The 54,996-nt window shown below is 69.4% G+C and carries 59 protein-coding genes, 1 tRNA gene and 1 pseudogene (2 of these 61 running past the window's edge); 26 read left to right on the top strand and 35 right to left on the bottom strand.

Annotated elements, in window-relative coordinates; all coding sequences use genetic code 11:
- The 15 genes from rplE to ACH414_RS16370 all read right to left on the bottom strand — a co-directional run.
- Positions 1 to 545 carry the 5' portion of a 50S ribosomal protein L5 gene (gene rplE / locus ACH414_RS16440; protein ID WP_382533320.1) on the bottom strand. The gene continues 13 nt to the left of window position 1, outside the view, so only the first 545 of its 558 coding nucleotides appear in the window; it begins with the start codon at positions 543 to 545; its stop codon lies off the left edge, out of view.
- Complete coding sequence (gene rplX / locus ACH414_RS16435; protein ID WP_382532504.1) at positions 542 to 853, bottom strand: 50S ribosomal protein L24; 312 nt, start codon at positions 851 to 853, stop codon at positions 542 to 544. The genes rplE and rplX overlap by 4 nt, the downstream gene beginning before the upstream one ends.
- Before the next feature lie 2 nt (positions 854 to 855).
- Positions 856 to 1,224: a 50S ribosomal protein L14 gene (rplN, locus tag ACH414_RS16430; protein ID WP_003956455.1), complete on the bottom strand. Its 369-nt coding sequence runs from the start codon at positions 1,222 to 1,224 to the stop codon at positions 856 to 858.
- Positions 1,225 to 1,325: 101 nt separating this feature from the next.
- Complete coding sequence (gene rpsQ, locus ACH414_RS16425; RefSeq protein WP_147980755.1) at positions 1,326 to 1,607, bottom strand: 30S ribosomal protein S17; 282 nt, start codon at positions 1,605 to 1,607, stop codon at positions 1,326 to 1,328.
- Entirely contained in the window at positions 1,607 to 1,831 is a 225-nt protein-coding gene (gene rpmC, locus ACH414_RS16420; RefSeq protein ID WP_046908248.1) for a 50S ribosomal protein L29, read from the bottom strand. The genes rpsQ and rpmC overlap by 1 nt, the downstream gene beginning before the upstream one ends.
- Complete coding sequence (gene rplP / locus ACH414_RS16415) at positions 1,831 to 2,250, bottom strand: 50S ribosomal protein L16 (RefSeq protein WP_015035580.1); 420 nt, start codon at positions 2,248 to 2,250, stop codon at positions 1,831 to 1,833. Before rplP ends, rpmC begins: the two co-directional genes overlap by 1 nt.
- A 5-nt stretch (positions 2,251 to 2,255) precedes the next feature.
- On the bottom strand, positions 2,256 to 3,089 hold the full coding sequence (gene rpsC / locus ACH414_RS16410; RefSeq protein ID WP_365337568.1) for a 30S ribosomal protein S3: 834 nt from the start codon (positions 3,087 to 3,089) through the stop codon (positions 2,256 to 2,258).
- Positions 3,089 to 3,436: a 50S ribosomal protein L22 gene (rplV, locus tag ACH414_RS16405; protein ID WP_030359020.1), complete on the bottom strand. Its 348-nt coding sequence runs from the start codon at positions 3,434 to 3,436 to the stop codon at positions 3,089 to 3,091. The genes rpsC and rplV overlap by 1 nt, the downstream gene beginning before the upstream one ends.
- Positions 3,437 to 3,480: 44 nt before the next feature.
- On the bottom strand, positions 3,481 to 3,762 hold the full coding sequence (gene rpsS / locus ACH414_RS16400; protein ID WP_023547380.1) for a 30S ribosomal protein S19: 282 nt from the start codon (positions 3,760 to 3,762) through the stop codon (positions 3,481 to 3,483).
- A 12-nt stretch (positions 3,763 to 3,774) separates the two neighbouring features.
- Complete coding sequence (rplB, locus tag ACH414_RS16395) at positions 3,775 to 4,611, bottom strand: 50S ribosomal protein L2 (protein ID WP_046908246.1); 837 nt, start codon at positions 4,609 to 4,611, stop codon at positions 3,775 to 3,777.
- A gap of 48 nt (positions 4,612 to 4,659) precedes the next feature.
- A complete protein-coding gene (gene rplW, locus ACH414_RS16390; RefSeq protein WP_265864044.1) occupies positions 4,660 to 4,983 on the bottom strand; it encodes a 50S ribosomal protein L23 in 324 nt (107 codons plus the stop codon).
- On the bottom strand, positions 4,983 to 5,633 hold the full coding sequence (gene rplD / locus ACH414_RS16385) for a 50S ribosomal protein L4 (RefSeq protein ID WP_382532509.1): 651 nt from the start codon (positions 5,631 to 5,633) through the stop codon (positions 4,983 to 4,985). The genes rplW and rplD overlap by 1 nt, the downstream gene beginning before the upstream one ends.
- Positions 5,634 to 5,637: 4 nt before the next feature.
- Complete coding sequence (rplC, locus tag ACH414_RS16380) at positions 5,638 to 6,282, bottom strand: 50S ribosomal protein L3 (RefSeq protein WP_189974766.1); 645 nt, start codon at positions 6,280 to 6,282, stop codon at positions 5,638 to 5,640.
- Positions 6,283 to 6,295: 13 nt separating this feature from the next.
- On the bottom strand, positions 6,296 to 6,604 hold the full coding sequence (rpsJ, locus tag ACH414_RS16375; RefSeq protein ID WP_003948644.1) for a 30S ribosomal protein S10: 309 nt from the start codon (positions 6,602 to 6,604) through the stop codon (positions 6,296 to 6,298).
- A 441-nt stretch (positions 6,605 to 7,045) separates the two neighbouring features.
- Complete coding sequence (locus tag ACH414_RS16370) at positions 7,046 to 8,212, bottom strand: hypothetical protein (protein WP_398942177.1); 1,167 nt, start codon at positions 8,210 to 8,212, stop codon at positions 7,046 to 7,048.
- Positions 8,213 to 8,356: 144 nt separating this feature from the next.
- On the opposite strand from ACH414_RS16370, the gene ACH414_RS16365 reads away from it, so the two are divergent.
- The gene (locus ACH414_RS16365) at positions 8,357 to 9,148 is read left to right on the top strand and encodes an RNA repair domain-containing protein (protein ID WP_382532514.1); all 792 of its coding nucleotides are present in this window, start codon (positions 8,357 to 8,359) and stop codon (positions 9,146 to 9,148) included.
- A 182-nt stretch (positions 9,149 to 9,330) separates the two neighbouring features.
- Positions 9,331 to 11,334: a PIG-L family deacetylase gene (locus tag ACH414_RS16360; protein WP_382532516.1), complete on the top strand. Its 2,004-nt coding sequence runs from the start codon at positions 9,331 to 9,333 to the stop codon at positions 11,332 to 11,334.
- A gap of 71 nt (positions 11,335 to 11,405) precedes the next feature.
- On the opposite strand, the gene ACH414_RS16355 is transcribed toward ACH414_RS16360, so the two are convergent.
- The 6 genes from ACH414_RS16355 to ACH414_RS16330 form a co-directional block, all read right to left on the bottom strand.
- Positions 11,406 to 14,030 carry an N-acetylmuramoyl-L-alanine amidase gene (locus ACH414_RS16355; RefSeq protein WP_398942174.1) on the bottom strand — a complete coding sequence of 875 codons (2,625 nt, stop codon included), beginning with the start codon at positions 14,028 to 14,030 and terminating at the stop codon, positions 11,406 to 11,408.
- A gap of 236 nt (positions 14,031 to 14,266) precedes the next feature.
- Entirely contained in the window at positions 14,267 to 15,460 is a 1,194-nt protein-coding gene (gene tuf / locus ACH414_RS16350) for an elongation factor Tu (RefSeq protein WP_382532520.1), read from the bottom strand.
- A 149-nt stretch (positions 15,461 to 15,609) separates the two neighbouring features.
- Entirely contained in the window at positions 15,610 to 17,736 is a 2,127-nt protein-coding gene (gene fusA, locus ACH414_RS16345; RefSeq protein ID WP_382532522.1) for an elongation factor G, read from the bottom strand.
- Positions 17,737 to 17,775: 39 nt separating this feature from the next.
- Positions 17,776 to 18,246 (bottom strand): 30S ribosomal protein S7, encoded by a 471-nt coding sequence (gene rpsG, locus ACH414_RS16340; RefSeq protein WP_046908238.1) that lies wholly within the window; start codon positions 18,244 to 18,246, stop codon positions 17,776 to 17,778.
- A gap of 2 nt (positions 18,247 to 18,248) precedes the next feature.
- Positions 18,249 to 18,620 (bottom strand): 30S ribosomal protein S12, encoded by a 372-nt coding sequence (gene rpsL / locus ACH414_RS16335; protein ID WP_003948652.1) that lies wholly within the window; start codon positions 18,618 to 18,620, stop codon positions 18,249 to 18,251.
- Between the two features lie 287 nt (positions 18,621 to 18,907).
- Positions 18,908 to 19,357: a helix-turn-helix domain-containing protein gene (locus ACH414_RS16330; protein WP_382532524.1), complete on the bottom strand. Its 450-nt coding sequence runs from the start codon at positions 19,355 to 19,357 to the stop codon at positions 18,908 to 18,910.
- Between the two features lie 241 nt (positions 19,358 to 19,598).
- On the opposite strand from ACH414_RS16330, the gene ACH414_RS16325 reads away from it, so the two are divergent.
- Genes ACH414_RS16325 through ACH414_RS16315 form a run of 3 tightly spaced genes read left to right on the top strand, consistent with a single transcriptional unit; the run spans position 19,599 to position 20,900 of the window.
- Entirely contained in the window at positions 19,599 to 19,958 is a 360-nt protein-coding gene (locus ACH414_RS16325) for a WhiB family transcriptional regulator (RefSeq protein WP_382532526.1), read from the top strand.
- Positions 19,951 to 20,697: a hypothetical protein gene (locus ACH414_RS16320; RefSeq protein WP_382532528.1), complete on the top strand. Its 747-nt coding sequence runs from the start codon at positions 19,951 to 19,953 to the stop codon at positions 20,695 to 20,697. Before ACH414_RS16325 ends, ACH414_RS16320 begins: the two co-directional genes overlap by 8 nt.
- Entirely contained in the window at positions 20,691 to 20,900 is a 210-nt protein-coding gene (locus ACH414_RS16315) for a hypothetical protein (RefSeq protein ID WP_382532529.1), read from the top strand. The genes ACH414_RS16320 and ACH414_RS16315 overlap by 7 nt, the downstream gene beginning before the upstream one ends.
- A 61-nt stretch (positions 20,901 to 20,961) precedes the next feature.
- Here the strand turns inward: ACH414_RS16315 and ACH414_RS16310 are convergent, their stop codons facing one another.
- Positions 20,962 to 21,795: a hypothetical protein gene (locus tag ACH414_RS16310; protein WP_382532531.1), complete on the bottom strand. Its 834-nt coding sequence runs from the start codon at positions 21,793 to 21,795 to the stop codon at positions 20,962 to 20,964.
- Positions 21,796 to 21,977: 182 nt separating this feature from the next.
- On the opposite strand from ACH414_RS16310, the gene ACH414_RS16305 reads away from it, so the two are divergent.
- The 4 genes from ACH414_RS16305 (at position 21,978) to ACH414_RS16290 (ending at position 23,931) form a co-directional block, all read left to right on the top strand.
- Positions 21,978 to 22,388, top strand: a complete 411-nt coding sequence (locus ACH414_RS16305) for a hypothetical protein (RefSeq protein WP_382532533.1) — start codon at positions 21,978 to 21,980, stop codon at positions 22,386 to 22,388.
- Between the two features lie 136 nt (positions 22,389 to 22,524).
- Positions 22,525 to 23,136: a phage tail protein gene (locus ACH414_RS16300; protein ID WP_382532535.1), complete on the top strand. Its 612-nt coding sequence runs from the start codon at positions 22,525 to 22,527 to the stop codon at positions 23,134 to 23,136.
- 97 nt (positions 23,137 to 23,233) lie between these two features.
- Positions 23,234 to 23,524 (top strand): hypothetical protein, encoded by a 291-nt coding sequence (locus ACH414_RS16295; RefSeq protein ID WP_382532537.1) that lies wholly within the window; start codon positions 23,234 to 23,236, stop codon positions 23,522 to 23,524.
- 116 nt (positions 23,525 to 23,640) lie between these two features.
- The gene (locus ACH414_RS16290; RefSeq protein WP_382532538.1) at positions 23,641 to 23,931 is read left to right on the top strand and encodes a hypothetical protein; all 291 of its coding nucleotides are present in this window, start codon (positions 23,641 to 23,643) and stop codon (positions 23,929 to 23,931) included.
- 51 nt (positions 23,932 to 23,982) lie between these two features.
- Here the strand turns inward: ACH414_RS16290 and ACH414_RS16285 are convergent, their stop codons facing one another.
- On the bottom strand, positions 23,983 to 24,825 hold the full coding sequence (locus ACH414_RS16285; RefSeq protein ID WP_398942169.1) for a hypothetical protein: 843 nt from the start codon (positions 24,823 to 24,825) through the stop codon (positions 23,983 to 23,985).
- Positions 24,826 to 25,131: 306 nt separating this feature from the next.
- Between ACH414_RS16285 and ACH414_RS16280 the strand changes: the two genes are divergently transcribed.
- From ACH414_RS16280 to ACH414_RS16215, 14 genes and pseudogenes are all read left to right on the top strand, one after another.
- The gene (locus tag ACH414_RS16280) at positions 25,132 to 25,344 is read left to right on the top strand and encodes a hypothetical protein (protein WP_382532542.1); all 213 of its coding nucleotides are present in this window, start codon (positions 25,132 to 25,134) and stop codon (positions 25,342 to 25,344) included.
- An 87-nt stretch (positions 25,345 to 25,431) separates the two neighbouring features.
- Entirely contained in the window at positions 25,432 to 26,220 is a 789-nt protein-coding gene (locus ACH414_RS16275) for a hypothetical protein (protein ID WP_382532544.1), read from the top strand.
- 29 nt (positions 26,221 to 26,249) lie between these two features.
- Positions 26,250 to 27,452, top strand: a complete 1,203-nt coding sequence (locus ACH414_RS16270; protein ID WP_382532546.1) for a phage tail protein — start codon at positions 26,250 to 26,252, stop codon at positions 27,450 to 27,452.
- Complete coding sequence (locus ACH414_RS16265; RefSeq protein WP_398942168.1) at positions 27,449 to 28,696, top strand: tape-measure protein; 1,248 nt, start codon at positions 27,449 to 27,451, stop codon at positions 28,694 to 28,696. The genes ACH414_RS16270 and ACH414_RS16265 overlap by 4 nt, the downstream gene beginning before the upstream one ends.
- Positions 28,697 to 28,741: 45 nt before the next feature.
- The gene (locus ACH414_RS16260; RefSeq protein ID WP_391769256.1) at positions 28,742 to 29,665 is read left to right on the top strand and encodes a phage distal tail protein; all 924 of its coding nucleotides are present in this window, start codon (positions 28,742 to 28,744) and stop codon (positions 29,663 to 29,665) included.
- A 38-nt stretch (positions 29,666 to 29,703) separates the two neighbouring features.
- The gene (locus ACH414_RS16255) at positions 29,704 to 30,903 is read left to right on the top strand and encodes a hypothetical protein (RefSeq protein ID WP_398942166.1); all 1,200 of its coding nucleotides are present in this window, start codon (positions 29,704 to 29,706) and stop codon (positions 30,901 to 30,903) included.
- A 49-nt stretch (positions 30,904 to 30,952) separates the two neighbouring features.
- The gene (locus tag ACH414_RS16250) at positions 30,953 to 32,170 is read left to right on the top strand and encodes a hypothetical protein (protein WP_382532553.1); all 1,218 of its coding nucleotides are present in this window, start codon (positions 30,953 to 30,955) and stop codon (positions 32,168 to 32,170) included.
- 52 nt (positions 32,171 to 32,222) lie between these two features.
- Complete coding sequence (locus tag ACH414_RS16245) at positions 32,223 to 33,362, top strand: hypothetical protein (RefSeq protein ID WP_382532555.1); 1,140 nt, start codon at positions 32,223 to 32,225, stop codon at positions 33,360 to 33,362.
- An 11-nt stretch (positions 33,363 to 33,373) separates the two neighbouring features.
- Positions 33,374 to 34,471: a hypothetical protein gene (locus ACH414_RS16240; RefSeq protein WP_382532557.1), complete on the top strand. Its 1,098-nt coding sequence runs from the start codon at positions 33,374 to 33,376 to the stop codon at positions 34,469 to 34,471.
- Positions 34,471 to 35,034 carry a hypothetical protein gene (locus tag ACH414_RS16235; protein WP_382532559.1) on the top strand — a complete coding sequence of 188 codons (564 nt, stop codon included), beginning with the start codon at positions 34,471 to 34,473 and terminating at the stop codon, positions 35,032 to 35,034. The genes ACH414_RS16240 and ACH414_RS16235 overlap by 1 nt, the downstream gene beginning before the upstream one ends.
- A gap of 10 nt (positions 35,035 to 35,044) precedes the next feature.
- The gene (locus ACH414_RS16230; RefSeq protein ID WP_382532561.1) at positions 35,045 to 35,425 is read left to right on the top strand and encodes an ATP-binding protein; all 381 of its coding nucleotides are present in this window, start codon (positions 35,045 to 35,047) and stop codon (positions 35,423 to 35,425) included.
- A gap of 80 nt (positions 35,426 to 35,505) precedes the next feature.
- Positions 35,506 to 36,417: a peptidoglycan-binding protein gene (locus ACH414_RS16225; protein WP_398942163.1), complete on the top strand. Its 912-nt coding sequence runs from the start codon at positions 35,506 to 35,508 to the stop codon at positions 36,415 to 36,417.
- A 50-nt stretch (positions 36,418 to 36,467) separates the two neighbouring features.
- Positions 36,468 to 36,677, top strand: a pseudogene (locus ACH414_RS16220) (hypothetical protein); the annotation flags it as partial.
- A 94-nt stretch (positions 36,678 to 36,771) separates the two neighbouring features.
- Complete coding sequence (locus tag ACH414_RS16215) at positions 36,772 to 37,035, top strand: hypothetical protein (protein ID WP_386565283.1); 264 nt, start codon at positions 36,772 to 36,774, stop codon at positions 37,033 to 37,035.
- A gap of 69 nt (positions 37,036 to 37,104) precedes the next feature.
- Here the strand turns inward: ACH414_RS16215 and ACH414_RS16210 are convergent, their stop codons facing one another.
- The 10 genes from ACH414_RS16210 to ACH414_RS16165 all read right to left on the bottom strand — a co-directional run bounded on the left by ACH414_RS16210 (position 37,105) and on the right by ACH414_RS16165 (position 50,334).
- Positions 37,105 to 41,004 (bottom strand): DNA-directed RNA polymerase subunit beta', encoded by a 3,900-nt coding sequence (locus ACH414_RS16210; RefSeq protein ID WP_382532566.1) that lies wholly within the window; start codon positions 41,002 to 41,004, stop codon positions 37,105 to 37,107.
- Between the two features lie 98 nt (positions 41,005 to 41,102).
- Positions 41,103 to 44,585, bottom strand: a complete 3,483-nt coding sequence (rpoB, locus tag ACH414_RS16205; protein WP_382532568.1) for a DNA-directed RNA polymerase subunit beta — start codon at positions 44,583 to 44,585, stop codon at positions 41,103 to 41,105.
- 546 nt (positions 44,586 to 45,131) lie between these two features.
- Positions 45,132 to 45,515: a 50S ribosomal protein L7/L12 gene (gene rplL, locus ACH414_RS16200; protein ID WP_382532570.1), complete on the bottom strand. Its 384-nt coding sequence runs from the start codon at positions 45,513 to 45,515 to the stop codon at positions 45,132 to 45,134.
- Positions 45,516 to 45,634: 119 nt separating this feature from the next.
- A complete protein-coding gene (rplJ, locus tag ACH414_RS16195) occupies positions 45,635 to 46,165 on the bottom strand; it encodes a 50S ribosomal protein L10 (protein ID WP_382532572.1) in 531 nt (176 codons plus the stop codon).
- 250 nt (positions 46,166 to 46,415) lie between these two features.
- The gene (locus ACH414_RS16190) at positions 46,416 to 47,348 is read right to left on the bottom strand and encodes a hypothetical protein (RefSeq protein ID WP_382532574.1); all 933 of its coding nucleotides are present in this window, start codon (positions 47,346 to 47,348) and stop codon (positions 46,416 to 46,418) included.
- 152 nt (positions 47,349 to 47,500) lie between these two features.
- The gene (rplA, locus tag ACH414_RS16185) at positions 47,501 to 48,229 is read right to left on the bottom strand and encodes a 50S ribosomal protein L1 (protein ID WP_382532575.1); all 729 of its coding nucleotides are present in this window, start codon (positions 48,227 to 48,229) and stop codon (positions 47,501 to 47,503) included.
- A gap of 83 nt (positions 48,230 to 48,312) precedes the next feature.
- Positions 48,313 to 48,747 carry a 50S ribosomal protein L11 gene (rplK, locus tag ACH414_RS16180; RefSeq protein WP_030318720.1) on the bottom strand — a complete coding sequence of 145 codons (435 nt, stop codon included), beginning with the start codon at positions 48,745 to 48,747 and terminating at the stop codon, positions 48,313 to 48,315.
- A 161-nt stretch (positions 48,748 to 48,908) separates the two neighbouring features.
- Positions 48,909 to 49,820, bottom strand: coding sequence for a transcription termination/antitermination protein NusG (gene nusG, locus ACH414_RS16175; protein ID WP_386565287.1), 912 nt, complete (start codon positions 49,818 to 49,820; stop codon positions 48,909 to 48,911).
- A 44-nt stretch (positions 49,821 to 49,864) separates the two neighbouring features.
- A complete protein-coding gene (gene secE, locus ACH414_RS16170) occupies positions 49,865 to 50,152 on the bottom strand; it encodes a preprotein translocase subunit SecE (protein ID WP_382532579.1) in 288 nt (95 codons plus the stop codon).
- Between the two features lie 109 nt (positions 50,153 to 50,261).
- Positions 50,262 to 50,334: transfer RNA gene (locus tag ACH414_RS16165), tRNA-Trp, on the bottom strand.
- A gap of 205 nt (positions 50,335 to 50,539) precedes the next feature.
- Here ACH414_RS16165 and ACH414_RS16160 point away from each other — a divergent pair.
- Positions 50,540 to 51,766, top strand: a complete 1,227-nt coding sequence (locus tag ACH414_RS16160; protein ID WP_382532581.1) for a pyridoxal phosphate-dependent aminotransferase — start codon at positions 50,540 to 50,542, stop codon at positions 51,764 to 51,766.
- Between the two features lie 132 nt (positions 51,767 to 51,898).
- The gene (locus tag ACH414_RS16155; RefSeq protein ID WP_386565289.1) at positions 51,899 to 52,930 is read left to right on the top strand and encodes an adenosine deaminase; all 1,032 of its coding nucleotides are present in this window, start codon (positions 51,899 to 51,901) and stop codon (positions 52,928 to 52,930) included.
- Here the strand turns inward: ACH414_RS16155 and ACH414_RS16150 are convergent.
- Positions 52,923 to 53,516, bottom strand: coding sequence for a TetR/AcrR family transcriptional regulator (locus ACH414_RS16150; RefSeq protein ID WP_382532585.1), 594 nt, complete (start codon positions 53,514 to 53,516; stop codon positions 52,923 to 52,925). The genes ACH414_RS16155 and ACH414_RS16150 overlap by 8 nt on opposite strands.
- Before the next feature lie 111 nt (positions 53,517 to 53,627).
- Between ACH414_RS16150 and ACH414_RS16145 the strand changes: the two genes are divergently transcribed.
- On the top strand, positions 53,628 to 54,260 hold the full coding sequence (locus ACH414_RS16145) for an NAD(P)-dependent oxidoreductase (RefSeq protein WP_382532587.1): 633 nt from the start codon (positions 53,628 to 53,630) through the stop codon (positions 54,258 to 54,260).
- Between the two features lie 18 nt (positions 54,261 to 54,278).
- Here ACH414_RS16145 and ACH414_RS16140 read toward each other — a convergent pair whose 3' ends face one another.
- On the bottom strand, positions 54,279 to 54,996 hold the 3' portion of the coding sequence (locus tag ACH414_RS16140) for a UDP-N-acetylmuramate dehydrogenase (RefSeq protein ID WP_398942261.1). 416 nt of this gene lie beyond the right edge of the window; the window shows 718 of its 1,134 coding nt (coding positions 417–1,134); its start codon lies beyond the right edge, outside the window — the gene reads right to left on this strand; its stop codon occupies positions 54,279 to 54,281.

Below are 54,996 nucleotides of genomic sequence, written 5' to 3'. Positions count from 1 at the left end.
AACGGGAAGCCGAGGTGACGGAGAAGAGCACGGCCCTCGTCGTCGTTGGTCGCCGTGGTGACCACGGTGATGTCCATACCCCGGGTACGGTCGATCTTGTCCTGGTCGATCTCGTGGAACATGACCTGCTCCGTGAGACCGAAGGTGTAGTTGCCACGGCCGTCGAACTGCTTCGGGGACAGGCCGCGGAAGTCGCGGATACGCGGCAGCGCGAGCGACAGGGTGCGGTCCAGGAACTCCCACATGCGGTCGCCACGGAGCGTGACGTGGGCACCGATCGGCTGGCCCTCGCGCAGCTTGAACTGCGCGATGGACTTGCGGGCCTTGGTGACGGCCGGCTTCTGACCGGTGATCGTGGTGAGATCGCGGATGGCACCGTCGATCAGCTTCGAGTCACGGGCGGCGTCGCCGACACCCATGTTGACCACGATCTTCACGAGGCCGGGGATCTGCATGACGTTCTCGTACTTGAACTCGTCGTGCAGCTTGCCCGCGATCTCCTCGCGGTACTTCGTCTTGAGACGCGGAGTGGTGGTAGCCATCAGATGTCCTCACCCGTCCGCTTGGCAACGCGGATCTTGTTGCCCTCGTCGTCGAAGCGGTAACCGACACGCGTGACGACCTTCTTGCCGTCCTTCTCCACGACCAGCTGGACGTTGGAGACGTGGACCGGAGCCTCGGTCGTCACGATGCCGCCGGCCTGCGAGGGGCCGGCCTTGGTGTGCTTCTTGACCCGGTTGACACCCTCGACCAGGACGCGGTTCTCGCTGGGCATGGCCGCGATGACCTTGCCCTGCTTGCCCTTGTCCTTGCCGGTGATGACCTGAACCAGGTCGCCCTTCTTGATCTTCATGCTTACAGCACCTCCGGCGCGAGCGAGATGATCTTCATGAACTTCTTCTCGCGCAGCTCACGGCCGACCGGGCCGAAGATACGGGTGCCGCGAGGGTCGCCGTCGTTCTTCAGAATGACAGCGGCGTTCTCGTCGAAGCGGATGTACGAGCCGTCCTGGCGGCGGCGCTCCTTGACGGTGCGAACGATGACCGCCTTGACGACGTCACCCTTCTTCACGTTGCCACCGGGGATCGCGTCCTTGACGGTGGCGACGATGACGTCACCGATGCCCGCGTAGCGGCGACCCGAACCACCGAGAACACGGATGCAAAGGATCTCCTTGGCACCAGTGTTGTCGGCGACGCGAAGTCGCGACTCCTGCTGGATCACGTCTATCTCCTGATTGTCTGCCGGTTCCCGGTGGGGGCCTGCGTGAGCAGGTCCCCACCGAGCCTGGCGGAACTGTTCCTAGGGAGTCCCCCTAGGAGGGATTACTTGGCCTTCTCGAGGATCTCGACGACGCGCCAGTGCTTCGAGGCGGACAGCTTGCGCGTCTCCATGAGGAGGACGCGGTCGCCGACGCCCGCAGCGTTCTGCTCGTCGTGAGCCTTGAGCTTGTTCGTACGGCGGATGACCTTGCCGTACAGCGCGTGCTTCACGCGGTCCTCGACAGCGACGACGACGGTCTTGTCCATCTTGTCGCTGACGACGAGGCCCTCGCGGACCTTGCGAGCGTTGCGCTCGGTCTTCTCAGTCACGTTGTTCTCGCTCATCAGACGTTCTCCACCGTCTCGATGCCCAGCTCACGCTCGCGCATCAGGGTGTAGATCCGGGCGATGTCCTTACGGACGGACTTGAGCCGACCGTGGTTCTCGAGCTGGCCCGTCGCCGCCTGGAAGCGGAGGTTGAACAGCTCTTCCTTGGCCTCGCGGAGCTTGGCGACAAGCTCCTCGTTGCCCAGCTCGCGCAGCTCGGACGCCTTGGTACCGGCCGACATCACAGCTCACCTGCCTCGCGCTTAACGATCTTGCACTTCATCGGCAGCTTGTGAGCCGCACGAGTCAGGGCCTCACGCGCGATCTTCTCGTTCGGGTAGGACAGCTCGAACATCACCCGACCGGGCTTGACGTTCGCGATCCACCACTCCGGAGAACCCTTACCGGAACCCATGCGGGTCTCGGCAGGCTTCTTCGTGAGGGGGCGGTCCGGGTAGATGTTGATCCAGACCTTGCCGCCACGCTTGATGTGGCGGGTCATGGCGATACGGGCCGCCTCGATCTGGCGGTTGGTCACGTACGCCGGAGTGAGGGCCTGAATGCCGTACTCGCCGAACGCAACCTGCGTACCACCCTTGGACATACCGCTGCGCTTCGGGTGGTGCTGCTTGCGGTGCTTGACCCTACGGGGGATCAGCATTTCGGTCAGGCCTCCGTTCCGGTGCTCTCAGCAGCCGGAGCGGCGGCGGGAGCGTCGGCCTTGGGGGCCTCGGCAGCCTGAGCCTGCTGCGGCTTGCGACCGCGACCGCCACGCTCGCCACCGCGGCCACCGCGGCCGGCCGGACGGTCAGCGCCGCCACGGGCCGGGCGGTTGCCCGCGCGGGCAGCAGCGTTCTCGGCGCGGACCTCGGCGATGTTCTTGACGTCGCCCTTGTAGATCCAGACCTTCACGCCGATGCGGCCGAAGGTCGTCTTGGCCTCGAAGAAGCCGTACTCGACGTTCGCGCGGAGCGTGTGCAGCGGCACACGGCCCTCGCGGTAGAACTCCGAGCGGGACATCTCGGCGCCGCCGAGACGGCCACCGCACTGGATCTTGATGCCCTTGGCGCCGGCCTTCATGGCGGACTGCATGCTCTTGCGCATGGCCCGACGGAAGGAGACGCGGGAGGACAGCTGCTCGGCGACGGCCTGGGCCACCAGCTGAGCGTCGACCTCGGGGTTCTTGACCTCGAGGATGTTCAGCTGAACCTGCTTGCCGGTCAGCTTCTCCAGCTGGCCGCGGATCTTGTCGGCCTCGGCGCCACGGCGACCGATGACAATGCCCGGGCGAGCGGTGTGGATGTCCACGCGGACACGGTCACGGGTGCGCTCGATCTCAACCTTCGAGATGCCGGCGCGCTCCATGCCGGACGTCAGCATCCGACGGATGGCGACGTCTTCCTTGACGTAGTCCTTGTACAGCTTGTCGGCGTACCAACGCGACTTGAAGTCGGTGGTGATGCCGAGCCGGAACCCGTGCGGGTTTACCTTCTGGCCCATTACCGGGTTCCTTCCTTGCTGCTGACGACCACGGTGATGTGGCTGGTCCGCTTGCGGATCCGGTAGGCACGGCCCTGGGCACGCGGACGGAACCGCTTCAGGGTCGGACCCTCGTCGACGAACGCCTCGCTGATGAACAGCGAAGAGGCGTCCGTGTGGTCGTAGTTGTGCGCGGCGTTGGCAATGGCGCTGTCGAGCACCTTGCCGACCGGCACGGAGGCTGCCTGCGGAGCGAATCGCAGAACAGCCTGAGCCTCCGTGGCGTCCATGCCACGGATCAGGTCCACCACGCGGCGGGCCTTCATGGGCGTGACGCGGATGTACCGCGCCTGGGCCCTGGCTTCCATGGTTGTCCCTCTCAGTTACTTACGTGTCTGAATGCGATCCGCTACTAGCGGCGCTTCGACTTCCGGTCTTCCTTGACGTGACCCCGGAAGGTGCGCGTCGGCGAGAACTCGCCGAGCTTGTGACCGACCATCGACTCGGTGACGAACACCGGGATGTGGGTCTTGCCGTTGTGCACCGCGAGCGTGTGGCCGAGCATGGCCGGCACGATCATGGAGCGACGGGACCAGGTCTTGATGACGTTCTTGGTGCCGGCTTCGTTCTGGGCGTCCACCTTCTTGATGAGGTGGTCGTCGACGAAGGGCCCCTTCTTGAGACTGCGCGGCATCTAAACCCGCTCCTAGCGCTTCTTGTTCGTCTTGCGGCGGCGGACGATGTACTTGTTCGAAGCCTTCTTCGGCGAACGAGTACGACCCTCCTTCTGACCCCACGGGGAGACCGGGTGGCGACCACCGGAGGTCTTGCCCTCACCACCACCGTGCGGGTGGTCAACCGGGTTCATCGCCACACCGCGGACGGTCGGGCGAACGCCCAGCCAGCGCTTGCGGCCGGCCTTACCCCAGTTGATGTTCGACTGCTCGGCGTTGCCGACCTCACCGATGGTGGCGCGGCAGCGAGCGTCGACGAGGCGGATCTCGCCGGACGGCATGCGGAGGTGGGCCATCGTGCCCTCCTTCGCAAGCAGCTGCACGGAGGCACCCGCGGAACGGGCGAACTTGGCGCCACCGCCGGGACGGAGCTCGATCGCGTGGATCGTGGTACCGACCGGGATGTTGCGGAGGGCCAGGTTGTTGCCGGGCTTGATGTCGGCCGTGGGGCCGTTCTCCACCCGGTCACCCTGCGACAGACCACGCGGGGCGATGATGTAGCGCTTCTCGCCGTCCGCGTAGTGGAGCAGCGCGATGCGAGCGGTGCGGTTGGGGTCGTACTCGATGTGAGCGACCTTGGCCGGCACGCCGTCCTTGTCGTGACGACGGAAGTCGATCACACGGTAGGCGCGCTTGTGGCCACCGCCCTGGTGACGGACGGTCACACGACCGGTGTTGTTACGGCCGCCCTTGCTGTGCAGGGGGCGGACCAGCGACTTCTCCGGCGTGGACCGCGTGATCTCGACGAAGTCGGCTACGGAGGAGCCACGGCGGCCCGGCGTAGTCGGCTTGTACTTGCGGATTCCCATTTCTCAGTCCTCGGAAGATATCCGACTTCTGGACGTCTCCGACCGCCGTCAGGCGGTCGGGCCGCCGAAGATGTCGATGCGGTTGCCCTCGGCAAGGGTCACGATGGCGCGCTTGGTGTTGGCGCGCTTGCCGAAACCGGTGCGGGTGCGCTTGCGCTTGCCCTGACGGTTGATCGTGTTGACCCCGGTGACCTTGACCGAGAAGACCGCCTCGACGGCCTGCTTGATCTGGGTCTTGTTGGCGCCGGGCGCGACGATGAACGTGTACTTGTTCTCGTCCAGCAGCGCGTAGCTCTTCTCGGAGACAACCGGCTTGACGAGGACGTCGCGCGGGTCCGTGAAGGTCTTGCTGGTGATCGTGGCCTCGGACATCAGGCCTCGCTCCCTTCGGTCTCAACGGCCTTGGGGCCAGACACGAAGGACTCGAGGGCGGCCTGGGTGAAGACCACGTCGTCGGATCGCATCACGTCGTACGTGTTCAGCTGGCCCGGCTCCAGGATGTGCACCTGGGGCAGGTTGCGGGCGGACAGCCACGCGGCCTCGTCCGAGCGCTCGGCGACCAGGAGCAGGTTCTTGCGCTCCGAGATCTTGCCGAACAGCGTCTTGGCGGCCTTGGTGGAGATGCCACCCTCGACCACGCCGGTGACGACGTGGATGCGGGAGTGGTTCGCCCGGTCGGAGAGGGCACCGCGGAGGGCGGCGGCCTTCATCTTCTTCGGGGTCCGCTGGGAGTAGTCACGCGGCACGGGACCGTGCACGACGCCACCACCGGCGAACTGCGGGGCGCGGGTCGAACCCTGACGGGCGCGGCCGGTGCCCTTCTGGCGGTAGGGCTTCTTGCCACCACCACGGACCTCGCCACGCGTCTTGACCTTGTGCGTGCCCTGACGGGCGGCGGCCAGCTGCGCGACGACGACCTGGTGGATCAGCGGGATGCTGACCTTGGCCTCGAAGATCTCGGCCGGGAGCTCGACGGTCCCGGTCTTGTCGCCGGAAGGCGACAGAATGTCAATGGTGCTCATATCCTCAGGCCCCCTTGGCCGCGGTGCGGACCAGGACGAGGCCGCCGTTCGGACCAGGAACCGCACCCTTGATCAGGAGCAGGCCCTTCTCCGCGTCAACGGCGTGAACGGTCAGGTTCTGGGTGGTCACGCGCTCGTTGCCCATGCGGCCGGCCATGCGCATGCCCTTGAAGACGCGGCCCGGGGTGGCGCAGCCACCGATCGAACCGGGCTTGCGGTGCACGCGGTGGGCACCGTGGGAGGCCTTGCCACCACGGAAGTTGTGGCGCTTCATGGCACCGGCGAAGCCCTTGCCCTTGCTCTTGCCGGTGACGTCGACCTTGATGCCCGCCTCGAAGACCTCGGCGGTGATCTCCTGGCCGAGGGTGTACTCGCTGGCGTCAGCGGTACGGATCTCGACGAGGTGACGGCGCGGGGTGACGTCGGCCTTGGCGAAGTGGCCCTTGAGGGGCTTGTTCACCTTGCGCGGGTCGATCTCGCCGAAGGCGATCTGGACCGACTCGTAGCCGTCGTTGTCGTTCGTACGCACCTGGGTCACGACATTCGGACCGGCCTTGACGACGGTCACCGGGACGACCCGGTTGTTCTCGTCCCAGACCTGCGTCATGCCGAGCTTCTCGCCCAGGATGCCCTTGATGTTCTTAGCCATCTCGCGCGTCACCTCAGAGCTTGATCTCGATGTCGACGCCAGCCGGCAGGTCGAGACGCATGAGCGAGTCGACCGTCTTCGGCGTGGGGTCGAGGATGTCGATGAGGCGCTTGTGCGTGCGCATCTCGAAGTGCTCGCGCGAGTCCTTGTACTTGTGCGGCGACTTGATGACGCAGTACACGTTCTTCTCAGTGGGCAGCGGCACCGGGCCCGCGACCGACGCACCAGTGCGGGTCACCGTCTCGACGATCTTCTTCGCCGAGGAGTCGATGACCTCGTGGTCGTAGGCCTTGAGCCGGATGCGGATCTTCTGTCCCGCCATGGCTACTCAGTAGTCCTTTGTCTAGAAACGCTCTGGAACCCGGGGGTTCTACTGACTCCTCCTCCGACCCACGCGGTCGGGCGTGTCGCACTCCCTCTACGAAGAACTCCCAAAGGAATTCCCAACCAAGGGGGTGCGGGCCCTGAAAACCCGCGAAGCCGGGGGTGGAACACCGCCCGGGTGCCTGGTCGGCACCCCGCTGACACTTCCCGGAAGATTCCCGTACGTCCGCCCCTGAGGAGCGACGAGTACTGTGGGACTCGCTTCCGGTCCCCCCGGCGGGAGGCGTGCAGCATCGGTACTCAACCGAGCAACCCCGACAGTCTGCCATACGCGGCCATCCCGCCGCCAATCGGGGGCGAAGACTGTACCCCACGTCACGTACGGGTACACGCAGGGGCACGACGTCCCCCGTTTCGCGGCGGGTCGCGGCGGTCGGCGTCAGACGCGCGAGACCGTGCCGCACCCCCGCGGACTCCTGTCGAGGCCCTTGCTGCGGTCGTACGGGTCGGTCACGGGGCCGTCGCCCCCGGACTCCTCGGCGGTGGCCGGGTCCCCCTGGAACGCCGGGTGGTAGAAGCCGTCGCCGTCGCGCTCGCAGGAGCTGTTGCCGACGTCGGAGACCCAGCCGTTCAGGTCGAGGGTGCCCCCGGTGACGCGGTACCGCGCCGGGTCGTAGAAGGCGAAGCTCATCTCGCGCCGCACGATCGTCCGGGTCACCTCGTCGGCACCGGGCCTGACCTGCACCAGCGGGTAGACGAAGGTGTAGTCGACGCGGACGAGCACCGCGTCCTTCTGCTTGCCCTTCCCGGCCTCCACCGTCATCCGGCCCCGGGTCTTCACGACCGTGCCGACCAGCTTGACCTCGGACGGGGAGAAGCGGCTGAAGACGGCCGTGGGGTCGTGGCGGTCCGTCGGCCGGGCCAGCCAGTCCTCCAGCTGCCCGCGGGTCGGCTGGGTCGGCTCGATCAGCGCCAGGGCGTCGGAGGGCCTGCCTCCCATGACGGCCGCCGGGTCCAGGTTCGCCGCGACCAGGAACGCCTTGGAGCGCTCCAGGGCCGCCGCGACCTGGTCCTTCGACATCCAGCCGACCGCCTTGGGCCGCGGCGGCACGATGCCCGCCGCCCCGTCCGCCCAGCGCACGGCCGGGGAGCCCTTGAAGGGTTCCTTCAGGGTCGGGCGGTGCGCGTCCCCCATGTCCGGCGGGGCGGTCGGGCGGGCCGTCTCGGCGGCGAGCGGCGTGGTGTCCTCGCGGCCGGTCCAGCTGGACGGCAGCGCGGAGGCCACGCTCTCGGGAAGGTGCTCGACGAGCAGCTGGGGACGGACGGCGACCAGGGCGAGCGCCGCCACCAGCGCAATGCCGGCCGCGGCCTTGGCCCGGCTCCTGCGGCGCGCGGTGCCGTTCATCTCCTGCCAGGCGGGCCCCGTGCGCCAGCCGGCCGGCTCCTGGCGCTTCGGCGCCTTGGGCGGCTTCCGCTGCCTCGGCCGCTTCGGCGGCTTCGCCTTGCGCAGGAGCTTCTCCTGCTCCTCGGTGCCGAGGCCCTGCTCGCGCGCGGACTCGACGAACGCGGCCCATTCCTCGTCGGAGACCGACGGCTTGTCGCTCATGCTCTTCCCACCCCTGTGCCGCCGTGGCACCTGCTGCGCCACCTGTTGCGTTCCGGACGTTCTCACGCCGCCGGACGGGCGGAAAAGCCTGGTCAGGGACGTTTGATCAGTTCGTGACCGGTCGAATGGGGGCAGAGCCGGAGCATGCGCACCAGCGACGAGATCTACCACCGGGTGCTGTGGGACCCGCGCCTGGACCCCGAGCGCTTCGTGATGGGGATCGCCGAGCGCGGCGCGGACCCGCAGCGGGTGGACCTCGTGGACTTCGTACCGGGCGGGGAGATCCCCTGGCACCGGGTGGTGTTCTTCGAGGCGGACGGCGAGCTGGTGTGGGACCGCGCCTCCGGGACGGACCGGCTCGACGAGTCGGTCGCCGGACGGGTCCGGGCCGAGGTGCTCGCCGTACCGCCGACGTACCGCACGGCGGTGGCGTGGCTGCCGCCGCCCGGGCTCTGGGAGCCGATCCAGCACGTCCGGCGGGTGCACGACCGGCAGATCGGCCGCTGGCCGCCGCATGTGAACGTGCTGTACGGCTTCGTGCCCGAGTCCGAGTTCGTACGGGCGATCCCGCTGGTCGCTGCGGCCCTGCGGGAGGTGGCTCCGTTCCGGGCCCGGCTCCAGGGAGTGCGCTGGTTCCGGCACCGGTCGGACGCCACCGTGTGGCTGGACCCGGCGGCGGCCGGCGGCGAGCCGTGGGCGGCGCTCCGGGCGGCCCTGGAGGAACGGTTCCCGTTGTGCGGCGGCGAGGCGCGGGGCTACACCCCGCACCTCTCGCTGGGCCGCGGTGACGACCCTCGGGCCCTCGCCGCCTCCTGCGAGGAGCTGCTCGGGACGATGAGTGTGCGGGTCTGCGAGCTCGTGCTGCTCTCCCGCAGGGGCGAGGGTCCGATGCAGGTCAGGGCCACCGTGCCGCTCGGCGGACGGCGCCCCGGGTGAATCGCGCGCCCGGGGTGCCGCCTACCGTGTGCCCCGGGGAAACGAACCTGGGGAATCGAAAAGCCGTCTAGTGGGGCGGACGGGGCCCGGCAGCACGACGCACCCACGCACCACGCACCCACGCACGACCAGGCACGCACGACCACGCACGTACGCACACACGCACGGGGGACGCAGGACCGGTGGACAGCAGAAGAGTGACCCGGCGCGGGGTGCTCGCGGGAGCCGTGACGGTCGCCGCCGCGACGGCCGCCGGATGTTCCGTACCCGCACCGCCGAGGCCCGTGAGGAGCGCCGACCCGGCACCCGGGCGGACGGTCGCGCAGACGGCGGGGCGGGCGCTCCTGATGCAGTTCGCCGCCCACCCCGACGACGACCTGTACTTCATGAACCCCGACACCCAGCGCCTCCTCGACGCCGGGGTGCCGCTCGTCTCCGTGTACGTCACGGCGGGCGAGCACACGGGCGTCAACCGGATCAAGGGGATGCCCGAGACCCCGCCCGACCGGGCGGCCTACTCCTCCGCCCGCCACCAGGGCCTGCGGCAGGCGTACGCGGAGGCGCTCGGCGCCGGCCGGTTCACCGCCTGGCAGAAACGAATCGCCACCCTCGCCGGCGGGCGCCGGGCCGAGGTCGACACGCTGGTCCACGGCGGCCGCCGGGTCGAGCTGGTCTTCCTCGACCTGCCCATGCACACCCCCCGCCGCTACATGGCGCTGCCCGCCCTGTGGGAGGACCGCGCCCTCGAACTGCGCACCCATCTGCCCGCCGACTCCCCCGTCACCCGGGCCGACACCTACGACCACGACGGCCTGACCGAGGTCCTCGCCGGGCTCCTGGCCGCGTACCGGCCCACCGTCGTGCACACCCTCGACCCCGACCCGGACATCCAGCACAGCGCCGAGGCCACCCGCAAGCGGGACAGCGAGCAGCCGGGCTACTCCGACCACGGCGACCACACCGCCGTCGCCTGCTTCACCTGGGCGGCGCTGCTGCGCCGGGTCGCCGACGCCACCGCGGCGGGCGAGCCGGTCCCGGCGTTCACGACGACCGCCTTCCGCGGCTACTACAACCGCCACTGGCCCAAGAACCTCCCCCCGCGGGTCCTCGCCGAGAAGGCCGCCCACCTCGTCCCGTACGGCGGCGACCCCGCCTGGGAGTGCGGCAACCCCTCCGGCTGCGGCGACTACGGCGTCGGCGGCGACCGGCCGCTGACCAACAGGAAGGGCTGGGTCCGCTCCACCCACTACCGCTGGCCCGCGCCGGGACCGGCCGTCGCCGCCGAGCCGGGCGGGCGGCTCGCCGCCTACGGCGTACTGGGGCTGCGGGCGGTCCGCTGGCGCGAGACGGTCCCCGGCTCGGGCCGCTTCGGCGCGCCCGAGGACCTCGGCGGCGGCCCGCTGGTGCCCGCGCTCGGCGCCACGTCGCTGCCCGACGGCCGGACCCTGCTCTTCGGCGTGCGCATCGCCGCCCTCTCCGGGCGCGGCGGCCCGAACCGGCGCGAGCTCGTCCTCCTGGAGCAGCGCTCCCCCGGCGGCCCCTTCCTCGCCTGGCGGGGCCTGGGCAACCCGGAGCGCGGCGAGGACCGGGGCCGGCGGATCGGCGCACCGGTGGCGGTGACCGCGCCCGACGGCCGGGTCCACCTCTTCGTGCGCAACGCCGACAAGGGGATCTCCACGCGCGTACGGGCCGCCGACGGCCGCTGGGGCCCCTGGCGGGCGCTGCCCGCGCAGGAGGAGCTGCAGGACGGCCTGACGGCGCTGACGGACGCCACGGGCCGGGTGCACGTGCTGGCCGCGGGCCGCGAGGCCGTACGGCACTGGGTGGACGGCTCCCCCGCCGCACCGCTCCCGCTGGCCGGGGACCCGGTCGCCGCGGTCCCGTCCCCCGGCGGCGTCCGGGTCTTCTACCGCCGCCCGGCGGAGGCGGCCCTGCGCGCTTCGACGGGCGCGGCCCCCGCCTTCGAGGGCTACGGCCTGCTGTCGGCCGCCCCGGCCCAGGGCGCCCCGGCCGAAGGCGCCCCGACCCTCCTGGGTCGCGACCCGCACCACCGGGTGCAGCTGCTCCGCGAGGGCCGGCTGCACACCCGTACCCGAGGACCGGCGCCGGTCGGCGACGCGGTGCTGGTCGGGGGCGCGGCGATCGGCCTGGGGGCGGACGCCCGCCCGTGGCTCTGGCGCCCGTAGGAACGCCGGAAAGGCGAAGGGCCCGCCTCCCCCGGCGGGGAGACGGGCCCTGAACTCGCCCTGCTGTCAGGTCACTTGGTGAAGTAGCCGGTGATGTCGGCGATCAGGTCGACGGAGCCGGCCCGGTTGTAGAAGTTCACCTTGCCGTTGACGACGGGCACGACCACCAGGTTGGGGATGGTCAGGCCGGAGGTGAAGTTCAGGTTCGACGCGCTGGTGCGGGTCGTGCCGTCCGGGTAGACGGAGACGAAGCTGCCCGAGGTCGGGTTGGTCGCCGTCACGTTCAGGACGACGGCCGTGACACCGGTCGCCGGGACGCCCTGCACGCCCGCCACGTTCAGCGTGACGTGGCTGTCCGCGCCGACCGGGGCCTTCGGGACGCCGAGGCCGGAGCGGGTGTCCATCAGGCGCTTCGGGCCCAGGTTGACGTGCGAGGCGCCGACGGCGTCGGAGGTGAAGTAGCCCGTGATGTCGGCGAGCAGGTCCACCGTGCCGAACTTGTTGTAGAAGCTGACCTTGCCGTCGACGACCGGGACGACCACGAGGTTCGGGATCGTCTGGCCCGCGGTGAAGTTCAGGTTCGACGCGCTGGTGCGGTTGGTGCCGTGCGGGTAGACCGAGACGAAGCTGCCCGCGGTCGGGTTGGTCGCCGTCACGTTCAGGACCACCGCGGTGACCTTGTCGGCCGGGACGCCCTGGACGCCGGTGACCTGGAGGTCGACGGTGCTGTCCGCGCCGACCTTGGCCTTGGCCACGCCGATTCCGGAACGGGTGTCCATCAGCCGCAGCGGGCCGAGGTTCACGTGCGTCGAGCCGGTGGTGTCCTTGGCGTAGTAGCCGGTGACGTCGGCGATCAGGTCGACCGTGCCGGCGTGGTTGTAGAACGTGACCTTGCCGTCGACGACCGGGACGGTCACCAGGTTCGGGATCGTCTTCCCGGCGGTGAAGTTCAGGTTCGACGCGCTGGTGCGGGCCGTGCCGCTCGGGTACACCGAGACGAAGCTGGTCGCGGTCGGAGCGGTCGCGGTCACGTTGAGCACGACGGCGCCGACGCCGGTGGTGGGCACGCCGCCCTTGCCGGCGACCTGGAGGGTGACCTCACCGGCCGGACCCACCTTCGCCTTGGCGACGCCGAGGCCGGCCCGGGTGTCCATGAGGCGGGTCGGGGTCAGCGGCTTGTACGTCTTCGGCCCGGGCACGGTCACGGTGACCGGCGCGGAGGTGGTGACCTTGCCGGAGATGTGCGTGGCCCGGACGGCGATCGTGTGGTCGCCGTAGCCGCTGACGTTCAGCGCGGAGCTGCGGATGTGGCCCCAGCTGGTGGCGGCGACCTGGCCGTCGACGAGGACCTCGAACTTGTTGATGAGGCTGTTCGGCGAGGTGGTCGTCGACCAGTTCACGGTGACGGGACCGGGGCTCTCGTAGCCGCTGCCGGCGACGGTGGCACCGCCGGAGAGCGAGTCGATCCTGAGACCGGCGACGGAGCCGGTGGCGTAGCTGCGCACAGTGGCGAGCTGCGGGTAGAGCATGTCGCCGGGGCAGGCGGTGGCGAAGCCGTCCCGGTGGCCAGAGATCGCGTTGAACTCGTACGTCTGGCCTGCGGTGAACTGCTTGCCGCCCACGACCTGGGTGGCGCCGGCCTTCAGCATGGCCTTGCCGGCCGGGTTGACCCCGTACTGGCCGAGCTTGTACGCGGCGACCTTGGCAACCGCGGCGAGCGCGGCCGGCGGGGCCGACTTCTCCATGTAGTTACCGAGGACCGCGATGCCGGTCGACTGCGAGTTCCAGCCGTAGGTGTGCGCACCGAGCACGGGCTGGTCGATGCCGCCCTCACGGCCTTCGAAGATCGTGCCGCACTTGTCGACGAGGAAGTTGTAGCCGATGTCCTTCCACGGCGGGTCCTCCTTCGTCACGTGGTACAGAAGGATGGACTGGACGATCGACTTCGACTGTGAGCAGTCGTAGTCGACGGCGGTGTCCGTGTGGTGCACGAAGGCGGCCTCGATCCGGCCGCCCGGCAACTTGTCCGTCGGTTCGGGCGTGGCTACGACCGAGTCGGCCCCCCACTCCTCGCGGGTCACGACCGCCGGCTGCGGCGCGGTCGACGCGGGACCGCCCGTGTTCACGTCCGTGGCCGCGGCGCTAAAGGCCGCCGGATCGGCGTCCAGGTCGGCGGAGGCGCCGTCCCTCTCCGCCTTGGCTGCGGCGCCCTTCGGGTCCACCATGACCAGCTTGAGACCCGTGGGGAGCTTGCCGGCGGCGGCGCCGTCGCTGACGCGGACCTCGGCGCCGTCGGAGGCACCGACCCAGACCGGCTCCGTCGAGCCGCCCTTAGCCGTGGTCTCCCCGTCCATGCCGGCCGGGGACTGCTCGAGCTCGACCCAGTCGGTCCACTCACCCGTCTGCATGCTGCGGGCGCGGGCCTCAATGGTGCCCTTGATCTTCGGGCCGCCGCCCGACCAGGTGACGCCGAGCAGACCGAACGGCGCCGTGTCCCGCTGGGACAGCACTGCCTCGCCCTTGCCCTGGTCGGTCAGGGCCAGCTTGTGCAGCTGGTCCTTGGCCGAGCCGGGCCGGGCGTTGCTGTATGGGCTCGGCTTCTGCGCCGCCGCGTTGTTCTGGTCGGTGCCGAACACCGCACCGTTCGCCGCGGCCTGGAAGCCCAGCACCGTGGCGGCCGCAAGCGCCGCTCCCACCGCCGTACGGCGAACGCGCCGGTTCGGCTTACGACGCACTCCACGTCCCGATCTCAAGTTGTCTCCACCCCTGTATGTGGCCATGACACGCCTGACCGAGCGCATGCTACGGGACGTCAGGTTTGCGTCTGCCATCGGGGTGGGTAAAGAGAAGGGCCCCGCTCCGCCGAAGCGGTGCGGGGCCCTTCTTGGAGCTCTTCGAGCTACCAGGTCAAACCACCGAAGTTCGTGAGAACTTACTTGGTGATCTTGACGACCTGGCCGGCGCCGACGGTCCGGCCACCCTCACGGATGGCGAACTTGAGGCCCTCCTCCATGGCGACGGGCTGGATCAGCTCGACGGACATGGAGGTGTTGTCGCCCGGCATGACCATCTCGGTGCCCTCGGGGAGGGTCACGACGCCGGTCACGTCCGTGGTACGGAAGTAGAACTGCGGGCGGTAGTTGTTGAAGAACGGGGTGTGACGGCCACCCTCGTCCTTCGACAGGATGTAGGCCTGGGCCTCGAAGTTGGTGTGCGGGGTGACCGAGCCGGGCTTGATGATGACCTGGCCGCGCTCGACGTCCTCGCGCTTGATGCCGCGGAGCAGCAGACCGACGTTCTCACCGGCCTGGCCCTCGTCGAGCAGCTTGCGGAACATCTCGATGCCGGTGACCGTGGTGGTGGTCTTCTCGGTCTTGATGCCGATGATGTCGACGGTCTCGTTGACCTTGAGGACACCACGCTCGATACGACCGGTGACGACGGTGCCACGACCGGTGATCGTGAAGACGTCCTCGATCGGCATCAGGAACGGCTTGTCGACGTCACGCTCGGGCTGCGGGATGGACTCGTCGACGGCCTTCATGAGGTCGAGAAGCTTCTCGCCCCACTCCTTGTCGCCCTCGAGCGCCTTGAGCGCCGAAACGCGGACGACCGGCAGGTCGTCGCCCGGGAACTCGTACTCGGTGAGGAGCTCACGGACCTCGAGCTCGACGAGCTCCAGGATCTCCTCGTCGTCCACCATGTCGGCCTTGTTCAGGGCGACGACGATGTACGGAACGCCGACCTGGCGGGCCAGGAGCACGTGCTCCTTGGTCTGCGGCATCGGGCCGTCGGTGGCGGCGACCACGAGGATGGCGCCGTCCATCTGCGCGGCACCCGTGATCATGTTCTTGATGTAGTCCGCGTGACCGGGGCAGTCGACGTGCGCGTAGTGACGCGACTCGGTCTGGTACTCGACGTGCGCGATCGAGATCGTGATACCGCGCTGGCGCTCCTCGGGAGCCTTGTCGATCTGGTCGAAGGCCGAGGCCTCGTTCAGGTCCGGGTACGCGTCGTGCAGCACCTTGGTAATGGCGGCCGTGAGGGTCGTCTTACCGTGGTCAATGTGACCGATGGTGCCGATGTTGACGTGCGGCTTAGTCCGCTCGAACTTCGCCTTCGCCACTGGGGTCCTCCTGTGGAGTGGTTCTGTACGCCTTACTCATCGGCGCCAGGTGATCTTTGCTGGGATGCCGTGCGCCGGGGTTCTTCCTTCGGGTTCGAATTCCGAGCCCCGGCGTACGGTGTCAAGCCTAAAGCGTGAACTCGGGAGAGTTACTCGCCCTTGGCCTTCGCGATGATCTCCTCGGCGACGTTCCGCGGAACCTCGGCGTAGGAGTCGAACTGCATCGAGTAGCTTGCGCGACCCGAGGTCTTGCTGCGGAGGTCTCCGACGTAGCCGAACATCTCCGAGAGGGGCACGAGGCCCTTCACGACGCGAGCGCCGCTGCGCTCCTCCATGGCCTGGATCTGGCCACGGCGGGAGTTGATGTCACCGATGACCTCGCCCATGTAGTCCTCGGGCGTGACGACCTCGACGGCCATCATCGGCTCAAGGATGACGGGAGAAGCCTTGCGCGCGGCCTCCTTGAAGGCCTGCGAGCCGGCGATCTTGAACGCGAGCTCGGAGGAGTCGACCTCGTGGTAGGCACCGTCGAGAAGGATGACGCGAACGCCGGTCATCTCGTAGCCGGCCAGGATGCCGAACTGCATGGCCTCCTGCGCACCCGCGTCGACCGAAGGGATGTACTCCTTCGGGATGCGGCCACCGGTGACCTTGTTCACGAACTCGTACGAGGCGTCGCCGCCCTCGATGGGCTCGATCGCGATCTGCACCTTGGCGAACTGACCGGTACCACCGGTCTGCTTCTTGTGGGTGTAGTCCACGCGCTCGACGGCCTTGCGGATCGTCTCGCGGTACGCGACCTGCGGCTTGCCGACGTTCGCCTCGACCTTGAACTCGCGACGCATACGGTCGACGAGGATGTCGAGGTGAAGCTCGCCCATACCACCGATGATGGTCTGGCCGGTCTCCTCGTCAGAGTGAACCTGGAAGGAGGGGTCCTCCTCCGCGAGACGCTGGATGGCGACACCCAGCTTCTCCTGGTCACCCTTGGACTTGGGCTCGATCGCGACCTGGATGACCGGCGCCGGGAAGTCCATGGACTCCAGGATGACCGGGTTCTTCTCGTCGCACAGCGTCTCACCGGTGGTGGTCTGCTTCAGGCCCATGACGGCGACGATGTCGCCGGCGCCCACCGAGTCGATCTCCTCACGCTTGTTCGCGTGCATGCGGTAGATCTTGCCGATGCGCTCCTTCTTGCCCTTGACGGAGTTCAGCACCGCGGTGCCGGCCTCCAGGCGACCGGAGTAGATCCGGACGAAGGTGAGCTTGCCGAGGTGCGGGTCGCTCGCGATCTTGAACGCGAGGGCGGCCAGCGGCTCGTCGTCGGAAGGCTTGCGCTTCACGACGAGCTCGGCGTCCTTGACGTCGTGACCCTCGATGGCCTCGACGTCCAGGGGCGACGGCAGGTAGCGGACGACGGCGTCGAGCAGGGGCTGAACGCCCTTGTTCTTGAACGCGGTGCCACAGAACACGGGGGTGACCGTGGTCTCGCCGCCCTTGCCGGAGGCGATGGTGATACGACGGATGGCCGCGTAGAGCTGCTCCTCGGTGGGCTCCTGGCCCTCGAGGAAGAGCTCCATGAGCTCCTCGTCGTTCTCCGCGACGGCCTCGACGAGCTTGCCGCGCCATTCCTCGGCGAGCTCGGTGTGCGTGGCGGGGATGTCGACGACGTCGTACATCTCACCCTTGGTGGCCTCGGCGGACCAGACAAGGGCCTTCATGCGGACGAGGTCGACGACACCCTGGAAGTCGGCCTCGGCACCGATCGGGAGCTGCATGACGATCGGGGTCGCGCCGAGGCGGTCCACGATCATGTCGACGCAGCGGAAGAACTCGGCACCGGTCCGGTCGAGCTTGTTGACGAAGCAGATACGCGGAACGCCGTAGCGGTCCGCCTGACGCCAGACGGTCTCGGACTGGGGCTCGACGCCGGCCACGCCGTCGAACACGGTGACAGCACCGTCGAGCACGCGCAGCGAACGCTCCACCTCGACGGTGAAGTCGACGTGGCCCGGCGTGTCGATGATGTTGATCGTGTGGTCGACGTTCTCGAGCGGCCAGTGGCAGGTGGTGGCAGCAGAGGTGATCGTGATGCCACGCTCCTGCTCCTGCTCCATCCAGTCCATGGTGGCAGCGCCGTCGTGGACCTCACCGATCTTGTACGAGACGCCGGTGTAGAACAGGATCCGCTCGGTGGTGGTCGTCTTGCCCGCGTCGATGTGGGCCATGATGCCGATGTTGCGCACCTTGGCCAGGTCAAGCGAAGTGGTAGCCATAAGGCTTCAGTCTTCTCTCGGTCTCGATGTGGGTTGCGACTACCAGCGGTAGTGCGCGAAGGCCTTGTTGGACTCGGCCATCTTGTGCGTGTCCTCGCGCTTCTTGACCGAAGCACCGAGGCCGTTCGAGGCGTCCAGCAGCTCGTTCATGAGGCGCTCGGTCATGGTCTTCTCGCGACGGGCGCGGGAGTAGCCGACCAGCCAGCGCAGCGCCAGCGTGGACGCGCGACCCGGCTTGACCTCGATCGGCACCTGGTAGGTGGCGCCACCGACACGGCGGGACTTGACCTCGAGGGACGGCTTGACGTTCTCGAGAGCGCGCTTCAGCGTGACGACCGGGTCAGCACCGGTCTTCTCGCGGAGGCCCTCCATGGCGCCGTAGACGATGCGCTCGGCGGTGGAACGCTTGCCGTCCAGCAGGATCTTGTTGATCAGCGAGGTGACAAGAGGAGAGCTGTAGACCGGGTCGATGATGACCGGGCGCTTCGGGGCGGGGCCCTTACGAGGCATTCTTACTTCTCCTTCTTGGCGCCGTAGCGGCTGCGAGCCTGCTTACGGTTCTTGACGCCCTGCGTGTCGAGGGAACCGCGGATGATCTTGTAACGAACACCCGGCAGGTCCTTCACACGGCCACCGCGGACGAGCACGATGGAGTGCTCCTGCAGGTTGTGGCCCTCACCCGGGATGTAGGCCGTGACCTCGATGCCCGAGGTCAGACGCACACGCGCGACCTTACGGAGGGCCGAGTTCGGCTTCTTCGGGGTGGTCGTGAACACACGCGTGCAGACGCCGCGGCGCTGAGGGGAACCCTCGAGTGCGGGCGTCTTGTTCTTCTCGACCTTGTCCTGCCGGCCCTTACGGACCAGCTGCTGGATCGTAGGCACTACTTCTCCGGTTTCTGTGTGCCGTCGGTAAAACTAACCTGGAACGTCACCGACCCACGCGGTCGGGTGTGTCGAATCCCGCGAACTTCCACCCAGGGCGGAAAGGGGCGCGGATTGCGGTGGCCGGTCTCGGACTCGTCTGCGGTTGAGGACACGCACACGGCTCCAGGCACACCCCAGGCACAAGGCATGAGCGTACCTATCGCATGGACTCCGGTCAAAACAAATGCCCACGCGCGGGCCGGTCCGGGCGGCGTGGGAGAACGCCGCCCGGAGGGGTTCGGGGGTCAGTCCCGCGCGGCGCGGCGGGTCTCGTCCTCCGCGCGGGCGCCGGCGCCCTCCGCCTCGGGCTCCAGGAACTGGGTGACGACCTTGACGAAGACGCCCATCCGCTCGTCGGGCACGCCGAGCCAGCGCGCGAAGTCCTCCATGGTCGGCTGCCAGTCGCCCGGCGGGAGCAGGTCCTCCGCCAGCGGCAGCTCTTCCGGGGTCACGCGGCCGGACCGGATGAGCATGTCACGGACGGAGACCCCGAGGAGCGGGGCGATCCTGCGCATGGTCTCCAGGTCGGGCATGCTCTGCCGCTGCAGCAGCCTGGTCACGGCCGCGCGGTGCACCCCCGCCTCGTCCGCGATCCGGGACTTCCCTCCGCCCCGGGGGCTGTCGATGTCGTAGCCGCGCGCTCGCATCAGGCCCTCGACCCATCCGGCGAACTCGTCGAGCCCTTGAGTGCTCATGTGTGTACCGCTCCCTTAACTCCCCCACCCTTCGGGCCCCTTACTTTAGCGTGCTTGCGCGCACGGAATTACGTGCTTTCGGGCACGCAATCGTGTCGAATCGGTGAAGGAGCCGTCCACAAAGGTAGTTGCGAGCTCGCACGCAACATGTCAGTGTTCTCGCCGCCGCACTCGTCGGCCTCCTGAGTCCCAAGGGCCCCACCGGCCCCAGGGCGGGGGCCCCGGACCGTGGAGAACCTCCTTGCACAAGCCCGACACCTCCCCCTGGCAGGCCGCCGCCGCATGCGCCGGCCTCTCCCCGTCCGTGGTCTTCTCGCGCCGCGGGAAGGAGGCGGCCCCCGCCCTGCGCGCCTGCGCCGTCTGCCCCGTCAGCCGCGAGTGCGAGACGGCCGTCGCCCCCGCCGAGAGCTGGTTCGACGGCGTCTGCGCCGGCCGCCTGTGGCGCAACGGGCGCCCGGTCAGGCCGCGCCGCCGCCGCGGCGAGCCCGTCCCGGCGGACGCCGCCGCGCAGCCGGACCCCACCGCCGCCCTCTCCGACGCCACGGCCCTCGACGCCGCGGGCGCCGCGCTCGCCACGCTCGCCGGGGGCGACCGTGGCTGAGCACGCCGAGGGCGGGTCCGCCGCCGGCGAGCGCGTGGTCCGGGACATCGTGCTCTGGACCGCCTCCCTGGTCCGCCAGTTCCCCGAGCTCGCCGAGGAGCTGGCGCCCGGTCGCCGCTCCCCCGCCGGGAGCGCGCCCACCGCCCCGCACCCCGGGCGCGACGAGCTGATCCGCGCGGAGCGGCGCGAGGCGCTGCTGCTCGAACAGCGGCACGGCCTCGCCGTGCCCGGCCACGGCGCCGCCCCCATCCGGCTGCACATCTCCGACGCGATCCGCGACATCACCGACGGCGTGGTGGAGCTGGAGGAGGCGGTCTGCGCGCGCCTCGGGCTGCCGCGGCCGCGCCGGGCGGGAGTCGTCGAGCGGCTGCGCCGGGTGACCGGGGCGCTCGACACGATCGCCGGCCACCCCGTGCTCGCCCGGCACGTCCGGGACGAGATCCGCCGGATGGCGCGCCGCTGCGCACGGACGCTCGGCGACGCGGAGACGGTCGTCCGGGTGTCGGGGCGCTGCCCGTGGTGCGACTCGGTGTCGCTGCGGGCCTTCCCGGACCGGCGGGCGGTGCTGTGCGTGAACCCGGCGTGCCTGTGCACGGACGAGGCCTGCGGCTGCCAGGACGACCCGGCCTACCGGCACCTGTGGCCGGAGGCGGAGTGGGCGGAGCTCGCGGACGCCTCGGGTGCGCGTACCGACGAGATCGAAGCGGCGATGGACGACACGAAGGAGACCTCATGCTGAGCTCGACCGCGCTTTCCCTGCCGGCGCTGATCCCGGGTCCGCTCGCCGCCGTCGAGGCGGGGGTCGCCCCGGCGACGATCCGCAAGTGGGTCCAGCTGGGCCATCTGCGGGCCGCGGGAAAGGCCGGCCGGGCGCAGCTGTTCCGCCTGGAGGACGTCTTCGCCGCCGAACGCGCGGCCCGGCGGAAGCCCCGTACCGCCTGAGCCCCCGGTACGACCGAAGCGCCCCGTGTCCCACCTGGGACACGGGGCGCTTCGGCATGCCCTAGGCGGCGAGGAAGCCGCGCAGGGACTCGGCCATGGCGTCGACGAAACGTTCCCGCACCGGCGCGGCGACCAGGTCGAGGGAGAGGTACGGGTTGAGGTCCTCCAGCTCGACCAGGAGCAGCTCGCCCTCGCGGGTGCGGCAGGCGTCCACGCGCTGGATGCCGTGGTCGAGGGTGTTCCAGTCGACGAAGCGGCGGGCGAAGGCCAGGTCGTCCTCGCCGGCCTCGTACGGCTCCAGCTCCCAGCGCCGCTCGGGATCGGGGGCGTACAGGGCGTACTGGAAGCGGTCGTCGACGAAGTAGAAGGACACCTCGTAGCGGAAGTCGATCCGCGGCTGGACGAGGAGCCCGTCGCCGTACGCGAGCCCGGCGAGCCCGTCGTACGGGAGGAAGCGCAGCCCTATGGAGTCGGCGCCGGCCTTGGGCTTGACGGCGTACTCGGCGGCGGCGGGCAGCCGGTCGAGGTCCCGGGCCCGGTCGACGGTGGGGATGACGGGGAGTCCGGCGGCGGTGAGGTCGAGCAGGTACTGCTTGCCGGCCATGTCCCCGCGCCCGTGCAGCGGGTTGTAGACCCGGGTGCCGCCGGCCGCGGCCCGGGCACGGAAGGCGTCGTACGCCTCCTGGTAGTGCAGGACGGGCCCGCTGTTGCGGACGACGACGGCGTCGAAGCCGTCCATGAGCGCGGCGGCGTCGCGCGGGTGGCAGAGCGCGAGGTCGAACTCGGCACGGAGCCGGGCGGTGAGGTCGATGTCCTCGTCGCAGTAGCGCCGCCCCCGGGCCGGGTAGGCGAGGTCGGTGACGTAGAGGAGACGGGGGCGGCGGGGGGCGGGCACGGGCGGCTCCTTGCTGGGGGACGACCCGGCCAACCTATCGGCGCCGGGGATTTCCCGAACTAGTTGCGTGCGCGCACGCTCTCTGTCACAGTTGGTGCAGCGGCGGAGCTGTGCCCGCGAGTCGGGCCGCAGCTTCGCCGTTCGCCGTTCCCCCCTCCCGCCTTCCTTCGAGGAGAACCGTCATGACCACTCCCCCGAGTGCGTTCCCGGACGTCGAGAAGCTGGTCGTCGACGTCCTCAAGGCAGACCCGGCGCTGGCCGGTGCCACGATCGCCGCCCAGGCCCCGACCGGCTTCGACGGGACCCAGACCGCGGTCCTCGTCAACCGCCGCGGCGGTGCCTGGATCGGCGACCTGCACCTGGACAAGCCGCTGATCGAGTTCGAGGTCTACGCGCCGAACAAGCCCGCGGCCCATCTGCTCGCCAACGCCGCCCGGAAGTCGCTGCTCGCCACGCTCGGCAGGACGCTCGGCAACAGCCTCGTCCAGGACGTGGAGGAGATGGACGGTCCGCGCTGGACGCCCGACTACCTCTACCGGGGCGCCAACCGCTACCTCTGCCTCATCCAGCTCTCCCTGACCGTCGCCCCCTGACGGTCCCGCGCAGGCCGCCACCCCGTGACGGCCGCCCCCACAGACCAGGCCCTGCCGTCCGGCGGGGCCTTTGCCGTACCCGGGCACGGACGCCCGGGGCGGTGCTCCCACCCTCTCACCAAGGAGAAACACCACCATGGCAGGAAACAACTCCGCCGAGATCCGCGTCGCAGGTGCCGGCAAGCTCTACGTCGCCACCGCGGGCAACGCCGCCCCGGCCTCCTTCGGCGCGGACTCCGCCGCCGACTGGTCCGGCGCGGGCTGGAAGGACCTCGGCTTCACCGCCAGCGACGGCGTCACCTTCTCCAAGAAGGACAAGCTGGAGGCCATCGACTCGTGGCAGTCGGTCTCCCCGGTCCACTACATCTACTCGGCCCGCGACCTGTCGCTGAAGTTCTCGATGCTGCAGTTCAACGAGGACACGCTGCCGTTCTTCATGGGCGGCGACGCCGTCAAGCAGGACGCGGCCCCGGCGGTGGACACCTACCGCTACGAGATCGCCGAGCGTCCGTTCGCGGACGTGCGCGCCCTCGGCCTGGAGTTCACCGACGTCAAGGCCGGCAGCTCCACCGTCGTCAAGTACCGCTTCATCATCCCGAACGGCCAGGTCACCGCGACCGACGACATCAAGCTGGGCCGCAAGGCCGCGGCGCAGCTGGGCATCACCTTCACCGCCATGTCGAAGGGCGACGGCAAGCCGCTGGCCACCTTCATCATGAAGGACAGCCAGTACTCCGCGACCGTCTGATCCTTCTCCCCCTGGGGCGGGACGGCCCACCGCCGTCCCGCCCCGCCCCTTCTGCTCTTCATCCACGCGAACCACGCGAACAAGGAGTACGCACACCATGGCCCGTTTCGACGTCAACGCCGCTCGCGCCCAGCGCCTGGAAGCCACCGGCCGCACCTGGTCCTTCGAGCTGGACGGCGAGTCCTACACCCTGCCCACGGAGCTCTCCCGCGCGACCGCGAAGGCCCTGCGCACGCTCGACGACAACGACGTGGACGGCCTGGTGGAGCTGCTGCTCGGCGCGAAGCAGTTCGCCCGCTTCGAGCAGCACGACGTGACGATGCAGGACATCGCCGCCATCCTGGAGGCCTACGGCAAGGAGACCGGGCTCGGCCTGGGGGAAAGCTGAGCCTCGTCGAGTTCGTCGACGAACACGCCGAGGCACTCGAAGCCGACCTGCTGCGGTACTACTCCACCGATCTCCTGGACTGGTACCGCGGTGAACTCTCCAGCCGGCGCGTCGCCGTGCTGATCAAGCACCTGCCGCACGACAGTGCCGTGCAGCGCGAGATCCACGGGGAGGCCGCCGAGTGGTCGGTCACCGACCATCTGCTCGCCGCGGCCATCGACCACCTGGCCGTCTCCAACTGGATGTTCGCCTCCGTCAACACGAGCGAGGACGACGATCCGCCCGAGCCTCCGAAGCCCGTCCCGCGTCCGGGATACGCCGACGAGGAGGACGGTGAGCCGGACTCCGCCGAGGACAGCGGCGAGGAGGCGGTCTCCGTCGGGGCGCTCGCCCGGTTCTTCGCGTGACGCCCCGCGGCTGAAAGCCACATCCCCCACGGCCCCCGGAGCCCGTTCCCCTCAGGGAGCGGGCTCCGGGGGCGCTTCCTGTGCTCGCTCGGCGGCCAGCTCCTCCTCCAGGGCCCTGGCCCGGTCGGAGAGCCGGCGGCCCCGCGCACCCGCCCGCGCGTCCGGCTCGGCGCCCTCGCCGCCACGCCGGTCGGGGCCCACGGGCTGGACGGGCAGGCTGGTCAGGGGCGGCACGATCGGTCGCCCGCCCTTGCCGCGGACGACCTTCCGCACCGGCCGGCCGTTCCTGCGGGCGCGGCTCTCCTGGGCGGTCAGCAGGGGCTCGGCGTCCGGCTCGGCGTCCGCCCCCGCACCCGCTCCGGACTCCGGTCCCGGCCCGGGCTCCGGACTCGGCCGGAGTTCCGGCTCCGAGCCGCGCTCCGGCTGCGACTCTGGCTCCGCCACGTACGCGTGCTCGGAGCGCTGTTCGAACAGCTCGCGCTCCCTGCGGACGCGCTCCTCGGCCCGGACCACCACGGCCGGCGGCTCCAGGAGCCGGGCGAAGGGCAGCGGGATGACCCGGGCGCCGTCCGGGGGCGTGTCCGTGCGCCGCTGGGGGCGTCGTATACCACGCGCGTCGCCCTGTCCCTGCGCATAGGCGTCGGCGACGCGCTTCTCGTACTCCCGCCGGATACGCGGGAGTTCGTCGGAGACGGCCTCGGCCCATCCGGCGGTGAACGCGGCGGTCTCGCGGCGGTCCACCTCGGAGCGGGGCAGCACGACGAGCTCCTCCGGGGCGTACCCGGAGACGTGGACCAGTTCTGCGAGGCGTGCGAACAGATGAGGCAGATCCGGGTGGGACTCGAGCCAGTCGACGGCCCGTTCCCGCCGGTTAGCCCCCGGCTCGGTGTCCATGCGTCCGCACTGCCTTCCACGCCCCCTGGGGTCCCCGCGCGCCCCTCGCGCCCCGCCGCTCCCCGACAGTGTCAGGTCCGGGAACGCGCCTTCCAGAGTACCCCGGTCGAACACGGGCTCCGATCGAGGACCAACCCCCACGGGAAACGCGCGGGAAGACACACCGTCAGGCGTTTCACGCTCGACAAACCTCGAACAGATGTTCCACACTCTGTTCGCACAGAAGTTCGAACACGTGGTGCCCCCGCTCCTCACTCCGCGGCGCCGCCACACACGCAAGGGCAAGCACACGGAAGGCAGGCGTCCATGACTCAGCAGGCCGAGGCAGCGCGACCGCACATCCCCCTCCAGGACCGCCTCCGCCAGCTTCTCGACGGACCCGTAGGCCTCGACAAGAGAGCGTTGCTCGGCACGCTGTACGCCGAGTTCAGCCGCTACGAGACCCTCGCGTACGCGGCGGGCTGGAACGACGCCCTCGCGAGCGTGCGCCCCGGCTCCCGCCGGAGCGGCGACGCCTGAGCCCCTCGTACGGACAAGCCCCTGCCGGTCATCGGCAGGGGCTTTCTCGGCTTGCCCTCCCACCCCCAGTGACCAGCGGAGGAAGAAATGGCAGAAGGCAGTCAGGCGCCCGCCGGAGGCGGCGGCGAGAGCAAAGAGAAGCCGCTCTGGGAAGAGATCGGCAACGCGGCCGGCGCGGGCAAGTTCATCGAGTACATCAAGAAGTACATGGAGGAGGGCCTCGCCGGAGTCGCGGTGATGGCCGGCCTCGCCATCGCCACGGCGGCGGGCGCCAAGCTCAAGCAGATCCTCGCCCCCATCATCGCGGAGAACACCAAGAAGATCAGCCGCTCCCTGCAGGGCCTCGTCCTCGGCCGGGACGCCGACGGCGAGCGGCGGATCCTCCAGCGGGAAGAGGGCCGCCTCTTGCCGACCCGGGTGTCCCGCCGCAGCGTCGAGGAGGCGGAGCAGCAGGCGGCGGCCGCGGCCCAGCTGGAGTCCGGAGCCGCCGCGACCGCCGGCAGCCACCCCGACCCGCAGGTGCTCGCCAACGTGCGCGACCGGCTCGGCGAAGTCACGCCGAAACTGGCCGACTTCAACCGGGAGCTCGCCAAGACGCCCAAGCCGCGCGAGCTCACCAAGACCGCGTCGGGCATCGAGAAGATCGGCAAGGCGGTCAACAACCTCAACACGGCCAAGGTCGCCGAGGCCGCCCGGACGACCGGCAAGCTGACCGGCGCCGTCAAGCACTACGACCCCACCAAGCTCCCCAAGGCGCGCGACCTCAAGGCGTCCGCCCAGGCCGCCGAGCGCCTCGACCGCGCCGGCCAGACCCTGGCCGGCCGCTTCGCGGCCCTCAAGCGCGACGCCCAAGAGCTCGCAGCGGCCATGGGCTGACCCCCACCCACCACGAAAGGAGGTAGACCATGAGTCTCGTCAGCTCCATGAAGAAGGCGTCCGACTCCCTGCGCAACCTCAAGACGCAGGCATCCGGAGCCGCGACCTCGGTCAAGAAGGTCGGCGACGCAGGCAACTCGGCGTCCGGGCAGCTCAAGAACCTCAAGAGCAACGCCCAGGGCTCCAGCAGCCAGCTCAAGAATCTGAAGACCGCCTCGGACCAGGCCGAGAAGTCCATGTCCAAGGCCGGTCAGACCGGTCAGTCGGCCGGCACCAAGCTCGGCAAGTACGAGTCGGGCGCGGGCAAGGCCGCCAAGGGCCAGGACAAGCTCAACAAGTCCATGAAGGGCAACTTCCTGGCCCGTCTGATCGAGCTGTTCATGCCGCTCATCGAGAAGGTCGTCGAGATGGCGACCCGCTCGAAGACGATGCAGAACATCATGAAGAAGGCCTTCAGCGCCATCAAGACCGTGATCAGCTCGGTCATGAAGGCGATCGGCCCGATCATGAAGAAGGCCGGGGACCTGATCAAGACGGTCTGGAACGGCATCAAGAAGGCCATCTCCGTCGTCGTCAAGGCCGTCGCCACCGTCATCAAGACGTACGTCACCATCTGGAAGACCGTCATCACCACGGTGATGAAGGCCATCAAGACGGTCATCAGCACCGTCTGGAACGGCATCAAGGCCGTCATCACCCCGGTCGTCAACTGGGTCAAGAGCGCGATCCCGAACGCCTTCCAGGCCGTCAAGGACAGGATGTCCTCCATCTGGGGCGCCCTCAGCGGCATCGCGTCCCGGGCGTTCAGCGGCATCAGAAGCGCCGTGTCCGGACCGATCAACGCCGTCATCGGCCTGATCAACCGCATGATCGGCGCGGTCAACGGGGTCAAGGTCAGCGTCCCCGGCTGGGTGCCCCTGGTCGGCGGCAAGACCTTCGGCGTACACATCCCGACCATCCCGATGCTCGCCACCGGTGGTGTCGTCATGCCCCGCTCCGGCGGTGTCCCGGCGATCCTCGCCGAGGCCGGCGAGGCCGAGGCCGTCCTCCCGCTCTCCAAGCTGGACCGGCTGCTCGCCCTCACCGCCCGCCGCGCCCGGATGTCGGCGCAGCTCCAGGCGGGCGGCGGCGCGGGCGCCGGGCTGCACATCGAGCACTACCACGCGGCCCGCAACAGTGACCCGCAGTCGACGGCCGACGCGCTGATGTACCTGGCGAAGGCGCGCGGATGAGTGCCGCGGCAACGATGCGGAACCCGTTCGCGGGATCCGTACCGGTCTTCGCCTCGCTGGAGCGGTCCCTCCGCCCCGCGGCCGACGCGCTCAAGCGGTTCAAGCAGGACGTCCAGCGGGCGTCCGGCGGCCTCGACAGGTTCGCCGCCGGTCTGCGCGACGGCGGCGCCTCCGTCCGCTCCATCGGCCGGGACGCCTCGGGCGCCTCGACCTCGGTCGGCCGGATGCGCCAGTCCAGGGCGGCCACCGGCGTCCAGCGGGTCGGCGCCGCCGCGGGCAGGGCGAGGACCCTGGCCGGCAAGCTCGGCGCCGGACTCGGCGGCCTGCTCGCGATCCTCCTGCCGCTGCTGCCGATCACCGACACCGTCACCAGGCTGATGGACACCTTCGGCACCGTCATGACCCTCGCCTCGGTCGTCATGACCTCCGTCAACCTGGCCATGCGCGCCAACCCGATCGGCTTCCTCGTCGGCATCCTCGTGCCCGTCGCCGCCTGGCTCATCGAGTACGCGATGAACAGCGAGGCCGGCCAGCGGATCATGAAGCAGGTCATGCAGCAGGCGCTGAAGGGCTTCCAGTCGGCGTGGAAGTTCCTCCAGCCGGTCATGAAGCTCATCGGCGAGCTGGTCGCGAACTACTTCAAGGCCTACCTGGTCGTCTTCACCACCGCCCTGAAGGTCATCGGGGACGCCGTACACGGCTTCTCCCACACCCGGGCCCTGGTCACGTCCGCCGTGAACGCGCTGCGCGGCATCGCCTCGAACACGATCGGCGCGGTCAAGAACGCCATCCACCCGTTCCTGTCCTTCTTCACCGACAAGATCCCGGGCTTCTTCCACCACGCCAAGGACGCGGTGGGCAACGCCCTGCACGGCATGGGCGAACTGATCAAGGGCGCCCTCACCGCCGTCATCGGCGTCGTCAAGGGCCCCATCGACGGCCTCGTGGCCTTCGCCAACTGGATCATCGACGGCCTCAACAAGCTGAGCTTCGACTTCCTCGGCAAGCACTTCGGCGTCGACATCCCCAAGATCCCGATGCTCGCCGAAGGCGGTGTCGTCTTCCCCGGCGCCGACTCGGCTCCGCGCATCGACCCGCTCACCGTGCTCGAGGCCCGCCGGGTCCCGGCGATCACCGAGGCGCCCCGGCAGCCCCACCGCATCCGGGACTTCCACGAGGACCCCGGGGCCGGCCCCCGGTCGATCGCCGAGGACCTGCTCTTCCTCATGGCCGCCCACGCCTGACGCCCCCGCCCATCCGACACCCCTCAGAAGTGAGGTGACGGCCTCATGGCCGAGACCACCACCACCTACGCCGGAAGCACCTTCACCGCCGACCTCGCGCCCGGCTCGCTGATCACCCAGGACGGGCAGATCCAGTGGGCCGGGCTGCTCATCGGCCCCGGTACGCCCTTCGCCGTCGACCGGTCCGGGCTCCAGGGCTGGGAGGACCTGCCCGAGTACGACTCCTCCGACGCCGACCGGCCCACCTCGCACGGCGCCTGGCCCGGCTCGCGGTACGCCAAGCCGCGCAAGGTCAGCGGCACCATCGTGCTGATGCCGGACTGGAACCAGGCCGGCGAGGCCGTGCGCGCCCTGCGCCAGGCGCTCGCGCTGCTCGACGAGGAGCGCTGGCTCACCGTCCGGCTGCACGGCGAACTGCTCGCCGTACGCGCCCGGATCGCCCAGCGCGTGGTCCCCGCCGACCAGGGTTTCGCCACCCAGGGCAGCTCGAAGATGTCGATCCAGTGGCTCGCCTCCGACCCGCGCCGCTACGCCGTCAACGAGCAGTCCGCCTCCACCACCCCGCCGCAGCCGGAGACCGGCCTCACCTGGCCGCTGACCTGGCCGCTCAACTGGGGCCAGGCCAAGTCCACCGGCGACGCCATCGCCGAGAACACCGGCTCCGCGCCCACCCACCCGGTGATCGTCTTCCGCGGCCCGTGCTCCATGCCGACCGTCACCGAGCGGGTCAGCAAGCGCCGGCTGCGCTACGCGATCGACCTGGCCGCGGGCGACGAGCTCGTCGTCGACACCGCCAACGGCACGGTGATGCTCAACAACACCGCGTCGCGCCGCCACACCGCGATGGCCGACTCCAGCCCGGAGGAGCTGTTCCTCCTCGAACCGGGCCGCGCCGAGCTGGCCTTCCGGCCGGACTCCTCGACCACCGACGCCCTGATGACGGTCCGCTGGCGCAGCGCCGAGTGGTGACCGGGCTCCCCCGCCAACTCCCCAGAGAGAGGTGAACCATGACCGTACGGGCCGCCTGGCTCCAGCCCACGGGCCAGACCCGCGAGGACACCCGCATCGCGTTGGCCGCTCTGCTCACCCCGAGCGGCCAGAGCGCCGAAGAGACCCCGCTCCGCTCCCGGCAGGGCATCGTGCCGGGCGGCTTCGTGCTGACCTCGACCGGCGCCATGACGTGCGCCATCGGCACCGGCCGGGCGATCGTCCAGGGTGACGAGACCCGCCAGGGCGCCTATCTGGTCGCCGCGGTCTCGCCGGAGACCCTCACCATCCCCGACGGCGACCCGCAGTACGACCGGATCGACCTGATCGAACTGGCCGTCATCGACGACGACTACGACAAGACCGGCACCACCGACGCCGTCGTCCGCCTCGTCAAGGGCACGCCGGCGGCCCAGCCGGTCGCCCCGGCGAGCGGCCCCGGCAGCACCCAGGTGCTCTACACGGTCCGGGTGCCGAAGGGCACCTCGGCCGGCACCGGCGGCATCGCCTGGACCTCCGGCGCCGTCACCACCCTGCACTGGCCGGTGGTGGCGCTCGGCGGCATCCTGCCCGCGAGCGGGTTCAAGGGCGCGTACGTCGGGCAGTACCGCGACACCAGCGGCATGCTCCAGCGCTGGGACGGCACGACCTGGGTCTCGTACCCCAGGGCGATCGGCGGCATCGCGCCCGGCTCCCTGGTGTCGACCGGCAGCTACACCGGGCAGTACCGGGACAACGCCGGGGTCCTGCAGCGCTGGGACGGCACGGGCTGGCAGTACGCCGAGGGCAAGTCCAAGATCCTGCTCGGCGTCACCCAGTGGCTGGCCGCCCAGGCCCAGAGCGTCGACCCGAACGTCTGGACCCCGCTGACCATGCCGACCGTCGAGGTCGACGACGGCCCCGGCTGGAACGGCACCCACACCTATGTCGTGCCCCGCACCGGCTGGTGGCGGATCTCCGGCCAGGCGACCTGGGCCAACGACGCCCAGACCGGCATGCGCGGCGCCCGGATCGTGATCGGCGGCGTCGGACAGTCCCGGATGACCTGGCTGACCCCGGCCGGCAACGGCGCCATCTCCGTGGGCGGCACCGGCCTGGTCTACATCACCGCCGGTCAGACCGTCCAGCTCGCCGGCTTCCAAAACCACACCGCGGCGATCAAGACGCTGGGCGGCTCCGGCTACGCCTGCACCCTCACCGCCGAGTGGCTCAAGTCCTGAGCCCCCTTCCCCCGTTGTTCCTCCCGTTCCTCCTGGATTGGAGAACCCCATGAACCTGCGCAGCAGCTGGGTCGCCGAGACCGGCCAGACCCGCGAGGACACCCGGCTCACCCAGACCGGCGTGACCACCCCGCTCAACACCGTCCAGGTCCGCTCCGGCATCCTGCCGGGCTCCTACGACGGCCAGTACCGCCTCTCCGGGCTGTGGATGAACGGCACCGCGGCCATGACCGCGACCGTCCACGAGGGCCGCGCCGTCATCCAGGGCTCGATCTCCCAGGGCGCCTACCCCGTCGCGCTCACCACCGAGGAGACGGTCACCTTCACCGCGGGCGACGCCCAGTACGGCCGCAAGGACCTGGTCGTCGTCAAGATCTACGACAACGTCTACGACTCCTCGAACCGCAACGAGGCGAAGATCGAGATCGTCAAGGGCGTCCCCGCCCAGACCCCGGTCGCCCCGGCCGCCCCTCCGCTGAGCCTGCCGCTGTGGGAGGTGACGGTCCCGGCCGGCGCCAGCGCCGGCAACGGCGGCATCCCGTGGAACTCCGCCCTGAAGGACCTGCGCACCCCGGTCGTCTCGGCCGGCGGCATCCTCCCCCTGGAGGGCCCGACGCAGCGCGGCACCTACCCGGGCCAGTACCAGGACACCCCCGACGGGCAGTTCCAGCGCTGGGACGGCGGCAAGTGGGTCGCCTACCCGGCGGGCGTCGGCGGCATCATCCCGGCCTCCGCGAGCACCCTGCCGGCCAGCTACACCGGCCAGTACCGGGCCGTCGCCGACGGCCCGCTGCAGCGCTGGAACGGTTCGGCATGGGCGCCGGCGTACCCCGGTCCGTACTTCAACGACTCGCTGGACGCGGGCTACACGGTCTCGACGACCTACGTGAACACGCTCGTCGAGCGGGCCGAGAACCCCCTGACGGTGAGCTTCGTCGCCCCCGAGTCCAAGCAGGCGATCCTCAGCTTCGGCTCCCGGATGGAGCTGACCCTGGGCTCCGGCGGCACGAGCGTCGCCAGCTCGGCCTTCATGTGCGTACGGATCACCCAGGGCACCACCGTGATCCGCGAGGTGGAGGACGAGCTGGCCGCGATGGCCTCCCGGTCCGCCGACCCGACGGACGCCTCCTCCGTCTCCACCGTCCAGCGCCTGTACAACCTGACGCCGGGCCAGACCTACACGCTCACCGCGTACTACCGGACGTCCAACGCCACCATGCGCGCCTGGTTCGACAACACGTACATCCAGGTCACCCCGCAGTACTGAGCCGTCCGCCGCACCCCGGCCGTCCGTCCCGCCACCTCCCCAGGAGATCCCCATGCCCGTACGCTCCGGCTGGCTGCTGCCCACCGGTCAGACCCGTCAGAACACCCGTATCACCGCCATCGGCGCCACCACGCCCGCCAATCCGCTCGGCGTACGGTCCGGCATCCTGCCCGGCACGTACGACGGCAAGTACCGCGTCGGCGGCCTGTGGATGAGCGGCAGCGGCCCGATGACCGCCACCGTCTACCACGGCAGGGCCGTCGTCCAGGGCGGCAACACGGACGGCGCCTACCCCGTCGCCCTCGACGAGGACATCACCATCACCTTCGGCGACGGCGACCCGCTCAACCCGCGGCTCGACCTGGTCGTGCTGCGCGTGTACGACAACGACGTCGACACCCTCGGCAAGTACGAGGCCGGCATCGAGATCATCAAGGGCCAGCCGGCGGCCGTCCCGGTGCTGCCGACCGCCCCCGCCCGTTCGCTGGTCCTCTTCTCGGTCCTGGTCAAGAAGGGCGCCTCCGCCGGCACCGGCGGCATCGACTGGGCCGGCGGCGCCTCCACCGACCTGCGCCAGACCACCGTCTCGTCCGGCGGCATCCTGCCCGTCTACAACAACGCGGGCGTGGCCGGCGCCTACCCGGGCCAGTACCAGGACAACGACAACGCCCACTTCCTGCAGCGCTGGGACGGCAACACCTGGGTCGCCTACCCCAAGGAGATCGGCGGCATCGCCCCCAGCAGCGTCCTGTCGACCGGCTCCTACGTCGGCCAGTACCGCGACAACGTCGGCAACTTCCAGCGCTGGAACGGCACCGCCTGGGTGAACTACCAGCCGCCGATCGAGAACGAGACCACCACCAGCGGCGTCGCCGCGCTCGCCAACTGGGGTCTGGTCTCCTACTACGCCCGCCGGACCAAGAGCGGCCTGTGCACCATGACGGTCACCGTCACCCGCACCGGCGCCACCGTCACCGCCGACAACACCGGCCAGATCGCCGACGAGCCGCTCTGCGTGCTGCCGGCCGGCTGGCGCCCCGCCCTCTCCTTCGAGGCCACCGCCTGCGACGGCTTCGGCTCGGGCGGCGCCAACATCAACACCAACGGGCAGATCGACCTGCGCACCTGGTCCCCCAACGGCCAGCTGGCCGCCGGACGCAACATCCGCGTCTCCGCCACCTACGTCCTGTAAGGAGGCCCGCCATGGCACTCGACACGCCCTACCGGGCCATCTTCTGCGACCTGATCACCGACCAGACCATCGACATCCTGCCGCTGCGGGACGTCTCCTTCGACGACTACATCGGCAAGGCCGGCTCCCTGTCCGGCACCATCCCGATCCCGAACAAGGAGATCGCCGAGCGGGTCAAGAAGGTCCGCGAGGGCCGCACCGCGATCTACCTGGAGCGCGGCGGCGACCTGTGGTGGGGCGGCATCATCTGGACCACCACCCTGCAGTCCAGCGGCCGCGGGGTGCTGACCCTGTCCCTGCAGGCCGCGACCTTCGACTCGTACGCGGCCCGCCGCCGCATCCGCACCGACATCACGTACACGGACACCGACCAGCTGGAGATCGCCCGCAAGCTGTGGAGCGAGCTCACCAAGGGCCCCGGCTGCTTCACGCTCACCCTGGGCGAGGAGAGCTCCGACACCAGGCGGACGGTCAACTACCGCCTCGGCGACGAGACGGTCTACCAGGAGGCCCTGGACCAGCTCGCCGACCTCCAGAACGGCTTCGAGTACCAGATCCTGGTCTACCGGGACCCGGAGGACGGCAAGCGCGTCCGCCAGCTCAGGCTCGGCTCCCCCAAGATCCGCACCGGCGCCACCGACCTGCTCTTCGACCGCCCCGGCGTGATCCTGTCGTACTCCTTCCCGTACGACGCGACCCGCGGCGGCACCACGGCCCTGGCCCGCGGCGCGTCGGTGAACAACAACGCCGGCGCCGAGTCCCGGCCGCTGTACTCCGCCGAGCAGACCGACACCTCGCTGCTCGCCGACGGCTGGCCCAGGATCGACCTGTCCTCGGACCACAACGAGATCTCCGACCAGCTCACCCTGAACCAGGTGGCCTCGGCGGAGCTCGCCGAGGCCCGCGGCGCCGTCCTGATCCCCGCGATCAGCATCCACCTCGGCGGGATCGTCCCGCCGGCGCTGCTCGGCCGGGTCGCCCGCATCCGGATCAACGACGAATGGTTCTCCAGCGGCCTCGACGCCCGCTACCGCATCATCGGCGTCAAGATCACCCCTCCGGAGCGGGGCCGCCCCGACACCGCCGAGCTCTACCTCGAGGAGGCCTGATGCCCCAGCTGCCCGAGGACATCATCGACCGGCTCAACCAGATGGAGCGCCGGCTCAAGGCACTGTCCACCGCCGTCAACACCCGTCCGCCGCTCAACGAGATCCGTCCCGACCCGAACACCGTCCCCAACCGGCCGGTGATCCGGATGTACGACGGCTACGTCCACGAGATCTTCTCGGACGACATCGTGACCGGCGGCCTCGCCCGCCCCTGGCTCGCGCTGCTGCCGCCCAAGGACACCAGCACCGCCCGGTGGCCGCAGACCACCAGCGGCACCTTCGTCACCATCGCCCGGTCCTTCAACCCGGTCTGGCAGCCGAAGATGCGCATCTCGCTGAGCACCGCGGCCTCCAGCGGGGCGACCGGCACGGTCAGGGTCCTGGTCGACGACGTCCCCTTCGGCCCCACCGTCACGGCGGGCACCACCTACGACTACACCGGCCTGCTGCCCGGCGACTTCAAGACCCGGTTCAGCCAGACCATGAAGATCGAGATCCAGGCCCAGGCCAGCGGCGGCACGGTCTACGCCCAGCCCGTCCTCGTCTACGGCACCCAGAGCTGAGGAGCACCGCATGAACATCGACCCCACCCAGCCGTGGGGCGTGGCCATCGACTACGCGGGCCGCGCCGTCGTCAGCGAGAACGGCCACAGCCTCGACATCCGCGTCTACGACAACACCTTCGGCGGCAACCTGGACCGGGACCCGGTCACCGGCCAGTACCCGCCGGTCTACGTCTCCGCCTCCCTCGCCGAGAGCGGCGCGGGCGACGCCACCCTGCGCGGCAACGGGCTGATCGTGGTCAGCGCCCAGGACGGCTCCCCGGTCGTCCCCGACCCGACCGCCGTGCAGCGGGCCGTCGCCGCCGCCCTGGCCGACTTCGAGAACCGGCGCGCCGCGTACGCCGCGCTCTGCGCGGGCTGGGCTCCGCCGGCCCCGGCGCCCGCCCCGTAGGCCTCTCGTACCTCACCACCCCGTACGTCCCACGCCCCGAGCCGCCGCGGCCGGGGCTTTCGCATGCCCGGAGGACACAGATGGCCACTCCCCTCTCCGCGGACCGGTTCGTCGCCGCGCTCCGCGCCGAAGGCGTCACCGTCGTCGAGCACGACGGCTGGCGCACCCACAACCGCGACGGCCACGGCGCCTGGGGCCCCGTGGTCGGCGTGATGATCCACCACACCGTCTCCAGCGGCACCGAGAGCACCGTCGCGCTCTGCTACGACGGCTACGCCGGCCTGCCCGGGCCGCTCTGCCACGGCGTCATCGCCAAGGACGGCACGGTCCACCTCGTCGCGAACGGCCGCGCCAACCACGCGGGCGGCGGGGACCCGTCCGTCCTCCGGGCAGTGATCAGCGAGACCTACGGGGACCGCCCGCCCGTCCCGCGCGAGCACCAGGGCAGCGCCGGAGCCGTCGACGGCAACTCCCGCTTCTACGGCTTCGAGTGCATCAACCTCGGCAACGGCACCGACCCCTGGCCGGCCGCCCAGCTCGAAGCCATCGAGCGGGTCTCGGCCGCCCTGTGCCGGGCCCACAGCTGGGGCGCCAAGTCCGTGATCGGCCACTCCGAGTGGTCCGACTGGAAGAACGACCCCCGGGGCTTCGGCATGCCGGTCATGCGCGAGCGGGTCCAGAAGCGGCTCGGCGCCGCACCGGCCGCCAAGCCGACCGCCCCGGCGAGGCCCGCCGCCCCGCGCTACCAGCCGTTCCCCGGGACCGCGTTCTTCAAGACCACGCCCAGCTCCCCCGTCGTCACCGCGATGGGCCGCCGGCTGATGGCCGAGGGCTGCGGCCGCTACAAGGTCGGCCCCGGCCCGCGCTGGTCCGAGTCCGACCGCCAGTCGTACGCCGCCTGGCAGCGCAAGCTCGGCTTCTCCGGCACCGACGCCGACGGCTGGCCGGGCCGCGCCTCCTGGAACGCGCTGAAGGTCCCCTACGTCCGGTAGCCCACCGCCACCACCCGTCCCCCCCCACCCCCACGCAAGGAGAACCACCCATGACCGAAGCCGCCAAGCGCACGGTCCGCACCGTGCTGCAGACCGCCGTCGGCATCGCCGTGGTGCTGCCGGCACTCGTCGACGCCTCCGGCCTCCCCGCCACCCTGCCCTGGGTCGCGGCCGCGCTCGCCGTCGCCGGCGCCCTCACCCGGGTGATGGCCTACCCGGCCTTCCAGGTGCTGCTGCCGTCCTGGCTGCGGATCGACCCCGTGGCCGCCGTGGCTCCCGTGGCCGCCGTGGCCGCCGTGGACGCAGTCGGCTCGGAGGCGCTCCCGGAGGCCACGCCGGAGGCGGAGGCGGCCGATGACCGAGTCTGACCCGAACGACCCGGTCGCCGTCGCCCTCGAACTGGAGCGGCTGCGCGGCACGCTGGAGGCCGGCTTCGCCCGTGTCGACGGCTCGCTCGCCCTGCTCGTCCAGCGCAGCGACCAGACCGACAAGCAGCTCGCCGACCACGAGTCACGGCTCGACGCCCTGGAGCGCGCCCGGTGGCCGCTGGCCAGCATCGGCGCCCTCGCCGCGGTGGCCACGGTCGCCGTCACGGCCTGGGAGCTGACCGCGCGCTGACCGCCGGCGGGAAACGCCGAAGGGCGGCCACCCCTCGCGGGGTGACCGCCCTTCGGTCAGGCGACTCGCTTACTGGTTGTACGGACCGTAGTCGTAGTCCTCCAGCGGAACGGCCTGGCCGGAGCCGGTGCCGAACGGCGAGTAGTCGATGTCGTCGTAGCCGACGGCCGAGTACATCGCGGCCTTGGCCTCCTCGGTCGGCTCGACCCGGATGTTGCGGTAGCGGGACAGACCCGTACCGGCCGGGATGAGCTTACCGATGATGACGTTCTCCTTGAGGCCGATGAGGCTGTCGGACTTGGCGTTGATCGCCGCATCCGTCAGGACTCGGGTCGTCTCCTGGAAGGAGGCGGCCGACAGCCAGGACTCCGTCGCCAGCGAGGCCTTGGTGATACCCATCAGCTGCGGACGGCCGGAGGCCGGGTGGCCGCCTTCCTGGACCACACGACGGTTCTCGGTCTCGAACTTCGAACGCTCGACGAGCTCGCCGGGCAGCAGCTCCGCGTCGCCCGACTCGATGATCGTCACGCGGCGCAGCATCTGCCGGATGATGATCTCGATGTGCTTGTCGTGGATCGACACACCCTGCGAGTTGTAGACCTTCTGGACCTCGCCGACCAGGTGGACCTGGACGGCACGCTGGCCGAGGATCCGCAGCACGTCGTGCGGGTTGGTGGCACCCACGGTGAGCTTCTGGCCCACCTCGACGTGGTCGCCCTCGCCCACGAGCAGACGGGCGCGCTTCGAGATCGGGAACGCCGTCTCGTCGGTGCCGTCGTCCGGGGTGATGACGATCTTCTTGGTCTTCTCGGTCTCCTCGATGCGGACGCGACCGGCCGCCTCGGAGATCGGGGCGACACCCTTCGGCTGCCGGGCCTCGAAGAGCTCGACGACACGGGGCAGACCCTGGGTGATGTCGTCACCGGCCACACCACCGGTGTGGAAGGTACGCATCGTCAGCTGGGTACCGGGCTCACCGATGGACTGGGCGGCGATGATGCCGACCGCCTCACCGATGTCGACCAGCTTGCCGGTGGCCAGCGAGCGGCCGTAGCAGAAGGCACAGGTGCCGACGGCCGACTCACAGGTCAGGACCGAGCGGGTCTTGACCTCCTCGACGCCCGCGTTGACCAGGGCGTCGATGAGCACGTCACCCAGGTCGACGTTGGCCGGCGCGATGACCTTGCCGTCCACGACGACGTCCTCGGCGAGCATCCGCGCGTACACGGAGGTCTCGACGTCGTCCGTCTTGCGCAGGACGCCGTCCGCACCGCGCTCGGCGATCTTCAGCTTCAGACCGCGCTCGGTGCCACAGTCCTCCTCGCGGATGATCACGTCCTGCGAGACGTCCACCAGACGACGGGTCAGGTAACCCGAGTCGGCGGTACGCAGGGCGGTGTCGGCGAGACCCTTACGGGCACCGTGCGTCGAGATGAAGTACTCGAGGACGGAGAGGCCCTCACGGAAGGACGCCTTGATCGGACGCGGGATGGTCTCGTTCTTGGCGTTCGACACCAGACCACGCATACCGGCGATCTGCCGCATCTGCATCATGTTTCCTCGGGCACCCGAGTCAACCATCATGAAGATGGGGTTCGTCTTGGGGAAGTTCGCGTTCATCGCCTCGGCGACCTCGTTGGTCGCCTTGGTCCAGATCGCGATGAGCTCCTGCGTGCGCTCTTCCTTGGTGATCAGACCGCGCTCGTACTGCTTCTGGACCTTCTCGTCCTGCGCCTCGTAGCCCTTGACGATCTCCTTCTTCGCCTCGGGAACGACGACGTCGGAGATGGCCACGGTGACGCCGGAACGGGTCGCCCAGTAGAAGCCCGCCGCCTTCAGGTTGTCGAGCGTCGCCGCCACGATGACCTTGGGGTAGCGCTCGGCCAGGTCGTTGACGATCTCGGAGAGCTGCTTCTTGCCCACCGAGTAGTCGACGAACGGGTAGTCCTCGGGCAGCAGCTCGTTGAAGAGCGCACGGCCCAGGGTCGTCCGGATGCGGAACGAGTCACCCTGCTGCCACTCCGGCTCGCCCTCCTCGGCGACCGGGGGAACCCAGCCGCGCGGCGGGACGGTGCCGATCGGGAAGCGGATGTCGATCGGGGACTGCAGCGCCAGCTCGCCGGCGTCGAACGCCATGATCGCCTCGGCCGTGGAGCCGAACGCGCGGCCCTCGCCCTTGGTGTCACGGAGCTCGCCGTCGGTGGTGAGGAAGAACAGACCGAGGACCATGTCCTGGGTCGGCATCGTCACCGGACGGCCGTCGGCGGGCTTGAGGATGTTGTTCGAGGACAGCATCAGGATGCGGGCCTCGGCCTGCGCCTCCGCGGAGAGCGGCAGGTGGACGGCCATCTGGTCACCGTCGAAGTCCGCGTTGAACGCGGTGCAGACGAGCGGGTGGATCTGGATGGCCTTGCCCTCGACCAGCTGCGGCTCGAAGGCCTGGATGCCGAGGCGGTGCAGCGTGGGCGCACGGTTCAGCAGGACCGGGTGCTCGGCGATGACCTCTTCGAGGACGTCGTACACGACCGTGCGGCCGCGCTCGACCATGCGCTTCGCCGACTTGATGTTCTGCGCGTGGTTCAGGTCGACCAGGCGCTTCATCACGAACGGCTTGAAGAGCTCCAGCGCCATGGCCTTCGGCAGACCGCACTGGTGCAGCTTGAGCTGCGGGCCGACGACGATGACGGAACGCGCGGAGTAGTCCACACGCTTGCCGAGCAGGTTCTGACGGAATCGACCCTGCTTGCCCTTCAGCATGTCGCTGAGGGACTTCAGCGGACGGTTGCCGGGGCCCGTGACCGGGCGACCGCGACGGCCGTTGTCGAAGAGGGCGTCGACCGCCTCCTGGAGCATCCGCTTCTCGTTGTTCACGATGATCTCGGGGGCACCGAGGTCGAGCAGACGCTTCAGACGGTTGTTGCGGTTGATCACACGGCGGTACAGGTCGTTCAGGTCGGAGGTCGCGAAGCGGCCACCGTCCAGCTGCACCATCGGACGCAGGTCCGGCGGGATGACCGGCACGCAGTCGAGAACCATGCCCTTGGGGCTGTTCGCGGTCTGCAGGAACGCGGAGACGACCTTGAGGCGCTTGAGCGCACGGGTCTTCTTCTGGCCCTTGCCGGTACGGATAATCTCGCGGAGCTTCTCGGCCTCTTCCTCGAGGTCGAAGGACTCCAGGCGCTTCTGCAGCGCCGCGGCACCCATCGAGCCGTCGAAGTACGTGCCGAAGCGGTCACGCAGCTCGCGGTAGAGCAGCTCGTCGCCCTCGAGGTCCTGGACCTTGAGGTTCTTGAAGCGGTTCCACACCTCGTCGAGACGGTCGATCTCGCGCTGCGCACGGTCGCGCAGCTGCTTCATCTCGCGCTCGGCACCCTCGCGCACCTTGCGGCGCACGTCGGCCTTGGCGCCCTCGGCCTCGAGCTCGGCCAGGTCGTTCTCGAGCTTCTTGGCGCGGTTCTCCAGGTCGGAGTCGCGACGGTTCTCGATCTGCTGACGCTCGACGGAGACGTGCGCCTCCAGCGAGGGCAGGTCACGCGTACGACGCTCGTCGTCGACGTACGTGATCATGTACGCCGCGAAGTAGATGACCTTCTCCAGGTCCTTCGGGGCGAGGTCGAGCAGGTAGCCGAGGCGCGACGGAACGCCCTTGAAGTACCAGATGTGGGTGACGGGAGCGGCAAGCTCGATGTGGCCCATCCGCTCACGGCGCACCTTGGCGCGGGTGACCTCGACGCCACACCGCTCACAGATGATGCCCTTGAAGCGGACGCGCTTGTACTTGCCGCAGTAGCACTCCCAGTCCCGGGTCGGACCGAAGATCTTCTCGCAGAAGAGTCCGTCCTTTTCGGGCTTCAGGGTGCGGTAGTTGATGGTCTCCGGCTTCTTGACCTCGCCGTGGCTCCACTGACGGATGTCGTCAGCGGTGGCCAGACCGATCCGGAGCTCGTCGAAGAAGTTGACGTCGAGCACTATGCGTCAATCCCTCTCAGGGTTGTAAGGCTTGGGGTCTGATACGGGGGTCCTGGGGCCGGCGGGGGGCTCATGCTGAGCCCCCTGCCGGACTCCCGTCAGACCTCTTCGACGCTGCTCGGCTCGCGCCGGGACAGGTCGATGCCGAGCTCCTCCGCAGCGCGGAAGACGTCCTCGTCGGTGTCGCGCATCTCGATGGACATGCCGTCCGAGGACAGCACCTCCACGTTGAGGCACAGGGACTGCATCTCCTTGATGAGCACCTTGAAGGACTCGGGGATGCCGGGCTCAGGGATGTTCTCGCCCTTGACGATGGCCTCGTAGACCTTCACGCGGCCGGTCACGTCGTCGGACTTGATCGTCAGCAGCTCCTGGAGGGCGTACGCGGCGCCGTAAGCCTCCAGCGCCCACACCTCCATCTCACCGAAGCGCTGACCACCGAACTGGGCCTTACCACCCAGCGGCTGCTGGGTGATCATCGAGTACGGGCCGGTCGAGCGGGCGTGCAGCTTGTCGTCGACCAGGTGGTGGAGCTTGAGGATGTACATGTACCCGACCGAGATCGGGTCCGGGAACGGCTCGCCGGAGCGGCCGTCGAACAGGCGCGCCTTGCCGGACGGGAGCACCATGCGCTCGCCGTCGCGGTTCGGGATGGTGTGCTGGAGCAGACCCGCGAGCTCGTCCTCACGCGCACCGTCGAAGACCGGGGTGGCGACGTTGGTGCCGGGGGCGACCTGGTCGGCACCGATGGCCTGGAGGCGCTGCGCCCACTCGTCGGCGAGACCGGAGACGTCCCAGCCGCGGCTGGCGAGCCAGCCGAGGTGGATCTCCAGGACCTGTCCCGGGTTCATTCGGGACGGCACACCGAGCGGGTTGAGGATGATGTCGACCGGGGTTCCGTCCTCGAGGAACGGCATGTCCTCGATGGGCAGGATCTTGGAGATGACACCCTTGTTGCCGTGACGGCCGGCGAGCTTGTCACCGTCGGTGATCTTGCGCTTCTGGGCGACGTAGACGCGGACCAGCTGGTTCACGCCCGGGGGAAGCTCGTCGCCCTCCTCGCGGTCGAAGACGCGGACGCCGATGACCTTGCCGGTCTCGCCGTGCGGGACCTTCAGCGAGGTGTCACGGACCTCACGGGCCTTCTCACCGAAGATCGCGCGGAGCAGGCGCTCCTCCGGGGTCAGCTCGGTCTCACCCTTCGGGGTGACCTTGCCGACCAGGATGTCGCCGGCGACGACCTCGGCACCGATGCGGATGATGCCGCGCTCGTCGAGGTCGGCCAGGACCTCCTCGGAGACGTTCGGGATGTCCCGGGTGATCTCCTCGGGGCCGAGCTTGGTGTCACGGGCGTCGACCTCGTGCTCCTCGATGTGGATCGAGGAGAGGACGTCGTCCTGCACGAGGCGCTGCGACAGGATGATCGCGTCCTCGTAGTTGTGACCCTCCCACGGCATGAACGCCACGAGCAGGTTCTTGCCGAGCGCCATCTCGCCGTCTTCGGTGGCGGGACCGTCGGCGAGGACCTGGCCCTCGATCACCCGGTCGCCCTCGTCGACGACGACCTTCTGGTTGACCGAGGTGCCCTGGTTCGAGCGGGAGAACTTGGCCAGGCGGTACGTGATGTACGTGCCGTCGTCGTTGGCCACGGTGATGTAGTCCGCGGACAGCTCCTGGACGACGCCGTCCTTCTCGGCCTTGAGCACGTCGCCGGCGTCGGTGGCGCAGCGGTACTCCATGCCGGTGCCGACGAGCGGGGCCTCCGACTTAATCAGCGGAACGGCCTGACGCATCATGTTCGCGCCCATGAGGGCACGGTTGGCGTCGTCGTGCTCGAGGAAGGGGATCATGGCGGTCGCGACCGACACCATCTGGCGCGGCGAGACGTCCATGTAGTCGACGTCGGTCGGCGGGACGTAGTCGACCTCGCCACCACGGCGGCGGACCAGAACGCGGGGCTCGGTGAACTGGAGCTCGTCGTTCAGGGTCGCGTTCGCCTGGGCGATGACGAAGCGGTCCTCCTCGTCGGCGGTGATGTAGTCGACCTCGTCGGTGACCTGACCGTCGACGACCTTGCGGTACGGCGTCTCGATGAAGCCGAACGCGTTGACGCGGCCGTACGAGGCGAGCGAACCGATCAGACCGATGTTCGGGCCTTCGGGGGTCTCGATCGGGCACATGCGTCCGTAGTGGGACGGGTGCACGTCTCGGACCTCGAAGCCGGCCCGCTCACGGGAGAGACCACCCGGGCCAAGAGCCGACAGACGGCGCTTGTGGGTGAGACCCGACAGCGGGTTGTTCTGGTCCATGAACTGCGACAGCTGGCTGGTGCCGAAGAACTCCTTGATGGAGGCGACGACCGGCCGGATGTTGATCAGGGTCTGCGGCGTGATCGCCTCGACGTCCTGGGTGGTCATGCGCTCGCGCACGACGCGCTCCATACGAGCCAGACCCGTGCGGACCTGGTTCTGGATGAGCTCGCCGACGTTGCGCAGACGACGGTTGCCGAAGTGGTCGATGTCGTCGGTCTCGACGACGATCTCGCGGCCCGACTCGCCGATCGTCTCGGTCTCGCCCGCGTGGAGCTTCACGAGGTACTTGATCGTGGCGATGATGTCGTCGGTGGTGAGGACACCCGCGTCCAGCGGCTCGTCCGCGCCCAGCTTCTTGTTGACCTTGTAGCGGCCGACCTTCGCGAGGTCGTAGCGCTTCGGGTTGAAGTACAGGTTCTCGAGCAGCGTCTGGGCGGCCTCGCGCGTCGGCGGCTCGCCCGGACGGAGCTTGCGGTAGATGTCGAGCAGCGCGTCGTCCTGACCCTGGGTGTGGTCCTTCTCCAGGGTGGCGCGCATGGACTCGTACTCGCCGAACTCCTGCAGGATCTGCTCGGTGGTCCAGCCGAGCGCCTTCAGCAGGACGGTGACGGACTGCTTGCGCTTGCGGTCGATACGCACACCGACCATGTCGCGCTTGTCGATCTCCATCTCCAGCCAGGCGCCCCGGGACGGGATGATCTTGGCGGAGAAGATGTCCTTGTCGGACGTCTTGTCGATGGAGGAGTCGAAGTAGACACCAGGGGAACGGACCAGCTGCGACACGACGACACGCTCGGTGCCGTTGATGACGAAGGTGCCCTTGTTGGTCATGAGCGGGAAGTCGCCCATGAAGACCGTCTGCGACTTGATCTCGCCGGTCTCGTTGTTCGTGAACTCCGCGGTCACGAAGAGCGGGGCACCGTAGGTGAAGTCACGGTCCTTGCACTCGTCGATCGAGTTCTTCGGCGGCTCGAAGCGGTGGTCGCGGAAGGTCAGCGACATCGACCCGGAGAAGTCCTCGATCGGGGAGATCTCCTCGAAGATCTCCTCCAGACCGGACTTCGTGGGGACGTCCTGTCCCGACTCAAGGGCGGCCTCGACTCGAGCCTTCCACGCGGCGTTGCCGAGCAGCCAGTCGAAGCTCTCGGTCTGGAGCGCGAGGAGGTTCGGAACCTCGAGGGGCTCCTTGATCTTTGCAAAGGAGATGCGCAGCGGGGCGGTGCTGGCGCCGTTGTTCGTATTGGTCGAGGCGTTGCGCGAGGCGGCCAAGAGGGGGTCCTTCCGAGGGCTCGGACTCACTACGCGCGTACCGGTCCCTAGCGGAGCCCCGTGGAAGACGTTTCCCGATGTGGCCGAAAGGCCAGGTCAGAGTGGGTCTACCAGCGAAGCGGTTGCGAGGGGATGCCCCTGGTGACGGGCAGGGGGCAGTTAACAGGCAGCGCAAAGGGTCAGTGTAGCCACTTGGCCCACTGATGTCCAGGGCGAGTTCTTCGCGACCCTCGTTGCTCTCAACTCCGCGGTACCTCGCGCCGTGCGGCGCACCTCGATACTGCCCGTTCGGTCGTCGATCCATGCCTCGGAAACGGATCGTTGTGACGACGCGTCCTGAGAATTGCGCGCTGCGTGCGGTTCGTCAAGGCCCCCGCCCCTGCGCGGCGCACGGCGAAGATCACCATACTCCGCATCGGGAGGCCCGTACGACCGCCGCCACGCGGTCCCCGGCAACGCCGAAGGGCGACCACCCAGATGGATGATCGCCCTTCACGCTGCAAGCGTTACACGCTCAACAGAAGAGTCGCTGACGCGACGAGGTACTTACTTGACCTCGACGGCGGCACCGGCGCCCTCGAGCGCCTCCTTCGCCTTGTCAGCCTGCTCCTTGTTGACCTTCTCGAGGACCGGCTTCGGGGTGCCGTCGACGAGGTCCTTGGCCTCCTTCAGACCCAGGGAGGTCAGCTCACGCACGACCTTGATGACCTGGATCTTCTTGTCGCCGGCGCCGGTGAGGATGACGTCGAACTCGTCCTTCTCCTCAGCAGCCTCGGCCGGGGCACCCGGGACGCCGGCGGCGACCGCGACGGTGGCGGCGGCAGCGGTGACGTCGAACTTCTCCTCGAACGCCTTCACGAACTCGGAGAGCTCGATGAGGGTCATCTCCTCGAACTGCGCGAGCAGGTCATCCTGAGAGAGCTTCGCCATGATGGGCGATCCTTCCACTAATTCGGCTGGTGCCGATGTACATGTGAGGCGGGCGTACTTTCGGCCCGCTGCGACCCGCGCCACCCGGACGGGCGGCTCGGATCATTACGCGAGCCGAATTACTCGGCACCGCCCTGCTCGGCGAGCTTGGCGCGCAGCGCGTCCGCGGTGCGGACGAACTTCGACGGCAGAGCCTGGAAGAGCGAGGCAGCCTGAGACTGCTTGCCCTTGAAGGCACCGGCCAGCTTGCTGAGCAGAACCTCGCGGGACTCGAGGTCCGCGAGCTTCTTGATCTCGTCGGCGGAGAGAGCCTTACCGTCAAGGACACCGGCCTTGATGATGAGGTTCGGGTTCTCCTTGGCGAAGTCACGCAGAGCCTTCGCCGACTCCACCGGGTCACCGGTGACGAAGGCGACCGCGGTCGGACCAGCGAAGTGCTCGTCCAGTGCGGTGATCCCGGCCTCGTTGGCCGCAATCTTGGTCAGCGTGTTCTTCACCACGGCGTACTGGGCGTTCTCACCGAGCGAACGACGCAGCGTCTTGAGCTGCGCAACGGTGAGACCCCGGTACTCGGTCAGCACAGCGGCGTTCGAGCCACGGAACTGGTCCGCGAGCTCGGCCACCGAGGCAGCCTTGTCGGGCCTTGCCATAGAGCGTCGGCCTCCTTCCGGGTGATGGGACCGCTCGGAAGGGGCTGAACAAAACAGAACGCCCCGGGCGCAGGCGCACGGGGCTCAGCTCGACCGGATCACAAGAACCCGGGAACTCATCCACAGTCACCTGCGCGGGTCGTTCGCCACTCAGCGAATCCTTCGGCCACCACGCCTATACGGGCGCAGCGACGACCAGCGGTCTTTGGCTTCTGTGGAAGAGTACGTGACGAGGCGGGCAAGGGGCAAATCAGCCCTGCTCGGCCCCGCCCTTCAGGCCCTTGAGCATCTCGAAGAGGTCCAGGGTGTCCTTGGCCGGCGGGGCCTGGACGGTCGCCTTGGCGCCGTAGTCGGAGTAGTCGGCGCGCATCTTCATCGTGCCCTGGGCCATGGTCATGCCGACCACCATGCGGGCCGGGTAGCCGTCCTCGTTGACCCAGAGCTCGGTGTCGTAGCCCTTCAGGCCCATCTTCTTCATGTTGGCCACCAGGCTGTCGCGCTCCTTGGCGGTGAGGAGCTCGGACTGCTTGTTGGCGTTCAGCATCTGCTCGAAGGTGAGCGTGCCCTTGTAGTGCTCGGTCTCGACGCCGTCGATCTTCTCGGAGCCGATGTGCTTGAGGTTCGGCGACTCCACGAGCAGGGCGAGCTGCTGCGCCGGGTCCTGGTTCATGTTCTCCAGGCCGCCGGTCATCTGCTTCTGCATGGCCGGGTCGCCGGACTGCTCGGCCAGGGCCTTGAGGTCCATCTTCATCCAGCGCTTGCCGTCCATCTGGGCGGCCTGCTTGGCACCCATGTCCATGTACATGACCTGGTCCAGCATGATCATGCGCATTTCCTTGGGGCCGTCCGGCTTGCCGGCGGCGAGGGCGGAGCCCTTCATGGTGATGTCCATGGCGGCCGGGTCCCAGCCCTGGATGCCGGACATCTCCATCGTGCCGTTGCCCTCGGGGCTGCCGGGGATGTTCATGTCCATCGTCATCTTGACCCTGGCGGACTTGGCGTCCGAGGTCTTGCGGAACGCGGCCTGGATGACCTTGTTCATCTCGTCGCGCGTCTGGGCCACCTGCTCGCCCGCGCTCTTGCCCGCCGCCTTGCCGTCCCCGTCCTGACAGCCGGCCACACCGGCGATGACGGCCACGGCCGCCAGCGAGACGCCCGCGCGCTTCCATGCGGACATGCTCATGCGTCCCCACCCCTTGATCGTTAATGCGTTCGTAAAGAAGTCCAGTCGTCAGCACCGTAACCCACGGGGCTGACAAGCCCCCAAAGAAAAACCGCCCCTCACGGCTCTTCCGAGCCGTGAGGGGCGGTTTCAGGACGCTTGAGTCAGGAGACTCAGACCGCGGCCGGGTCCTCCTCGACGAGGAGGTTGCGGGTGCGGTTCGGGTCGACCGGAATGCCGGGGCCCATCGTGGTCGCGATGGCGGCCTTCTTGATGTAGCGACCCTTGGCGGCGGACGGCTTCAGACGGAGGATCTCCTCCAGGGCCGCACCGTAGTTCTCCACCAGCTGGGTGTCGTCGAAGGACACCTTGCCGATGATGAAGTGCAGGTTCGAGTGCTTGTCGACGCGGAACTCGATCTTGCCGCCCTTGATCTCGTTGACGGCCTTCGCCACGTCGGGGGTGACGGTGCCCGTCTTCGGGTTCGGCATGAGACCACGCGGGCCGAGGACGCGGCCGAGGCGGCCGACCTTGCCCATGAGGTCCGGGGTGGCCACCACGGCGTCGAACTCGTTCAGGCGGTTGCCCTTGGAGATCTCGTCGATGAGCTCGTCGGAGCCGACGATGTCGGCGCCCGCGGCGATCGCGGCCTCGGCACGGTCACCGGTCGCGAAGACCAGGACCCGGGCGGTCTTACCGGTGCCGTGCGGAAGGTTCACGGTGCCACGGACCATCTGGTCGGCCTTGCGCGGGTCGACACCCAGGCGGAAGGCGACCTCGACGGTGCCGTCGAACTTCGTGGTGGACGTGTCCTTGGCGAGACGGACGGCCTCGAGCGGGGCGTAGAGCTTCTCCCGGTCGATCTTGCTGTCCGCAGCGCGGAGAGACTTGCTGCGCTTCACTTCTGCTCCTGTGTGTTTCAGGTGTGGAGTCGTGGTGCGGGCCGGCGCAGGCCCTACCACAGAGGTCAAACGGGGGAGCTGAATCAGCCCTCGACCGTGATGCCCATGGAACGGGCGGTGCCGGCGATGATCTTCGACGCGGCGTCCAGGTCGTTGGCGTTCAGGTCGGGGAGCTTGACCGTGGCGATCTCGCGGACCTGGGCGGCCGTGAGCTTGGCGACCTTGGTCTTGTGCGGCTCGCCGGAGCCCTTGTCCACACCAGCAGCCTTGAGGATCAGCTTGGCGGCCGGCGGAGTCTTGGTGATGAAGGTGAAGGAACGGTCCTCGTAGACCGTGATCTCCACCGGCACGACCATGCCACGCTGCGACTCGGTCGCGGCGTTGTAGGCCTTGCAGAACTCCATGATGTTGACGCCGTGCTGACCGAGCGCGGGGCCGACCGGCGGGGCCGGGTTCGCCGCACCGGCGTTGATCTGGAGCTTGATAAGCCCCGTGACCTTCTTCTTCTTGGGAGGCATGTGCTCTCTCCGGGTCCTAGTGAGAGTTTTCAGCCGATCCGTCCGGTCGTCCGGACGGAGGCATACCGCACAACGATAACGGGTATAGACGTGCGGCTAAAAACCGAGCAGGTCAGAGCGGCTCTGGGAGCCGCCCTGACCTGGTCGGAAACCTGTGTGGATCAGTTCTTCTGGATCTGGTCGAAGCTGAGCTCGACCGGGGTCTCGCGACCGAAGATCTCGACGAGGCCCTTGACCTTCTTCGAGTCGGCGTTGATCTCGTTGATCGTGGCCTGGAGGGTGGCGAAGGGGCCGTCCGTGACGGTGACCGAGTCGCCGACCTCGAAGTCCAGGACCTCGACCGTGACCTTGCGGGCCGGAGCCGGCTTGCCCTCGGCCTCGGCGGCCTCGCGGGCGGCCTTCTCCTCGGCCTCCGGGGCGAGCATCTTGACGATCTCGTCCAGGGTCAGCGGGTACGGGTCGTAGGCGTTGCCCACGAAGCCGGTGACGCCCGGCGTGTTGCGGACGACACCCCAGGACTCGTTCGTCAGATCCATGCGGACGAGCACGTATCCGGGCAGCTTGTTCTGCCGGACGTTCTTGCGCTCGCCGTTCTTGATCTGGACGATCTCTTCCTCGGGCACCTCGGCCTGGTAGATGAACTCCTCGACGTTCAGCGAGACGGCACGCTGCTCGAGGTTGGCCTTCACGCGCTTCTCGTAGCCCGCGTAGGTGTGGATCACGTACCACTCGCCGGGGAGCGTGCGCAGCTCCTCGCGGAGCGCGGCGATGGGGTCGACCGGGGCGGCCGGCTCGGCCTCCTCGGCCTCTTCCTCGGCGGCCTCGACGTCGGCGTCGGCGTCCTCGTCGGACTCCTCGGCCTCGTCCTCGTCGTCGGCGGACTCGGTCTCGTCGGCCTCTTCGGCGTCCTCGTCCTCGTCACCGGCGGCGTCGGCCTCGGCGAGAAGCGCGGCTTCCGCGGCGGCTTCGGCGTCAGCAGCGTCGTCCTGGTCCTCGTCGGCCGCCTCGACGATGTCGAGCTCGTCCTCGACGGACTCGGACTCGAAGGCGTCGTTCAGGTTCGCGTCAGACACGGTGGCTGCTTCTTCCTGCGATACAGATGGGGTGGAACAAAAAGTCAGCCGAAGACGTACTTGACTGCTTCCTGGAAGCCATAGTCAATCACGGTCACGAGGCCGATCATGATGACAACGAAGACAATCACCACAGTGGTGTACGTCGTCAGCTGGCTTCGCGTGGGCCAGACGACCTTGCGGAGTTCCGCGATGACCTGGCGGTAGAACAGCGCGAGGCGGCCCAGAGGGCCCTTCTTTCCGCGCTTGCCGCCCTTACGGGCCTTCTTCTTCGACTCCGGTGCGGCGTCTTCGGCATCAGGCATGTCGATGGAGCCTACGGCGTCCGTCACGATGTTTCACCTGATTCCGGGTCGTGGCCGTGCCGCGCCCGGGTAAGTGGAGCCGCACGGCGGTGCAATGAAGTACGTACATGCGCACACAACCTGGCGGTGTGTGTAGCAGGGCCGGAGGGACTTGAACCCCCAACCGCCGGTTTTGGAGACCGGTGCTCTACCAATTGAGCTACGACCCTTTGCGGTGTCCCCAACCTACCGCATCGTGAGATGTGGTCGGTGCGGGGCCAACGAGCAGTGAGTGTACGTGGTCATGGGCCCCCACGTCGAACAGAAACGGCTCCGACCTGCCTCAGGCGGCGTGTACGACCAGGAATGACCGTTCCTGTCCGCTCCGTGAAACCTGTGTGCCGGGCCCGTACGGGGTCTGGGACGATGGGCCGTATGAGCGCTGCTACCCCTCCCACCGAGCGCCGGGTCTCCGCCCGGATCGGTGCGATCTCCGAGTCCGCGACCCTCGCCGTCGACGCCAAGGCCAAGGCCCTCAAGGCCGCCGGGCGCCCGGTCATCGGTTTCGGCGCGGGTGAGCCCGACTTCCCGACGCCGGACTACATCGTCGAGGCGGCCGTCGAGGCCTGCAAGAACCCCAAGTTCCACCGCTACACGCCGGCCGGGGGCCTGCCCGAGCTCAAGGCCGCGATCGCCGCGAAGACGCTGCGCGACTCCGGCTACGAGGTCGACGCCTCGCAGGTCCTGGTGACCAACGGCGGCAAGCAGGCCATCTACGAGGCGTTCGCCGCGATCCTCGACCCGGGCGACGAGGTCATCGTCCCGGCCCCGTACTGGACCACGTACCCCGAGTCGATCCGCCTCGCGGGCGGTGTCCCGGTGGAGGTCGTGGCCGACGAGACGACCGGCTACCGGGTCTCGGTGGAGCAGCTGGAGGCGGCGCGCACGGAGAAGACGAAGGTCGTCCTCTTCGTCTCCCCCTCCAACCCGACCGGCGCCGTCTACTCGGAGGCCGAGACCGAGGCGATCGGCCGCTGGGCCGTCGAGCACGGTCTGTGGGTCCTCACGGACGAGATCTACGAGCACCTGGTCTACGGGGACGCCTCCGCCGTCTCGCTCCCCGCCGTCCTGCCCGAGCTGCGCGACAAGTGCATCGTGGTGAACGGCGTGGCCAAGACGTACGCGATGACCGGCTGGCGGGTGGGCTGGATCATCGGCCCGAAGGACGTGGTCAAGGCCGCGACCAACCTGCAGTCGCACGCCACGTCCAACGTGAGCAACGTCGCCCAGATGGCCGCCCTCGCCGCCGTGTCGGGGAACCTCGACGCGGTCAAGGAGATGGGCGTCGCCTTCGACCGGCGCCGCCAGACCATCGTGCGGATGCTCAACGAGATCGAGGGCGTCCTCTGCCCGAACCCGGAGGGGGCGTTCTACGTGTACCCGTCGGTGAAGGGGCTGCTCGGCAAGGAGATCCGCGGCAAGCGCCCGCAGACCTCGGTCGAGCTGGCCGCGCTGATCCTCGACGAGGCCGAGGTCGCGGTCGTCCCGGGCGAGGCCTTCGGCACGCCGGGCTACCTGCGCCTGTCGTACGCGCTCGGCGACGAGGACCTGGTGGAGGGCGTCTCCCGGATGCAGAAGCTGCTGGCCGAGGCGCGCGACTGACCAGCCGGGAGCATCACTGGGTGATGCGGGCCCCCGGTTCTCCGGAACCGGGGGCCCGTTTTTGCGTTCTAGCAAGGTCCCGATCGGGGAAACGGACTGTATTCGTCCATTCGGGTACGGCAGGATCAGCCAATGGAGCACGTTTACCGCGATCTCAGCACTCTGCCGAAGGCCCACCTGCATCTGCACTTCACGGGCTCGATGCGGCCCTCGACCCTGATCGAACTGGCCGACAAGTACGGGGTGCACCTCCCCGAGGCGCTCAAGGGCGGCACCCCGCCGAAGCTGCGGGCCACCGACGAGCGCGGCTGGTTCCGTTTCCAGCGGCTCTACGACGCCGCCCGCTCCTGCCTGCGCGAGCCGGAGGACATCCAGCGGCTGGTGCGCGAGGCGGCCCAGGAGGACGTGGCGGACGGCTCGGGCTGGCTGGAGATCCAGGTCGACCCCACCTCGTACGCCCCGCTGCTCGGCGGTCTGATCCCGGCCCTGGAGATCATCCTGGACGCCGTCGACTCGGCCTCGCGGGAGACCGGGCTCGGGATGCGGGTCCTGGTGGCGGCGAACCGGATGAAGCACCCCCTGGAGGCCCGCACCCTGGCCCGGCTCGCGGTGCGGTACGCGGACCGGGGCGTGGTCGGCTTCGGGCTCTCCAACGACGAGCGCCGGGGCATGGCGCGTGACTTCGACCGGGCCTTCGCCATCGCCCGCGAGGGCGGCCTGCTCGCGGCCCCGCACGGCGGCGAGCTCACCGGTCCCTCGTCCGTACGGGACTGCCTGGACGACCTGCGGGCGGCCCGGGTCGGCCACGGCGTGCGGGCGGCGGAGGACCCCCGGCTGCTGCGCAAGCTGGCGGAGCGCGGGGTGACCTGCGAGGTGTGCCCGGCGTCCAACGTGGCGCTCGGCGTCTACGAGAAGCACGAGGACGTCCCCCTGCGCACCCTGTTCGAGGCGGGCGTCCCGATGGCCCTGGGCGCCGACGACCCGCTGCTCTTCGGCTCCCGTCTCGCGGCGCAGTACGAGATCGCCCGCGCCCACCACGCCTTCACGGACGCGGAGCTGGCGGAGCTGGCCCGCCAGTCGGTCCGCGGCTCGGCCGCCCCGGAGGACGTCCGGGCGCGGCTGCTGGCGGGGATCGACGACTGGCTGGCGAAGCCGGCTAGCTGATCCCGCGCATCAGGGTGCGGGCGATGGACCGGGCGAAGTCGTCGAGGGACTGCGGCGGCCCGTCGGGGGCCATCTCCCAGGCGAAGCAGCGCTGCACACAGGCGCCGAGGAGCAGGGACGCGGCGGCCGTGGGGTCGGCGTCGGCACTGATGCGTCCGTGTCGCTGCTCGGCGCGGAGGTAGCCGGCGAGACCCTCGATGGGCTGGTGGGGGCCGTTGCCGAGCTCCCGCATGACCTCCTCGTGGCGGCGCTTGAGCTGGGGCTCGGCGTAGAGGGAGGCGGCCATCGGGAAGGTCTGCTCGTAGAAGAGCGCGGCCTGGCGGGCGATCTCGGCGAGGTTCTCCTCGACCCCGCGCCCTTCGGGGTCCACGGCGAGGGCGCCGAGGAGGTCGCCGAGCCGGGGCAGCCGTTCGTTCAGGACGGTGACGAACAGCTCCTCCTTGCTGCTGAAGTACTTGTAGAGCGCCGCCTCCGAGCAGCCGGCCGCCTTGGCGATCTCCTTGGTGGTCGTACGGGCCAGGCCCGCCGTGCGCATGAGGTCGCGGGCGGCGTCGACGAGCCGCGTCCGGGTCGGCTTCTGCTCCACGGGGACTCCTGAACTCCTGAGAACGCTTGACGGGTGAGTGAGTACACACCCACTCTAGGGGTGAGTAAGCACTTACTCACCCCTAGAGCCACACGCCCAGGAGGATGCGACATGAAGCTCACCGTCTTCGGTGCGACCGGCGGCATCGGCCGGGAGATCGTCCGCCAGGCCCTGGACGCGGGCCACCAGGTGACTGCCGTGGTCCGCGATCCGGCCGGGTTCAGGGTGCCGGGCGGGAGGCTGGAGGTGCTCCGCTCCGACCTCTCCGAGCCCGAGGCCCTGCGCGAGGCCGTGGCGGGCCGGGACGCCGTCCTCTCGGGTCTGGGTGCCCGCACCCGGGCGGACGCCGGTGTCGCCGCCCGGCTGACCCGCTCGGTCCTGCGGGCCATGGAGGCGGCCGGCACCCGTCGGCTCCTCGTGGTCAGCGCGGCCCCCGTGGGCCCGGTCCCCGACGGTCAGGCCGTCGTCGACAAGGCGATGCTCGCGATCGTCAACTCGTTGCTGAAGGACGTCTACGCCGACCTGCGCGCGATGGAGGCGGAGCTCGCCGCGAGCGCCACCGACTGGACCTCGGTCCGCCCGCCCAAGCTCACGAACCGGCCCCTGACCGGTCGCTACCGCTCGGTCGTGGGCGGCAATCCGCCCCGCGGCCGCTCCCTCGCCCGCGCGGACGTGGCGCACGCGATGCTGGCGATGATCGACGATCCGGCGACGGTGAAGCAGGGCGTGGGAGTGGCGTACTGAATCGCGGATCCAAGATCCCTACAGCGCGACGCCCACCATGACCGGCTCGTTGACGAGCGTGATCCCGAAGGCCTCGCGCACCCCGGCCACGACCTCGCGGGCGAGCGCGAGCAGGTCCTCGGTGGTGGCCTCGCCCCGGTTGGTGAGGGCGAGGGTGTGCTTGGTGGAGATGCGGGCGGGCCCGGAGCCGTAGCCCTTCACGAAGCCGGCCTTGTCGATCAGCCAGGCGGCCGAGGTCTTCATCGCACCGTCCTCGCCCGCGGGGTAGGCCGGCGCGACCGCCTCGGCGCCGAGGCGCTCGGCGACGCGGGCGCGGAAGGCCTCGTACTCCCCCGCGGTCAGGATCGGGTTGGTGAAGAAGGACCCCGCCGACCAGCTGTCGTGGTCCTCCGGGTCCAGGACCATGCCCTTGCCGGACCGCAGCGCCAGGACCGTCTCCCGGGCCTTGGCGAGCGGCACCCGGTCGCCGGCCTCGACGCCGAGGGCGCGGGCGGTCTCCGGGTAGGCGATCGGAGCCGACATCCCGCCGGCGTCCTCGAGCGCGAAGCGGACCCGCAGCACGACATAGCGGTCGGGCTGCTCCTTGAAGCGGCTGTGCCGGTACGAGAAGGCGCACTCGGCGTTGGTGAGGGTGACCGTCCGCTCGGCCCGCCGGTCGTACGCGACGACCTCGGTGACGGTGGCGGAGACGTCCTGGCCGTAGGCGCCGACGTTCTGGATGGGGGTGGCGCCCGCG

It is taken from the genome of Streptomyces sp. NPDC020422 (assembly GCF_044386705.1).
GTDB lineage: Bacteria > Actinomycetota > Actinomycetes > Streptomycetales > Streptomycetaceae > Streptomyces.
Note: the sequence above shows the minus strand (reverse complement) of the source record. Positions and strands in the feature narration are given on the sequence as shown.

Coding starts and splice junctions, on each gene's coding strand:
- rplX (WP_382532504.1), bottom strand. CDS start 853: ATGAAGATCAAGAAGGGCGACCTGGTTCAGGTCATCACCGGCAAGGAC.
- rpsQ (WP_147980755.1), bottom strand. CDS start 1,607: ATGAGCGAGAACAACGTGACTGAGAAGACCGAGCGCAACGCTCGCAAG.
- rpmC (WP_046908248.1), bottom strand. CDS start 1,831: ATGTCGGCCGGTACCAAGGCGTCCGAGCTGCGCGAGCTGGGCAACGAG.
- rplP (WP_015035580.1), bottom strand. CDS start 2,250: ATGCTGATCCCCCGTAGGGTCAAGCACCGCAAGCAGCACCACCCGAAG.
- rpsC (WP_365337568.1), bottom strand. CDS start 3,089: ATGGGCCAGAAGGTAAACCCGCACGGGTTCCGGCTCGGCATCACCACC.
- rplV (WP_030359020.1), bottom strand. CDS start 3,436: ATGGAAGCCAGGGCCCAGGCGCGGTACATCCGCGTCACGCCCATGAAG.
- rpsS (WP_023547380.1), bottom strand. CDS start 3,762: ATGCCGCGCAGTCTCAAGAAGGGGCCCTTCGTCGACGACCACCTCATC.
- rplB (WP_046908246.1), bottom strand. CDS start 4,611: ATGGGAATCCGCAAGTACAAGCCGACTACGCCGGGCCGCCGTGGCTCC.
- rplW (WP_265864044.1), bottom strand. CDS start 4,983: ATGTCCGAGGCCACGATCACCAGCAAGACCTTCACGGACCCGCGCGAC.
- rplD (WP_382532509.1), bottom strand. CDS start 5,633: ATGAGCACCATTGACATTCTGTCGCCTTCCGGCGACAAGACCGGGACC.
- rplC (WP_189974766.1), bottom strand. CDS start 6,282: ATGGCTAAGAACATCAAGGGCATCCTGGGCGAGAAGCTCGGCATGACG.
- rpsJ (WP_003948644.1), bottom strand. CDS start 6,604: ATGGCGGGACAGAAGATCCGCATCCGGCTCAAGGCCTACGACCACGAG.
- ACH414_RS16370 (WP_398942177.1), bottom strand. CDS start 8,212: ATGAGCGACAAGCCGTCGGTCTCCGACGAGGAATGGGCCGCGTTCGTC.
- ACH414_RS16365 (WP_382532514.1), top strand. CDS start 8,357: ATGCGCACCAGCGACGAGATCTACCACCGGGTGCTGTGGGACCCGCGC.
- fusA (WP_382532522.1), bottom strand. CDS start 17,736: ATGGCTACCACTTCGCTTGACCTGGCCAAGGTGCGCAACATCGGCATC.
- rpsG (WP_046908238.1), bottom strand. CDS start 18,246: ATGCCTCGTAAGGGCCCCGCCCCGAAGCGCCCGGTCATCATCGACCCG.
- ACH414_RS16330 (WP_382532524.1), bottom strand. CDS start 19,357: ATGAGCACTCAAGGGCTCGACGAGTTCGCCGGATGGGTCGAGGGCCTG.
- ACH414_RS16315 (WP_382532529.1), top strand. CDS start 20,691: ATGCTGAGCTCGACCGCGCTTTCCCTGCCGGCGCTGATCCCGGGTCCG.
- ACH414_RS16305 (WP_382532533.1), top strand. CDS start 21,978: ATGACCACTCCCCCGAGTGCGTTCCCGGACGTCGAGAAGCTGGTCGTC.
- ACH414_RS16300 (WP_382532535.1), top strand. CDS start 22,525: ATGGCAGGAAACAACTCCGCCGAGATCCGCGTCGCAGGTGCCGGCAAG.
- ACH414_RS16295 (WP_382532537.1), top strand. CDS start 23,234: ATGGCCCGTTTCGACGTCAACGCCGCTCGCGCCCAGCGCCTGGAAGCC.
- ACH414_RS16285 (WP_398942169.1), bottom strand. CDS start 24,825: ATGGACACCGAGCCGGGGGCTAACCGGCGGGAACGGGCCGTCGACTGG.
- ACH414_RS16280 (WP_382532542.1), top strand. CDS start 25,132: ATGACTCAGCAGGCCGAGGCAGCGCGACCGCACATCCCCCTCCAGGAC.
- ACH414_RS16275 (WP_382532544.1), top strand. CDS start 25,432: ATGGCAGAAGGCAGTCAGGCGCCCGCCGGAGGCGGCGGCGAGAGCAAA.
- ACH414_RS16270 (WP_382532546.1), top strand. CDS start 26,250: ATGAGTCTCGTCAGCTCCATGAAGAAGGCGTCCGACTCCCTGCGCAAC.
- ACH414_RS16265 (WP_398942168.1), top strand. CDS start 27,449: ATGAGTGCCGCGGCAACGATGCGGAACCCGTTCGCGGGATCCGTACCG.
- ACH414_RS16260 (WP_391769256.1), top strand. CDS start 28,742: ATGGCCGAGACCACCACCACCTACGCCGGAAGCACCTTCACCGCCGAC.
- ACH414_RS16255 (WP_398942166.1), top strand. CDS start 29,704: ATGACCGTACGGGCCGCCTGGCTCCAGCCCACGGGCCAGACCCGCGAG.
- ACH414_RS16250 (WP_382532553.1), top strand. CDS start 30,953: ATGAACCTGCGCAGCAGCTGGGTCGCCGAGACCGGCCAGACCCGCGAG.
- ACH414_RS16245 (WP_382532555.1), top strand. CDS start 32,223: ATGCCCGTACGCTCCGGCTGGCTGCTGCCCACCGGTCAGACCCGTCAG.
- ACH414_RS16240 (WP_382532557.1), top strand. CDS start 33,374: ATGGCACTCGACACGCCCTACCGGGCCATCTTCTGCGACCTGATCACC.
- ACH414_RS16235 (WP_382532559.1), top strand. CDS start 34,471: ATGCCCCAGCTGCCCGAGGACATCATCGACCGGCTCAACCAGATGGAG.
- ACH414_RS16230 (WP_382532561.1), top strand. CDS start 35,045: ATGAACATCGACCCCACCCAGCCGTGGGGCGTGGCCATCGACTACGCG.
- ACH414_RS16225 (WP_398942163.1), top strand. CDS start 35,506: ATGGCCACTCCCCTCTCCGCGGACCGGTTCGTCGCCGCGCTCCGCGCC.
- ACH414_RS16215 (WP_386565283.1), top strand. CDS start 36,772: ATGACCGAGTCTGACCCGAACGACCCGGTCGCCGTCGCCCTCGAACTG.
- rplL (WP_382532570.1), bottom strand. CDS start 45,515: ATGGCGAAGCTCTCTCAGGATGACCTGCTCGCGCAGTTCGAGGAGATG.
- rplJ (WP_382532572.1), bottom strand. CDS start 46,165: ATGGCAAGGCCCGACAAGGCTGCCTCGGTGGCCGAGCTCGCGGACCAG.
- ACH414_RS16190 (WP_382532574.1), bottom strand. CDS start 47,348: ATGAGCATGTCCGCATGGAAGCGCGCGGGCGTCTCGCTGGCGGCCGTG.
- rplK (WP_030318720.1), bottom strand. CDS start 48,747: ATGCCTCCCAAGAAGAAGAAGGTCACGGGGCTTATCAAGCTCCAGATC.
- ACH414_RS16160 (WP_382532581.1), top strand. CDS start 50,540: ATGAGCGCTGCTACCCCTCCCACCGAGCGCCGGGTCTCCGCCCGGATC.
- ACH414_RS16155 (WP_386565289.1), top strand. CDS start 51,899: ATGGAGCACGTTTACCGCGATCTCAGCACTCTGCCGAAGGCCCACCTG.
- ACH414_RS16145 (WP_382532587.1), top strand. CDS start 53,628: ATGAAGCTCACCGTCTTCGGTGCGACCGGCGGCATCGGCCGGGAGATC.